The sequence below is a fragment of the Pseudonocardia sp. TRM90224 genome (assembly GCF_021245725.1).
In the GTDB taxonomy this organism is placed as follows: Bacteria; Actinomycetota; Actinomycetes; order Mycobacteriales; family Pseudonocardiaceae; genus Pseudonocardia.
The window spans coordinates 57672-115200 of the sequence record NZ_JAJGSX010000005.1 but is presented as its reverse complement, the minus strand read 5'-3'; the positions used below and the strand labels follow the sequence as shown (position 1 = coordinate 115200).

The following is a 57529-nucleotide window of genomic DNA, read 5'->3' as shown; positions in this document are numbered from 1 at the left end:
CCTGCTGGAGAAGGACCTGCGCACCGACGAGAAGGAGCGGGCCGAGCACGTCATGCTCGTCGACCTCGGCCGCAACGACCTGGGCCGGGTGTGCGAGCCGGGCAGCGTGAAGGTGCGCAGCTTCTTCTCCGTGGAGCGCTACAGCCACGTCATGCACCTGGTCTCGACGGTCACGGGGGTGCTGCGGCGCGACCGCAACGCGTTCGACGCCGTGGCGGCATGCTTCCCCGCCGGCACCCTGTCCGGCGCCCCGAAGCCGCGCGCGATGGAGATCATCGAGGAGCTCGAGCCGACCCGGCGCGGCCTCTACGGCGGGATCGTCGGCTACCTCGACTTCGCCGGCGACGCCGACACCGCGATCGCGATCCGGACCGCGCTGGTGCGCGACGGCATCGCTTACGTGCAGGCAGGCGGCGGCATCGTGGCCGACTCCGACCCCGTCGCGGAGGACACGGAGTGCCTCAACAAGGCACGAGCGGTCCTCTCGGCCGTCGCAACGGCGGGCACGCTCGCCGAGCCGCGGTCCGCGCGCTCGACGTCGTGACGCCGGGCCGGCTGCTCGTCGCGGCCTGCGCGGGGCTCGCCGCATCCGCGGGCGTGCTGTGGGGGGCCTCCGCCGCCGCGTGGCCGGCGGGGGCCAACGGGAGCGGGCTGACCGGGCCCGCGCTGCTCGCGCTGGCCGGCGTCGCCGGGGTGGTGGCGGCGAGCGGGGTCGTGCGGCGCGGGCTGGGCGTCCTGCTCGGGCTGGTCGGGGTGCTCGCCGCCGGGGTCGGGGTGGCCGGGGCCGGCGCCGCGCCCGGGCCGTGGCTCGCGGTCGGGGGAGGGGCGCTCCTGGTGGTGACCGGCACGTTCGTGATGCTGCGCGAGGCGGCGCTGGCCCGGTTCGGGGCCCGCTACTCGGCCGCTGGCTCGCAGGCGGCGCAGCGGGATCCGGACCGTGCTGCGTGGCAGGACCTCGACGCGGGGCGCGACCCCACGGCAGGCCCCACCGGTGACCCGCGGTGAGCCTGGCGGCAGCCGCCCAGGTGGTCCCCTCTAGCATCAATCCATAACGGCCCGGCAACATCGGTAGAGGAGGACCACCGCATGGAGCGCAGCGGGGGCAGTGTCCTCGATTCCATCGTGGACGGAGTCAGGGCGGATCTCGCCGCCCGCGAGGCCGTCGTCGACTTCGCCGAAATCAAGCGGAGGGCAGCCGCGGCGCCGCCACCGCGCGACGTGATGGCGGCACTGCTGGCACCTGGTGTCGGAGTGATCGCGGAGGTCAAGCGGCGCAGCCCGTCGAAGGGCGACCTGGCGACGATCCCGGATCCCGCGGAGCTGGCGGCGTCCTACGCGGAGGGTGGCGCGCGCGTGATCAGCGTGCTCACCGAGCAGCGCCGGTTCGGCGGTTCGCTCGCCGACCTCGCCGCGGTGCGGTCCGTCGTCGACGTGCCGGTTCTGCGCAAGGACTTCGTGGTGAGCCCGTACCAGGTGCACGAGGCCCGCGCGTTCGGCGCCGACCTCGTGCTGCTGATCGTGGCGGCGCTGGAGCAAAACGTGCTCGACGCCCTGCTCGACAGGGTGGAGTCTCTCGGCATGACGGCGTTGGTGGAGGTGCACACCGAGGAGGAGGCCGACCGCGCGCTGGAGGCGGGGGCCAAGGTCATCGGTGTCAACGCCCGCAACCTGCACACCCTCGAGGTCGACCGGTCGATCTTCGGCCGGATCGCGCCCGGGCTGCCGAGCGACGTGATGCGCGTCGCGGAGTCGGGTGTGCGTGGGCCGGGCGACCTGCTCACCTACGCCGGATGGGGCGCCGACGCGGTGCTGACCGGCGAGGGTCTGGTCACCAGCGGCGACCCGCAGGCTGCGGTGCGCAGCCTGGTGGCTGCGGGCTTCCACCCGTCGTGTTCGAGGATGGTGCGTTGACAAGCAAGGCGAGTGACGGCATCTCGGAGCCGTCAGGGCACGAGCCGGATGAACGTGGGCACTTCGGGAAGTACGGCGGGCGGTACGTCCCCGAGGCGCTGATCGCGGCGCTCGACGAGCTGGAGACGGCGTACGAGAAGGCGCGCACCGACCGCGACTTCCTCGACGAGCTCGACCGGCTGCACCGCGACTACTCCGGGCGGCCCTCCCCGTTGACCGACGCCCCGAAGCTCGGTGAGCACGCGGGCGGCGCGCGGATCCTGCTGAAGCGCGAAGACCTCAACCACACCGGCTCCCACAAGATCAACAACGTGCTGGGGCAGGCACTGCTCACCAAGCGCATGGGCAAGACGCGGGTGATCGCCGAGACCGGTGCGGGCCAGCACGGCGTGGCCACCGCGACCGCGTGCGCGCTGCTCGGCCTGGAGTGCGTCGTCTACATGGGCGAGGTCGACACCGAGCGGCAGGCGCTCAACGTCGCGCGGATGCGCCTGCTGGGCGCCACCGTGATCCCGGTGAAGACCGGCTCGCGCACGCTGAAGGACGCGATCAACGAGGCCCTGCGCGACTGGGTCACCAACGTCGCCGAGACGCACTACCTGCTCGGCACGGTCGCGGGGCCGCACCCGTTCCCGATGATGGTGCGCGACTTCCACCGCGTGATCGGGCTGGAGGCCCGCGAGCAGGTGCTGGAACGGGTCGGGCGGCTGCCCGACGCGATCGCGGCCTGCGTCGGCGGCGGGTCCAACGCGATCGGGATCTTCCACGCGTTCATCGACGACCCGGGCGTCCGGCTCGTCGGCTTCGAGCCCGGTGGCGACGGCGTCGAGACCGGCCGCCACGGCGCCACCCTCTCCGAGGGCACGCCAGGCGCGCTGCACGGTGCGATGTCGTACCTGCTGCAGGACGAGGACGGGCAGACGGTCGAGTCGCACTCGATCTCCGCGGGCCTCGACTATCCGGGCGTCGGGCCCGAGCACGCGCTGCTCAAGGACATCGGGCGGGCCGAGTACTCGCCGGTCACCGATGCCGAGGCGATGCAGGCGTTCGCGCTGCTCTCGCGCACCGAGGGGATCATCCCGGCGATCGAGTCGGCGCACGCCGTCGCCGGCGCGCTGCGGCTGGGCCGCGAGCTCGGCCCGGAGGGCGTTGTGCTGGTGAACCTCTCCGGCCGCGGCGACAAGGACGTCGACACCGCCGCCAAGTGGTTCGGCATGATCGCCGAGAACGAGAGTGCGGAGGACGCGAGCGGCACGGCCATAGCCGAAGCGTCGCTCACTGAAGGGGCCCCGGCATGAGCGTTGACTTGAGTGTTGACGGGGTCTTTGCGAAGTGCCGTGCCGAAGGTCGCGCCGCGCTCGTCGGCTACCTCCCCGCCGGCTACCCGACGGTCGACGGCTCCGTCGAGCTGATCAATGCGCTGGTCGAGGGCGGGTGCGACCTGCTCGAGGTTGGCATCCCGTACTCCGACCCCGTGATGGACGGCCCGACGATCCAGGCGGCCGCGCAAACGGCGTTGGACGCCGGGGTCCGGTTGCGTGACGTGCTCTCGGTCGTCGAGCGGGTCACCGCTGCCGGCGGCTCGGCCGTCGTCATGACCTACTTCAACCCGATCATGAGCTACGGCGTCGACGCGTTCGCGCGCGACCTCGCCACGGCCGGCGGGTTGGGCATGATCACGCCCGACCTGATCCCGGAGGAGGCCGGCGAGTGGATCGCCGCCTCCACGGAGCACGACCTGTCCCGGATCTTCCTGGTTGCGCCCTCGTCGACGACGGCCCGCCTGGCCTCGACCACGGCGGCCAGCAGCGGGTTCGTCTACGCGACCTCGCTCATGGGCGTCACCGGGGCCCGCGACAGCGTGGCGTCGGCCGCGCCGGAGCTGGTCGCCCGGTGCCGGCCGCTGACGTCGCTGCCGATCGGCGTCGGGCTCGGGGTGCGGTCGGCGGAGCAGGCGGCCGAGGTCGCGGGCTTCGCCGACGCCGTGATCGTCGGCTCGGCGTTCGTCACGGCCGCGGAGCAGGGCGGCCCCGACGCCGTCCGCGCGCTGGCCGCGGACCTCGCCGAGGGCGTCCGGCGGGCCACCCGCCCCGCCCCCGCACACACCTGACCCCCAACTTCCCCACCGTTTTGGGTGGATGCGCGCCGAAACGGCGCGCAAGTGCCCAAAACGGTGGGGAAGTTCGGGGCGATACCGTGGCTGGGTGAGCACTGCCGCCGCCACCGTGCTGGCCTACCTCCCGAGTCCCGACCGCGGGGTCTGGTACCTGGGTCCCGTCCCGATCAGGGCGTACGCGCTCTGCATCATCGCGGGCATCATCGTCGCCGTCGTCTGGGGCGAGCGGCGGATCGTGGCCCGCGGCGGGCCGGCCGGCGCCGTCACCGACATCGCGGTGTGGGCGGTGCCGTTCGGGCTGGTCGGTGGCCGGCTCTACCACGTGATCACAGACTGGCAGACGTACTTCGGGCCGGGCGGCAACCCGATCAGCGCGCTCTACATCTGGCAGGGCGGGCTCGGGATCTGGGGCGCGGTCGCGCTCGGCGCTGTCGGGGCGTGGATCGGGTGCCGTCGGCGCAACATCCCGCTGCCGTTCTTCGCCGACGCCGTGGCGCCCGGGATCGTCGTCGCGCAGGCCATCGGGCGGCTCGGCAACTGGTTCAACCAGGAGCTGTACGGCGCCCCGACGACCGTCCCGTGGGGCCTGGAGATCTACCGCAGGGTCGACCCGTCGACCGGCATCGCCGACCCGCTCGGCGGCGTCGCGATCGACCACACGGCGATCGAGATCGTGCACCCGACGTTCCTGTACGAGCTGCTGTGGAACCTGCTCGTCGCGGCCGTCGTCGTCTTCGCCGACCGCCGCTTCCGGCTCGGGCACGGCCGCGCCTTCGCGCTGTACGTCGCCGGGTACACCCTCGGCCGCTTCTGGATCGAGCAGATGCGCACCGACTTCGCCACCAGGGTGTTCGGCGACCTGCGCGTCAACGTCGTGGTCTCCGCGGTCGTGTTCGTCGGGGCCGTGCTCTACATGGTGATCGTCCGCAAGCCCCGTGAGGAGCTTGCGCCGCCGCCCGAGGCCGACGACAGTGCCGACGCCGATGCCGACCCCAGCTCTGTCGATCTGAGCAAGGGTGAGCCCGAGCCGTCGCTCGCGGGGAAGTCGGCCGAGCCCGAGCCCGACGCGGAGCGGTCGCCGTGACGTTCACCGGCTTCGGCGACGGTGCCGTCGAGTTCTACGACGGGCTGGAGGCCGACAACTCGAAGGCGTACTGGACCGACCAGCGCGAGGTCTACGAGACCGACGTCAAAGCGCCGATGACGGCGCTGCTGGCCGAGCTCGAACCCGAGTTCGGCCGCGCGAAGATCTTCCGGCCGTACCGCGACATGCGCTTCTCCGCCGACAAGACCCCGTACAAGACGCACTGCGGCGCCATCAGCGGCCACTTCTACGTGCAGGTCGGCTCGGACGGCCTGATGGTCGCCGCCGGCGCGTACTGGATGGCGTCGGACCAGGTCGCGCGCTTCCGCACGGCCGTGGCCGACGACCGCCGCGGCGAGGACCTCGAGAAGCGCATCGCCGCCGTCGAGGCCGAGGGCATCACGATCGCGGGCGAGACGCTCAAGACCCGCCCCCGCGGCTTCGACCCCGAGCACCCGCGGATCGAGCGGCTGCGGCACAAGTCGCTCTACGGCACCCGCACGTGGCCGCCGGACGACACCCTGCACGAGCGCGGCGCGCTCGACCGCGTCGTGAGTACCTGGCGCGCCCTGCGCCCGCTGACGGAGTGGCTCTCCGACCACGTGGGCGCGAGCGACCAACCACGCCGCTAGCCGAAAGTTGCCCACCGTTTTGCCAACCTGCACACCCTGAAAGGCGTGCAGGTTGGCAAAACGGTGGGGAAGTTCGGGCTACACGTGGGTGACCGCGCGGAGCATCGTGTTGTCGGTCCCCGTCGCCATGTAGAACGTGCCGGGCACCGCGGTGGTCGGCTGCCTGCCGTACTTCTCGGTGTTCTCCAGCCGGAGCTTCCAGCGCTCCTCGCCGGTGTCGGCCGCGTAGGCGTAGGCGAAGTACCGGGCCGGCGTGCCGATCCCGCCCGTCTCCCCGGCCCGGTAGATCGTGCCGGCGGCACCCGCGATGAACGTCCCGCTGATCGGGAAGTCGAGGTCGCCGATGCCGCCCTTCTGCCAGCGCTGCTCGCCGCTGGCCATGTCGAGCGCGACGAGCGAGTTGTAACCGCCGCCGATCACCGAGCCGCCCTCGACGGTGAGCGTGCCGGGGTTGTAGCTGCCGTCCGCGGTGCGCCGCCACCGCTCCTGGCCGGTCACCGTGTCGATCGCGACCACCGTGAACTTCCCGGTCTCCGTCGTGACGTAGAAGAGCGTCGTGTCGACGACGGTGATGTCGTACGCCTCCGCGCCGAGCCCGACGGTCGCCTTGGTCAGCTGGTGCTCCCACCCGCGCGACCCGTTCGCGGCGTCGAGGGTGAGCAGCGACCCCTCCAGCTTGACGTGCACCTTGCCGCCGCTCACGACGGCGTCGTTGATGCCGATGCCGGACTGCTTGCCGACGGGGGACCGCCACCGCTCCTGCCCGGTCGCCGGGTCGAGCCCGATCACGTCGTAGTTGTCGTACGACCCCGCCGTGGTGGCCTTGCCGACGACGAGGTCGCCGCCGCTGCCCAGCATCCACACCTTCTCGTTCTCCCAGCGCAACGCGCCGGTGGCGGCATCGACGGCGGTCGTGATGTAGCTGTCGCTGACCAGCACGGCCCCGCCGTCCGCGAACTGCACCGGATCGCGCAGCGACTGCCGCACGGCGTAGGTCCACTTCGGCCGGCCGGTCGCGGGGTCGAGCGCGTAGATGCTGGCGTCGTCGCTGCTGACGTAGACGGCGCCGGCGTCGGCCGCGAGCGCCTGCACCTTGCCGCCCGGGGTGACCGTCCACAGCTCCCTCGGCTGGCCCGACGGCAGCGCCGCCGGTCCGGGCCCGTCGGTGGGAGCCGTCGTCGTGCTCGACGTCAGCGCCGGGATGCCGAACCCGGCACCCGCACCCACCGCAACCGCCCCGATCGCGCCGGCCCCGATCAGGAACCTGCGCCGCGAGGTCTTGGGTTGCGCGTCGACCGGCGGCGCCCACCCGCCCGACGACGGCCCGCTGGGCCCCGTCGCGAACTGCGGCCCAGAGACCGGCCCAGAGAACGGTCCGGAGACCGGCCCGGAGAACGGCCCGGAGACCGGCCCCGGCACTGGCGGCGGCTCGGCCGCCGCGGCAGCGCTGATCATCGGCTCGCGCGGGAGCGGCGGCGGCAGCAGCGCGGCGATCCCGCCCGGCATCCAGCCGCCCGCCAGTGACGACGGGAGTGGCTCCAGCGCGTCCGCGAGCTGTGCCGCTGTCGGGCGGGCATCGGGGTTGCGCGCGAAGCACGCCGCGACGAGCTTGCGCACCGGTTCGGCGAGATCACCGAGCTCCGGGGTCGCGTAGAGCACCTTCCTGATCATCGAGAGCGGCGTGCCCGAGCCGAACGGGCCGCGTCCCGTCGCGGCTGTGACCAGCACCGACCCCAGCGAGAACAGGTCGGACGACGTGCCGATCCGGCGGCCCTCCGCCTGCTCCGGCGACATGTAGGCCGGGGTGCCGATGGTGGCGCCCGTGCCGGTCATGCGGGTGCCGTCGAGCGCCCGCGAGATGCCGAAGTCGATCAGCCGCGGCCGGTCGGCGGCCAGCAGCACGTTGGCCGGCTTGACGTCGCGGTGCACCAGACCGGCGGCGTGGATCGTGGCGAGCGCGCGGGCCAGGTTCGAGGCGAGGTAGTGCACCGCCGCGGGCGGGAGCGGGCCGGCCCCCCGCACGGCGTCGTCGAGCGGGACGCCCTGCACGTACTCGGTGGCCAACCACGGGACGTCCGCCTCCGGGTCGGCGTCGAGCACCGCCGCGGTCCACGGCCCGACGACCTTGCGGCTCGCCTTCACCTCGGCCGCGAAGCGGGCCCGGAACTGCTCGTCGTGCGCGAGCCACGCGTGCACGACCTTCACCGCCACCGGTCCGCGCGGTCCGGTCGCGGCGAACACCTGCCCCATCCCGCCGGATCCGAGCCTGCCGAGCAGCTGGTACGGCCCGATGTGGCGCGGGTCGCCCGCCTGCAGTGAGTCCACCTGCTGGGCATCCATCTGCGCCCGCTCCCCGATCTGGTTGCTCGTCATGATCACTTGCCTCCGTACGCGACCATCGACCCGTCCGACCGGATGACGACGACCTGGCGGGGGTCGGCGGCGATCTGCGCGACGCCGTTCAGCCCACCCGTCCCGGTCACCGACCACAGCTGCTTCCCGGTCGCCGACTCGAGCGCGTAGAAGCGCCCGTTGTTGCTGCCCACGTAGACGGCACCGGCGGCGGCCGCGGTGGCCGACTGGACGGTGCTGCCGCCCGCCGAGCGGTCGGGTCCGACCCAACGCGCGACGCCCGTAGCCATGTCGAGCGCGTGCACCTGCTCGTCGAATCCCAGCACCGAGACGATCCCGTCGGCGACGGCGGGCGCCCCCTTCGGGTCGGCGCCGCCCTCCCCGGCGTCGCCCTGCCAGCGGACCTTCCCGGTGGCGAGCTCCAGCGCCGTGACGGCCAGCCCGTTGATGCACATGTACACGCTGTCGTCCACGACGGAGATCCTCGTGGCGCGGCCCTCTCCGGTCGCGTACTCCCAGACGACGGCGCCCGTGCCCAGGTCGAGCAGCGCGGCGCTGCCCTCGTACGGCACCAGCACCCGGTTGCCGACGACCAGCGGCCCGTTGGCGAAGTTGCTGGCGACCGTGTAGGTCCACCTGGTCTTGCCGTTCGCGGGATCCACCGCGGTGACGGTGCTGCCGATCGTCATGAACGCGGTGCCGCCGCCCGCGCCGACGTCGGGGCCGACCAGCGACTGGTACTGCGTCGCCGCGGTCAGCGGGACGGCCCACTTCTTCGCCCCGCTCGCGGCGTCGAGCGCGGTGACGGCGCCGCGGGTCGCGAGGTACACCGCGCCGTCGGCCACGGCGAGGTTCACCGAATCCGGGTCGAAGCCGGTGCCGCCCTCGGGGGCGGTGAACTGCCACCGCCGCGCCCCGGTGCGCGCGTCGTGCGCGGCGACCCCGCCCGATCCGCCGACATGGATCGTGTCGCCCGCGACGATCAGCGCCCCCGGGTTCTGGACCCCGGAGTCGACCGACCACAGCGACGCGGGCGGTGCGCCCGCCGCCGGTGGTGGCGGCGGCGCGGACGTTCCCGGTGCCGCCACCGGGGTGGGGGCAGGCGCCGGCTGCGAGCGGCTCGTCGCGTACGCGATGCCACCACCGGCGGCCGCGGTCACGCCCAGCGCCGCCAGCCCGCCGAGCAGCGCCCGGCGGCTGACCGGCCGCCGCCCCGGGATGCCGGACGGGAGCAGCACCGACCCCGGCCGCACCTGGTGCGCCGACGGGCGGTCGAGGTGCGGCGGCGTCAGGTCGAGCGTTGCCAGCGGCCCCGGCAGCCAGCCCGGGCCCGGCGGGGCGGTGAGCGGCATGAGCCCGCGCGCGAGCTCCGCGGCGGACGGCCGCGCCGCAGGGTCCTTCGCCAGGCAGGCCAGCGTGGCCTCGCGCAGCGGGCCGGTCAGCATGCCCACGTCCGGCGGGTCGTCGACGATCCTGCGCAGCACCACGAACGCCTCGCCCTCGCCGAACGGCGAGTACCCCGAGACGGCGAAGGCGATCACCGCCCCGAGCGAGAAGACGTCGGACGCGGGGCCGACGTCGAGGCCGTCGGCCTGCTCCGGCGACATGTACGACGGGGTGCCGATGAGCTCGCCGGCGCTGGTGAGCTGCGTGGCGTCCATCGTGCGGGAGATGCCGAGGTCGATGAGCCGCGGGCCGTCGGCGGCGAGCAGCACGTTGGACGGCTTCACGTCGCGGTGCACTAGCCCGGCGGCGTGGATCTCCGCGAGGGCGCCGGCCAGCGCCGCGGCCATGACCAGCACCGTCGGGCCGGGCACCGGTCCGTGCATCTGCACGGCGCGTTCCAATGAAGGGCCCGGGACGTAGGCGGTGGCGAGCCACGGCATCGGGGCCTCGGGGTCGGCCGCGATGAGCGGCGCGGCCCAGGGACCGCCGAACTGCCGCACGTTCGCCACCTCGTTGCGGAACCGCGAGCGGAACTGCGGGTTGCGGGCGAGCGCGGCGTGCACGATCTTCACGGCGGCCAGCCCGCCGCCCGGCCACGAGCCGAGGAAGACCTGTCCCGTCCCGCCAGCGCCGAGCCGCCCGTGCAGCTCGAACGGGCCGACCCACCGCGGGTCGTCGGCTCGCAGCGCCTGCATGGTTCCTCCTTCACGTACCGGTCTGCGGCGTCACCGATGGGGCTCGACCGCGGTATTGCTCATGAAGACCCGCACGGGGCGGAAAAGGTTGGGGGCATCTTCGCCGATCTTTCCGAAAGAACGACTGCATCGTCCGCACCGTGCGTATCCGTCCGTCACGCTGATGATCGTCGACCGAAACGGTGTCGCTACGTGCAGCGACGGCAGAGGAGCGGCGGGTGAACGGGACGATAACGTTCCGGGACCACCCTTCCGTATCGTTCCAGTACACGCGCTACACTCACGCTCTGTGAGCCGTCGCACAAAGATCGTCTGTACCATCGGTCCCGCCACCGCCTCCCCGGACCGCATTCGGGAGCTCGTGCAGGCGGGCATGGACGTCGCCCGGCTGAACTTCAGCCATGGCAACCGGGACGACCACAAGCACGTCTACGAGATGGTCCGCGAAGCGGCCGACGCCGAGGGGCGCGCCGTCGGGATCCTCGCCGACCTGCAGGGCCCCAAGATCCGGCTCGGCCGGTTCGCGGCGGGCCCGGTCGAGTGGCGCACCGGCGAGGAGGTGCGCATCACCGTCGAGGACGTCGCCGGCACCCACGACAGGGTGTCCACCACCTACAAGGGTCTTGCCGACGACGCGCGCGTCGACGACCGCCTGCTCGTCGACGACGGGAAGGTCGGCCTCCGGGTCACCGGCGTCGAGGGGCTCGACGTCATCTGCGAGGTGACGGAAGGCGGCCCGGTCAGCGACAACAAGGGCATCTCGCTGCCCGGCATGAACGTGACGGTCCCCGCGCTGTCGGAGAAGGACATCGCCGACCTGGAGTTCGCGCTCGACCTGCGGGTCGACGCCGTCGCGCTCTCGTTCGTGCGCAGCCCGGCCGACATCGACCTCGCGCACAAGATCATGGACGCGAAGGGCGGGCGGCTGCCCGTCATCGCCAAGCTGGAGAAGCCGGAGGCCGTCGACAACCTCGAGGCCATCGTGCTCGCCTTCGACGGTGTGATGGTCGCCCGCGGCGACCTCGGCGTCGAGCTGCCGCTCGAGCACGTGCCGCTGGTGCAGAAGCGCGCCATCCAGATCGCACGGGAGAACGCGAAGCCGGTGATCGTCGCGACCCAGATGCTGGAGTCGATGATCACCAACTCGCGCCCGACCCGCGCGGAGGCGTCCGACGTCGCCAACGCCGTCCTCGACGGCGCCGACGCCGTGATGCTCTCCGGCGAGACCGGCGTCGGTCGCTACCCGATCAAGACCGTGCAGACGATGGCGCAGATCGTCGAAGCCGCCGAGGAAGGCCCCGTCGGGGTGCCGCCGCTGAACCACGTCCCGCGCACCAAGCGCGGCGTGCTCTCCTATGCGGCCCGCGACATCGGCGAGCGGCTCTCCGCGCGGGCGCTCGTGGCGTTCACGCAGTCCGGCGACACCGTGCGCAGGCTCGCCCGCCTGCACACGCGGCTGCCGCTGCTGGCGTTCACCCCGACCCCCGACGTGCGCAGCCAGCTCTCGATGAGCTGGGGCGTCGAGACCTTCCTCGTCGACTTCGTCGAATCGACCGACGCCATGGTGCGCCAGGTCGACCACGCGATGCTCGCGCTGGAGCGCTTCCAGCCCGGCGACCTCGTCGTGATCGTCGCCGGCTCACCGCCCGGCACCGTCGGCTCCACCAACCTCATCCGCGTGCACCGGCTGGGCGAGGAGGACCACGCGTAGCCGACGCTAGGTGAGGACTGCGGGCACGGCCGCCAGCATGCTGCCGTGGATCCCGGCGTCGACGCGTTGCAGATCGGCGTACGGGACGGCGAGTCGCGCCCGCGGGAACCGCTCCCGCAGCACCCGGACGAGCGTGGTCAGTTCCAGCTGAGCGAGGTGCGAGCCGACGCAGAAGTGCGGCCCGGCGCCGAACGTCAGGTCCTGCGGTCCTGACCGAGCGGGGTCGTTGTTGATCCCGGCGATGTCGACGAGCACGCCGGACCGCGCCGGGATCACTACGCCGCCGAGATCCACGTCGGCCGTCGTGAACCGCCAGAGCGAGACGACTGCCGGCGGGTGCTCGCGCAGCGTCCTGCGCACGACGTCGTCGATCCCGTCGGGGTCCATCGGGGTGATCCCGCCGTCGAGCACACGCGCGAGCAGGAACCCGAGCACAACCGTCGTGGTCACCTGACCGGCGAAGATGAGCCCGGCGAGCACGTAGTGCAGGTCGGCGTCCGGCATGTCGGGCAGACGCTCGCGCAGGTCGCGGGCCAGCCCCTGCCGGCCGTCCACGAGCGCGGTCGCGGCCAGCTCACCGAGCGCGGCCATCATCGCCGCCCCGCTGTCGGACGTCCCGGCGAACACCTTCCGGCACGCCGCGGTGGCTTCGTCCACGGCGGTGGTGTTGCCGTCGATCGGCACGCCGAGCACGTCGCAGACCACGGCGAGCGGGTAGCGCATGGTGAAGTCGGCGGCGAGGTCGACGGGCCCGGCCGGCAACTCGTCGAGCAACGTATGGGCGATCTCGGCGACGCGGGCGGCGTGCTCCTGCATGCGGCGGTTCGTGAACAGCGGGTTGTGCGCCTGCCGCAGCAGTTGGTGCGCCGGCCCGTCGAGGGTGGTCAGAGACGTGCGCTCGGCAGCCGTCGGCTCCAGGCCGACGGCGCCGCGGTCCCAGTGCTCCGGTGCGTACGCCGGGTCCTTGACGATGCGCGGGTCGAGCAGCGCCCGCCGGGCGAGGGTCTCGTCGGTGATGACCCAGACGTCGCCGCCCATCGGCACCGGTGTGCGGACGACCGGGCCCGCGGCGCGCAGCTTCTCCGGCAGCGGGTTGGGGTGGGTGATCGGGCAGACGCCCGTCGCGTAGACGTCGACGTCGGCCACTGGGGTTTCCACGTACTTCCTCCAAAGTCGCTAGGGAGCCTAGCGACTTCAGGTTAGTAAGCTCGGCAGCCTGATGTCCAGGCATCCGAGGGAAAGGTTTCCATGGCGGAGTACGACGAGGTCGAGACCAGGGAACGCCGCGGGTGGCGCAGCGCCGAACCGTCGTGGGCGCTCTGGGAGGTCCAGCGCACCGCGGCCGTCGTCGGCCCGGTGATCGCGGCCCGGATGGGGATGTCCCTCAACGACGTGCGGGCGATCGAGCTGCTCGTCGAGGCCACCTCGCCGGTCGGCCCGGTCGAGCTGGGCAACAAGCTGGGCATGCGGTCCGCCTCGGCGACCGAGCTGGTCGACCGGCTGGAAGCGGCCGGGCACGTCCGCCGCGCCCCGCACCCGCACGACCGGCGCCGGGTGGTCGTCGAGCTGACGGAGGCGGGCCACCACAACGCGCTCGCCGCCATCGGGCCGCTGTTGCGGCGGATCGACGGCGTCGCGGAGCGGATGAGCCCCGAGGCGCAGGAGACGGTGGCCGCGTACCTGCGGGCGGTCGCCGCGGAGCAACGTGCCTTCTGCGAGGAAGGCAGCGCCCACCCCACCCCGGGTGAGTCGCCACATCCAACCCGGTGAGTCGACGCTTCTGGCACGGTGAGTCGACACTTCTGGCACGGTGTGTCGACACCTCTAGCACGGTGAGTCGACACCTCTAGCACGGTGAGTTGTCACTCCCTGCACGGTGAGTTGCGGGTTCGCGGCGAGCCGCGCGCGCCAAGGGCGTCGACTCACCGTGCTGAAAGTGACAACTCGCCGTGCTGAAAGTGTCGACTCACCGTGTCGCGGGTGTCGACTCACCGTGCCGAAAGTGGCGACTCACCTGGTGGGGCGGGTCACGTGCCGGTGGGGGCGGTGCGCACCCCGTGGTGCTGAGAGGATGCCCGGGTGAGCACTCCCTCGACGACCCGCCCCGAGCCCGACCTCGCTGCCGACGGCGCACCGCGCGGCCAGGCCGTGCTCGACGGGCTGGTCGAGCTGCTCGACCTGGAGCAGCTGGAGGTCAACCTGTTCCGCGGGGTCAGCCCGCCGCAGAGCCCGACGCGCGTGTTCGGCGGCCAGGTCGCCGGCCAGGCGCTCGTCGCGGCGGGTCGGACCGTGCCGGAGGACCGGCAGGTGCACTCGCTGCACGCCTACTTCATCCGGCCGGGCGATCCGCGCGTCCCGATCGTCTACGAGGCGGAGCGGGTGCGCGACGGCCGCTCGTTCACCACGCGGCGGGTGCTCGCGATCCAGCACGGCGAGGCGATCTTCTCGCTCTCGGCGTCGTTCCAGCTGCCGGAGGAAGGGCTGGAGCACACCGAGCCCGGCCCGGTCGACGTGCCGGCCCCGGAGACGCTCCCCGACATCGGCCAGCGGATCGCCGAGGGCGGCCGCGGCGGGTGGCTGGCCAGGGCGCCGCGCCCGATCGACATGCGGTTCGTCGACGAGCCGACCTGGTCGACCGCGCGCACCGGGGCGTCCGACGGGCCGATGCGGGTGTGGATGCGCGCCGACGGCACGCTGCCGGCCGACCGGTTGCTGCACGTCTGCCTGCTCACCTACGCCAGCGACATGACGCTGCTCGGCTCGGTGATCGCCCGCCACGACCTCGGCGCGACGCAGCTGCAGATGGCGAGCCTCGACCACGCGATGTGGTTCCACCGGCCGTTCCGCGCCGACGAGTGGCTGCTCTACACCTGCTACTCGCCGACGGCCTCCGGCTCGCGCGGGCTCGCGACCGGCAGGTTCACGACGCAGGACGGCACGCTCGTGGCGACAACCGTGCAAGAAGGGCTGGTTCGGCTGCCCCGTCGATGACGGGGGAGCGCTCGCGGCAGTAGCGTCGCCGTCGTGCAGCATGAGATCGAGTTCACCGCAGGCGACGGCGTCACCCTCCCCGGCGTGCTGACGACGCCCGACGACGCGACGGGGCCCGTGCCCGGCCTCGTGATGATCTACGAGGCGTTCGGGATGACCGACGAGATGCGCAGGGTCGCGCGCGACCTCGCCGACGACGGGTACGCCGTGCTCATCCCGGACCTGTTCGCGCGCGGCCCGGTGCGCCCGATCTGCGTCGCGAGCGCCATCCGCACGACGATCCGCGGCACCGGGCGCGAGCTGGACGACATCGAGGCGGCGCGGCGCCGGCTCGCCGACGACCCGGCCGTCGACGGCGAGCGGATCGGCGCCATCGGGTTCTGCATGGGCGGCAGCTTCGCGCTGCTGCTCGCGAAGACCGGCCTCTACAAGGTGTCGGCGCCGTTCTACAGCATGCCCGTCGAGATGGACCGCGCCTGCCCCGTCGTCGCGAGCTTCGGTGGGCGCGACCTCGCCAACCGCGGCTTCGCCGAGCGGCTCACCACCGACCTGGAGGCGCTCGGCGTCGCGCACGACGTCCAGATCTACCCGGAGGCCGGGCACTCGTTCTACACGCGGACCCCCGGGCTGATGGGCCGGGTCTTGCCGTACACCCCGATCCGGGGCGAGTACCACGAGGCCAGCGCGGCCGACGCGCACCGGCGCATCGTCGCGTTCTTCCGCGAGCACCTCGACGCCTGAACGATGGGGAAGTATGGGGGCATGACCGACCGCAGCTGGGGTTTCCGGACGCGCGCGGTGCACGCCGGCGCCGTGCCCGACTCCGCAACGGGCGCCCGCGCGACGCCGATCTACCAGTCCACGAGCTTCGTCTTCGCCGACACCACCGATGCGGCGAGCCTCTTCGCGCTGCAGAAGTACGGCCTGATCTACAGCCGCATCGCCAACCCGACGGTGTCGGTTCTGGAGGAGCGGATGGCGAGCCTCGAGGGCGGGATCGGCGCGGTCGCGACGGCGAGCGGGCAGGCCGCCGAGTTCTTGACGTTCGCCAGCCTCGCCGGAGCCGGCGACCACATCGTCGCCGCCGCCGGGCTCTACGGCGGCACGATCACGCAGCTCGACGTCACGCTGCGCAGGTTCGGGGTCGACACGGCCTTTGTCCCTGGCAGTGATCCAGCCGCGTTCGCCGCCGCGATCAGGCCCAACACGAAGCTGCTCTTCGCGGAGATCGTCGCCAACCCGTCAGGCGACGTCGCCGACATCGCAGCGCTCGCGGACGTCGCGCACGCGGCCGGCCTGCCGCTCGTCGTCGACGCGACGATGGCGACGCCGTACCTGTGCCGGCCGATCGAGCACGGCGCCGACATCGTGATCCACTCGGCGACGAAGTTCCTCGGCGGCCACGGCACCACGCTGGGCGGGGTGGTCGTGGAATCGGGCCGGTTCAACTGGGGCAACGGCAACTTCCCGCAGATGACCGAGCCGATCCCGTCGTACGGCGGGCTGAGCTGGTGGGGCAACTTCCAGGAGCTCGGCTTCCTCACGAAGCTGCGCGCCGAGCAGCTGCGCGACGTCGGCGCGACCCTCTCGGCGCACTCGGCGTTCCTGTTGCTGCAAGGTGTGGAGACGCTCCCGCAGCGGATGGCGGCGCACGTCGCCAACGCGCGGGCCGTCGCGGAGTGGCTGCAAGCCGACCCGCGGGTGTCCTACGTGAAGTGGGCGGGGCTGCCCGATCACCCGCACCACGCGCTCGCCCAGCGCTACCTGCCGCTCGGGCCGGGTGCCGTGTTCTCCTTCGGTGTCGACGGCGGCCGGGAGGCCGGGCAGCGGTTCATCGAGTCGGTGCAGCTGTGCAGCCACCTCGCCAACATCGGCGACGTCCGCACGCTCGTGATCCATCCCGGTTCGACGACCCACCAGCAGCTGACGGACGACCAGCTGCGCGACGCGGGCGTGCCGCCCGACCTGGTGCGGATCAGCGTCGGGCTGGAGGATCCGGAGGACATCATTTGGGATCTCGACCAAGCGCTCGCCGAGGCGGGGAAGGTGTCGGCATGAGCGACTGGGAGAACCCGTCGGCGGCACGCCGCCAGCAGATGCTGCAGTCCACGCGCACCGTCGCGATGGTCGGTGCGTCGCCCAACCCGGCACGGGCCAGCAACTTCGTTGCGACCTACCTGCTCTCCAGCACCGACTACGACGTGTACTTCGTCAACCCGAACGCGACGAAGATCCTCGGCCGGCCGGTCTACGCCACGCTGGCCGACCTGCCGGTGGTGCCCGACATCGTCGACGTCTTCCGTCGCCAGCAGGACCTCCCGGGCGTGCTGGACGAGGTGCTGGCACTCCCGCCAGGGGTGAAGACGCTGTGGCTGCAGTTCGGCCTCTACGACGTCGACCTCGCCCAGCGCGCCGAGGCGGCCGGGCTCGACGTCGTCATGGACCGTTGCCTCAAGGTCGAGCACGCCCGCTTCCACGGCGGCCTGCACCTCGCCGGGTTCGACACCGGGGTGATCAGCGCGCGCCGTCGGCAGGGGTGAGCACGCGCTTGCCGTAGGTGAGCCGGCGCAGCACCACCTCGGCGGGGCCGCGCAGCCCGGCGCGGGCGGTCAGGTGCGCGACGACGAGGATCACCGCCCAGGTCCCGATGCCGACCAGCGCCGTCTGCCAGAGGTGCGCGCCGCCGCCGAGTCCGAGCGACCACGCCGGCAGCAGCAGGGCGAACGCCACCGATTGCGCCAGGTAGCAGGACAGCGACCGCTGACCACACGACCGCAGCGCGTCCGTGAACACCCCCGGGGTGCGCCGCGCGAGCCGGATCGCGATCAGACCGAAGAGGGCGGCATATCCCAGCCCGCCGAGGTAGCCGCCGATCGCGTGCACCGCGCCGGCGGCCAGCACGAGCCCGAGCGGTGCCGGCGAGCCGGCGACGGTGAGCAGCGCGAGCGGCAGGCCGAGCAACACGGCCGTTCCGAGGCCGCCGACGGCCACCCGCTGCAGGAACCTGCGGTGCCGCTCGGGCTCGTCGAGCAGCCGTCGCCGCGCGGCCCACGCCCCGAGCGCGACGGCGCCGAACACCGAGAACATGGCGGAGAACAGGCCGATCCCGGCCCACTCGATCGCCCTGAGCAGCAGGCTGAGGGCGTAGCTCGCGGTCCCCATCGAGGGCAGCAGCGCCGACGACTCGTCGGGCATCGGTATCGAGGCCGCCGCGTAGAGCAGCGCGCTGCAGAACAGCCCGATGCCTGCGGTGATGAGCAGCGCCCGGTTCGATCCCGCGACGAGCAGACCGGCCATGAGCACAGCGAGCAGCCCGTAGGCACCGACGATGTCGCCGGCCCAGAGCAGCAGTCCGTGCAGGAAGCCGATCAGGAGCATCCACCCACCGCGGCGCCGGACCAGCCGGGTGACCGCACCCACCGGCATGCCCACCGTTCCGCGCCTGCTCGCGAGCTGCACGATCCCGTAGCCGAACAGGAACCCGAAGAGCGGGTACGCGCGCCCGTCGACCAGCAGCAGCTGCACGATCGTCACCGCCGAGTCGGCGCTGTCGAGCTGGGCGGGGTAGCCGCGGACACCCGTCTGGTGGTCGTACGTCCAGAGGTGGACGTTGGCGAGGGCGATGAGCAGGAGCATGCCGCCGCGTGCGATGTCGGGCGCTAGCGCTCGCGCGGACGTTGCGATGGCGCCTGGGTCGACCGGCTGCGTCATGCCCCCAGATTATGAGAAACCGGACTTTCTGGGCTCCGTCCAAAGTTGCCGAAGCAGCGTCGATCGGTTGATGGTGCGTAGCCGATCGGACGGTCAGCCTTGCGAGAAGTCGTCGAAGGGGCGCACCTCGACCGGGCCACCGCACGCCTCCGCGCATTTCTCGGCCCAGGCCAGCGCCGCGTCGAGGTCGGGGACGCGGATCACCCAGAACCCCGCGACCTGCTCCTTCGTCTCGGCGAACGGCCCATCGGTCATGGTCGTGGCGCCGTTCTGCACCCGCACGACGGTCGCGCTGTCGGACGAGCGCAACCCGCCGGCGAAGACCCAGGCGCCGCTGGCCTCGATCTCGCGGTTGACCCGTGAGACCCGGTCCATGGAGGCGAGCGCCATGGCCTCTCGGTCCGCCTCGGGCGCACTCTCGTCGGACTGGAGGGACAGCAGGTACTGCATGGTCGATCGCTCCTCGTGCTTCTCGGACTTGTTGTGTTTGTCGGGGTCTCAGGCGCGCAGGCGGCGGGCGACTGCGGGCACCACGATCGCAGCGGCCACGACGTGGGTCAGCATCAGCAGGGCCTTGGTGCTGGTGTCGGCGTCGACGAGGAGGTCGGGGACCAGCGAGAGCACGGTCAGCGCGACGGTGGTGCGGATCCACGTGGTGCGCGGGCGGCGGGCGAAGCGGCGCAGCCCCAGCGCGATGAACAGCCCGACCACCGAGAACATCACGGTCAGGGTCGCGAATCCGGACGTCGGGACGGGCGCACCGGCGAGCGCGGTGCTGATCCCGGCGGCCTGACCGGCGGCGGCGACGGCGGCCGTCGCGCCCGCGGCGAGCACGGCCGCGGCGGCACCGTCGCGCAGCAGCGCACCAAGAGTCGGGGTCGGGGTCGGGGCGGCCGAGGTGGTGGCGGTACGGGCGGCGGTGGTGGTGGTGACGGACATGACGGCCTCCGGGGCGCTGTGTCGACCGGCTCCGTACCGGTCTCTCACCCTGGCTACGAACGGCCTCGACACCGTTCGACATGTTCCCGGAAAAATCTTCGAAGATTTTCTGGAGGTGTTTGGGCGGTCGAGCGAACCACGTCTCACTGTGCTCCCCGTCGCGGCGCCGGGGCACGGCGAGGTCTACATTCCACCCCGTGCCTTCACCCGTCACCGTCACCGTCACCGGAGCCGCTGGCCAGATCGGCTACGCGCTGCTCTTCCGTATCGCGTCCGGTCAGCTGCTGGGCCCCGACACCCCCGTCCGGCTGCGACTGCTGGAGATCCCGCAGGCGGTGAAGGCTGCCGAGGGCACCGCCATGGAGCTCGACGACTGCGCGTTCCCGCTGCTCACCGGCATCGACATCACCGACGACGCCACCGCCGCCTTCGACGGCGCGAACGTCGCGCTGCTCGTCGGCGCCCGCCCCCGCACCAAGGGCATGGAGCGCGGCGACCTGCTCGAGGCCAACGGCGGCATCTTCGCCCCGCAGGGCCGGGCCATCAACGCCGGCGCGGCCGACGACATCCGCGTGCTCGTCGTCGGCAACCCGGCCAACACAAACGCGCTGATCGCGCAGTCGGCCGCACCGGACGTCCCGGCCGAGCGCTTCACCGCCATGACGCGGCTGGACCACAACCGTGCCGTCGGGCAGCTGGCGAAGAAGCTGTCGGTAGCCGTCACCGACATCCACAAGCTCACGATCTGGGGCAACCACTCCGCCACCCAGTACCCCGACCTCTTCAACACCGAGGTCAACGGCAAGTCCGCCGCTGAGCAGGTCGACGAGGCCTGGCTGCGCGACACGTTCATCCCGACCGTCGCCAAGCGCGGCGCGGCGATCATCGAGGCCCGCGGCGCGTCGTCCGCTGCATCGGCGGCCAACGCCGCCATCGATCACGTCCACGACTGGGTCAACGGCACTGCCGAGGGCGACTGGACCTCCGCCGCCATCCCGTCGGACGGCTCCTACGGCATCGCCGAGGGCATCATCTCCAGCTTCCCCGTGACCTCGAAGAACGGGAAGTGGGAGATCGTGCAGGGGCTGGAGATCAACGAGTTCTCCCGCGAGCGCATCGACGCCACCGTCGCCGAGCTGGTCGAGGAGCGCGAGGCGGTCAAGGGGCTGGGCCTGCTCTGAGCCGGCGCTGAGCCCGTTCGCTGCCGGCCGGCAGCCCGACCCGGCGGGCGGGCGGGCGTGCCTGGAAAGCCACTTTCCCGGCGCCACAGGCCGGGAAGTGGCTTTCCCGGCAACGTGTGCGTCCCCGCACCCATCCCGTCTGACGCCCAGCTCTGGGCCGGCTGCTGTTGCGGGGCCTCCGGTCGGCGGGGATGCGTGCGTTCCGCATGCGAGGGCAGCAAAGCCACTTTCCGGCCCTCACAGGGCAGGAAAGTGGCTTTCCTGCCCTCCTCCCGCGCCTGGTGGGCGGCGACGGTAAGGCCTGTCACTCCGGGCGCTCGGCGACCCACATCTGATCCGGGTCCGTAGGCGGTGCGGGAGCCCCGTCCGGGAAGTCGTGTTCGACGTAGAACCGCACCCGGCCGCGGACCCGCCGGTAGCCCAGCGCGGTGACGTGGTTGCGGTCGAGCCCGTGCGTCGTTTCCAGCTCTTCCATGAGGTTGATGTTCGTCAGCGACAGGGCTTCGGTGAACGGGTCGGACGCCGGGTAGCCGAGCTTCCCCGCCAGGTCCTGGAGGTACTCCAGGAACAGGTCGGCGGGGATGGTGAGAACCGGCTGCGCTGGCAGGGCGTCGCCCCTTTGCGAGACGATGCGGTAGCGCCCGGCCCCGTCGGCGCGGCAGTCGAAGCCGTCCGCGGCGAGGTGCCTCATGATGGCCGCGACGGCCTCGTCCGCTGAGTGGCTCATCATCCGACCCGGACGATCGCGAACCTCTCCGGCCCGATCGTGATGGCGTCGTCGGCCCCTTCGACCGGTTCGGACGCGAGGAGGATGCGGGTCACCGGCCCGCCGAGTGCGATCGTCGTTTCCTCGCCGCCGAGGTTGCACACCACCCGCAGCGCGCCGCGGTGCACGACGATGGTGCGCTGCGCGTCGTCGATCTCGACCTCGACCTCGTCGAGCCACGGGTTCGTGAGGTCGGGCCACGCCTTGCGCAGCGCGATGAGCTCGCGGTGCATCTGCAGCAGCGTGGCGTGCGGCTCCTGGGTGGGCTCGTCCCAGTCGAGCTTGGAGTCGAGGAACGTGCTCTCGGCGTTCGGGTCGGGCACCTCGGCGTCGCCCCAGCCGTGCTCGGCGAACTCAGCGGTGCGGCCCTCCCGCACCGCGTCGCGCAGGGCGGGTTCGGGGAAGTAGGAGAAGAACTGCCACGGCGTGCGCGCGCCCCACTCCTCGCCCATGAACAGCATCGGCGTGAACGGCGAGGTGAGCACGAGCGCGGCGCCGCAGGCGAGCAGGCCGGGGGAGAGGCTCTCGGTCAGCCGGTCGCCGGTGGCCCGGTTGCCGATCTGGTCGTGGTTCTGCAGGTAGGCGAGGAAGCGGTGGCCGGGGATCCGTCGGGTGTCCACGGGCGCGCCGTGGTTGCGGCGCCGGAAGCTCGACCACGTGCCCTCGTGCAGGAACGCCCTGGTGAAGACGTGCGCCAGGCCCGCCAGCCCGGCCGCGGCGAAGTCGGCGTAGTAGCCCTGCGCCTCACCGGTGAGGGTCGTGTGCAGGCAGTGGTGGATGTCGTCGCACCACTGCGCGTGCAGGCCGTAGCCCACGCCCTCCCGCGCGGTGACGATCTTCGGGTCGTTCAGGTCGGACTCCGCGATCAACGACAGCGGACGCCGGACGTGCGCCGAGAGCGCGTCCACCTCAGCCGCCAGCTGCTCCAGCACGTGCGTCGCCCCGCCGTCGCGCAACGCGTGGATCGCGTCGATGCGCAGCCCGTCGACGTGGAAGTCGCGCAGCCACATCAGCGCGTTCTCGATGACGTACCGGCGGACGTGCTCCGACTCGGCGCCGTCCAGGTTCAGCGACGGGCCCCAGATGTTGCTCCCGGCGAAGTACGGCCCGAACCGGTCGAGGTAGGCGCCGGACGGCCCGAGGTGGTTGTAGACGACGTCGAGCACCACACCCATGCCGCGTGAGTGGCAGGCGTCGACGAACCGCTTGAACGCGTCGGGACCGCCGTAGTTCTCGGTCACCGCGTACCAGCCGACACCGTCGTAGCCCCAGTTCCGCGGGCCGTCGACGGCGTTGACCGGCAGCACCTCGACCAGGTCGACGCCCAGCTGCGCGAGGTGGTCGAGCCGCTCGATCGCGGCATCGAACGTGCCCTCGGCGGTGAACGTGCCGATGTGCAGCTCGTACAGCACGCTGCCGGGCAGCTGCTTCCCGGTCCACGCGTGGTCGGTCCACCAGAAACCGTGCTGGTCGTACACGCGCGACGCGCCGTGCACACCGGTGGGCTGCCACAGCGAACGCGGGTCGGGCAGCGGGGTCTCGTCGTCGTCGAGCAGGAAGGCGTAGGCGGTGCCGGGGGCGACGTCACGCACCTCGGCGCGCCACCAGCCGGCGTCGACCCGCTCCATCGGGTGGGTGGCGCCGTCGACGAGCACCCGTACCTTCTCCCGCTGCGGTGCCCACACCGCGAACTCAGCCACCGGACGATCCTCCCGTGCGCCGCAGCGGGACGCACGGCGCGGCGGTGTGATCTCCCCGTTTCGTGATCAGGATCGTGATCACGGCATGTACGCCACGACGTCGGCTGTCCCGATCGTGACGAACCCGCCGGTCACCGGGCTGAAGCTGGTGCCGTCGGGGCCGGCCGCCCCCGGCACCCGCCAGCGTTCTTCGAGGTCGGGCAGCCCGCGGGCGACGACGTCGTCACCGTCGGCGCCGTAGACCGCCCCGCCGGCGACGGTGAACCGCTCGTAGCCGCGCATCGGCACCGTCACGAGGTCGGCGCCGGTGGTCGCGTCGAGAACGGTGATGTTGTTCTCGCCCACCTCGAGCGGGGTCGGGACACCGCCGACGGTCAGCACATCGGTGACGACGTGCTCGCCCTCCCAGCGCACCGCACCGGTCGCCCGGTCGAGCACCGCTGTGTTGCCGCCGGACTCGCCGCCCTCGAGGATCAGCGCGTCGGCGCCCGATGCCGCAACGGACGATCGCCCCACCCGCGGCAGGGATGCCGGCGCCGTCCACCGCGGCTCGCCGGTCGTGGTGTCGTACGCCATCGCCGAATCGCGGGCGCCCTCCTCCTTGCGGGTCACGACGACCAGGTCACCCACGACGGAGGCGTCGCCGAACGGCTCGCCCGTGTGCTCCCACAGCGGTTCGCCGGTCGCGAGGTCCAGCACCCCGAACGTCGAGTGCTTCGGCTCCTCCACGAGCAGCGCACCGTCCTGCAGCCGCACGTCGCGGCGGGTCCGCCAGCGCTCCTCGGTGGAGGCGCGGTCGATCCCGACCTGCCCGCGCGGCGTGTCGACGATCAGCATCTCCGCGGTCGCCGAGACGATCGGGAGCGGCGCGTCGGCCTCGCCGTCCCACAGCGGCCGAGCGTCGGCGCCGTCGATCACCGTCAGCGCCAGCTCCCGTCCCGGGACTGCGACGGCCACCGCGACCGCGGGCGCCGAGTCGGGTCCGACGATCTGCAGCGCGGCGATGCTCCCCGGAGGTGCCTGCGCGGTCCACATCGTGGCGCCGGTTTTCGGGTCGAGCCTGCGGACGGTCGTCGGCTCGGCCGTCTCCACCTTGCCCGGCTCGGCCGTGGCGATCACGGAGCCCTGCACGCGTGCGGTCCCACCGGGGGCGAGGGCGACGCGCCACCGCTCGACGGGGGCCGTGGCGGGCGCGAGCGGCAGGTCGACCAGGCCGAAATCGGCGCTCCAGGTCTGGCTGGGGACCGGCGGGGGCAGCGGCGCGCGTGATCCCAGCATCCCCGAGCACGCAGTAGCGCCCGTCAGGACGGCAGCGATCACCACGGCTGACGTTCGGCGCATGAGCGAAACCGTAAGGCCGGGTGGTCCTACGCGGTCAAGCCGGTCGGACGAGGAGGGCCACCGGGTAGCGCGCGAGCAGCGACGCGAGAGCGGGGGCGGAGCCGTCGACCTCGGTGTCGGTGATGATGTCGTGCCAGTCGGATGCGCCCTCCGGGAGCGGGAGCACCGTCGAGGCGTCCCACCCGCCGCGCGCCGCCAACCCGACCGGGAGCCTCGTCGCCACCGCGACCAGCGACGACGACCGCGCGAACGCCACCGCGTGGGCGGCCGCAGGACCTTCGGCGTGCAGCGGCCGGTAGCCGGTGAACACCTCGGGCCGGTACCGCCGCAGCCGCAGCGCGCTGAACGTCACGAGCAGCTTCGCCGCTCCCTCGGCGTCGACCGGCGGCAGCCAGCCCTCGTCGAGGCGGGTCAGCAGCTCCTGGCGCAGCGCGAAGTCGACGGGCCTGCGGTTGTCCGGGTCGACGAGCGAGTACTCGAACAGCTCCGTGCCCTGGTAGACGTCGGGCACGCCGGGGCCGGCCAGCTGCAGGAGCTTCTGGCCGAGCGAGTTTGACCAGCCCGGGCCGCTGATGCGGGCGACGAACTCCTCGATCTCGGCGCTCACCACCGGATCCGCCATGACCGCCGCCGGCCACGCGGCGACCGCCTCGTCGACCTCGGCCACGGGCTCGACGTGGCTGGTCGCGAGCTTGGCCTCCTTGGAGGCCTTGCCGAGGTACGCGGCCATCCGCTCGGGGGTGATCGGCCACGCGCCGACGAGGTTCTGCCACGCCATCAGCTCGAGCGACCGCTCGGGCAGCGGGTGCGCGGCCGCCCAGCGGCGCATGCGCTCGGCCCACTCGGCCGGGATCTCGGCGAGCACGGCGAGGCGGGCGCGGACGTCCTCCGACCGCTTGGTGTCGTGCGTCGACAGCGTGGTCATCGTCTGCGGCCACGACGCCTCGCGCGCCGCCAGCGCCGAGTGCAGCTCGGCCGGCGCGACCCCGAAGCGGGACGGGTCGCCGCCCACCTCGTTGAGCGCGACGAGCCGGTTCCAGCGGTAGAACGTGGTGTCCTCCACGCCCTTCGCCATCACCATCCCGGACGTCTGCTGGACGCGGGTGGCCAGCTCGCCCTGCGGCTCGGCCAGCATCGCCGCCGAGATCGTCGCCAGCTCCTCGCCCAGGTCGGGGCGGTGCGTACGTGCGACCGACACGGCGGTGTCCAGCGCGTGGCGGCCTTCGGGGAGGTACGAGCGGTAGACCGGGAACCCGCAGAGCAGCTCGGCGACGGCCTCGCGCAGCCGCTCGGGCGTCACCTGCGAGAGTGCAGGCAGCTCGGCAGCGACCCTGGCGATCCGGTGCACCTCCGCCGCGAGGATCGTGCCGGCCACCTCCTGGCGCGCGGCGTGCTCGGCGGAGTGCAGCGACTCCTTCCGCCCGATGTGCTCGGCGGTCAGCTGGGTGAGCAGCCCCGCGCCCGCGGGGTCGACGAACACACCCTGGAGCTCGCGCAGCGCCTCGTACCCGGACGTGCCGTTGACCGGCCACGACGGCGGCAGCTCCTCGCCGACGCCGAGGATCTTCTCCACGAGCAGCCAGCGCCCCGGACCGATCGCCGCGCGCAGCCTGCGCAGGTAGGCGCCGGGGTCGGACAGGCCGTCGGGGTGGTCGACGCGGATGCCGTCGACATCGCCGGCCTCGACCCAGCGCAGCACCTCCCGGTGGGTGGCCTCGAACACCTCGGGGATCTCCACCCGCACCGCGGCGAGCGTCGAGACGTCGAAGAACCGGCGGTAGGTCAGCTCAGCCGCCCCGCGCTTCCACGAGACGAACCGGTAGTGCTGCCGCTCGTGCACCTCCTGCGCGGTGCCCTCGTCGCCGGTGCCGGGCGCGACCGGGGCTGCGTGCTCGTAGTAGCGGAGCTCGGAGCGGTCGTCGGAGAGCGACAGCTCCGAGAGCGCCTTCTCCTCGTCGGCGTCGAGCACCGGCAGCAGGATCGGGCCGGCCGCCCACTCGATGTCGAAGAACCCGGCGTAGGGGGACTCCGGCCCGTGCGCGAGCACGTCCCACCACCACGGGTTGGCCTTCGCCAGCGCGACGCCGACGTGATTGGGCACGATGTCGAGCACGAACTGCAGGCCGCTCTCGCGCACGGCCGCGACGAGCGCGCTGCGCCCCTCCGGCCCACCGCGCTCCGCCGACACCCTGGTCGGGTCGACGACGTCGTAGCCGTGGTTGGAGCCGGCGCCCGACTCCAGCAACGGCGACGCGTAGAGCGCACCGACCCCGAGCGCGCTCAGGTACGGCAGCAGCTGTGCCGCCTGCTCGAACGTCATGTCCTTCGAGAACTGCAGGCGGTAGGTGGACGACGGGGCGGGCACCACGGGTCTCCTCGTCGGGCTGTGGGTGCGGGGGATCAGGGAATGCGCTGCAGCACCAGCACGGACCGGGCGGGCGCCACCAGAGCGGCGCCGTCGCCGATCGTCGGGGGCTCGGCCGCGACGATGCCGGGCCCCGAGGCGAGGTTGACGACCTCACCCTTCGCGGAATCGACGACCACCGCCCACCGCGCGCCGTACTCCGGCCCGGGCAGGGTGACCTCGATGTCCTCGTAGTGCGCGTTGAGGCACAGCAGGAACGAATCGTCGGTGACCCGCTCGCCCCGGTTGTCGATCTCGGTGATGCCCTCGCCGTTGAGGAACGCCAGCACGCACTTGCCGAAGCCGGAGTCCCAGTCGTGCTCGGTCATCTCCTCGCCCGACGGGGTGAACCAGGCGATGTCCGCGATCGGCGCGTCGACGTCGGAGCGGCGGCGCGGGCGGATCGGGCGGCCTGCGAAGAACCGGCGCCTGCGGAACACCGGGTGCGCATGGCGCAGCGCGATGACGCCGGCGGTGAACCCGATCAGGCCGGCGTTCTTGTCGGCGAGCGACCAGTCGACCCACGCCGTCTCGTTGTCCTGGCAGTACACGTTGTTGTTGCCCTGCTGGGTGCGGCCGAGCTCGTCGCCGTGCAGCAGCATCGGGACGCCCTGGCTGACCAGCAGCGTGGTGATGAAGTTGCGCTGCTGGCGGGCCCGCAGCTCCAGCACGGCGGTGTCGTCGGTCGGGCCCTCCACACCGCAGTTCCAGGAGCGGTTGTGGCTCTCGCCGTCGTTGCCGCCCTCCTGGTTGGCCTCGTTGTGCTTCTCGTTGTACGAGACGAGGTCGGCCAGGGTGAACCCGTCGTGCGCGGTGACGAAGTTGATCGACGCGAACGGCTTGCGGCCGTCGTCCTGGTAGAGGTCGGAGCTGCCGGTGATGCGGGAGGCGAACTCGCCGAGCGTGCCCGGTTCGCCGCGCCAGAAGTCGCGGACGGTGTCGCGGTACTTGCCGTTCCACTCGGTCCACAGCGGCGGGAAGTTGCCGACCTGGTAGCCGCCGGGCCCGACGTCCCACGGCTCGGCGATCAGCTTGACCTGGCTGATCACCGGGTCCTGCTGGACGAGGTCGAAGAACGTCGAGAGCCGGTCGACGTCGTAGAACTCGCGCGCCAGCGTGGAGGCGAGGTCGAAGCGGAAGCCGTCGACGTGCATCTCGGTGACCCAGTAGCGCAGCGAGTCCATGATCAGCTGCAGGGTGTGCGGGTGGCGCACGTTGAGCGAGTTGCCCGTGCCCGTGTAGTCCATGTAGTACCGCGGGTCGTCCTCGACGAGCCGGTAGTACGCGGCGTTGTCGGCGCCCCGCATCGACAGCGTCGGGCCCATCTGGTTGCCCTCGGCCGTGTGGTTGTAGACGACGTCGAGGATCACCTCGATGCCGGCGTCGTGCAGGTCGCGGACCATCGCCTTGAACTCCTGCACCTGGTTGCCCGGCCGGTTGCCGGGCATGGCGTAGGCGTGGTGCGGGGCGAGGAACGCCATCGTGTTGTAGCCCCAGTAGTTCGAGAGGCCCTTCTCCTGCAGGTGGTGGTCGTTCAGGAACTCGTGCACCGGCATGAGCTCGACGGCCGTGATGCCGAGGTTGGTGAAGTGATCGATCATCGCCGGGTGCGCGAGGCCGGTGTAGGTGCCCCGCAGGTCCTCGGGGATGGCCTTGTTGGCGATCGTCAGGCCCCTGACGTGCGCCTCGTAGATCACCGTCTCGTGGTAGGGGATGCGCGGCGCGCGGTCGGAGCCCCAGTCGAAGAACGGGTTGACCACCACCGACTTGGGGACGTACGGCGCCGAATCGGTCTCGTTGACGGCGTCGCCGTCGCCGAACGGGTAGCCGAACACGGCCTCGTCCCACTTGACCGGGCCGTCGACGGCCTTCGCGTAGGGATCGATCAGGAGCTTGTCGGGGTTGCAGCGCAAGCCGCTGGCGGGCTCGTACGGGCCGTGCACGCGGTAGCCGTAGCGCTGCCCGGGCTCGATGTTGGGCAGGTACCCGTGCCACACGAAGCCGTCGACCTCGAGCAGCCTGATGCGCCGCTCCTTGCCCTGCTCGTCGAAGAGGCAGAGCTCGACCTTGTCGGCGACCTCGGAGAAGATCGCGAAGTTGGTGCCGGACCCGTCGTAGGTGGCGCCCAACGGATAGGCGTGGCCCGGCCACGGCCGCATGACTGCCTCGATTTCCCGGCCGCGGCCGCTCTTCAGAACCGATCCCGACAACGCGCAAAGGCTACCGGGGTGCCCCGACAGGCTGCCCGCTGTGGCAGCGCGTTACACAAGTCGCGAGGGGAAACCCCCGGTCGCGACCGGTCCCCACCGCGTCGGGGTGATCCTGATCAACGCCTTGCCCTGCGTGGTCATCGCGGAGCGGTACTCGTCCCAGTCGGGGTGCTCGCCGGAGATCGACCGGAAGTACTCGACGAGCGGCTCGAGCGCGTCGGGCAGCGTGAGCAGCTCGGCGTCGCCGTCGACCTGCACCCACGGGCCGTTGAAGTCCTCGGACAGGACGATGACCGACGCCTTGCCGCCGCGGGCGACGTTGGCGGCCTTCGCGCGCTCGGGATAGGTGGAGACGACCACCCTGCCCGCGGAGTCGACGCCGGCCGTGACGGGGGAGCCCTGCCAGCCCCCGTCACGGCGCGGCGTCAGAAGGATGACGTGGTGGCGGGTGCTAATGAACTCGGTGAGCGCCGCGCGGTCCACGGTCGTGTTGGTCGCGATGGTGCGTGCCATCGGTCGAGCCTACGGGCGGGGCGCCTTGCGGAAGAACGGCGCGGAGCGCGGGTGGAACATCAGCGCGAGCGCGGTGAAGACGGCGAGCACGTGCAGCGCGCGCAGCGCGGTGATCGCGAGCGTCGGCCCGTCGGCGGTGGCGAGGAACTCCACCGGTGAGCCGCCGGCGAGCCACCAGGTGATCGGCTCGAGGATCAGCGAGAGCGTCCCCACGACGCCCAGCCCGATGGCCAGCGTCCAGCGGACCGGGTTGTAGCCGGTGCGCAGCGCCAGCACGATCGCGACGACGACGGCGTAGATCCCGAAGCGCATCGCGAGCGCATCGAGGGTCGGCGCGTCCGGGAGCTGCATGCGCACGACCGCCTCCCCGACGCCCGCGGCGACGGCGAACAGCCAGGTCAGGACGGCGAGGTTGACGGTGGCGGGCACGGTCTTGCGGGTGATCGTTGTCATGCGGAGAAGTGTTCGCCTGCGGCGGGCGGCGGGCTGCCGTGCGCGCCCCCGGGTGTGGGTAGGGCAAACCCGACTGACGAGGCGCCGGGCAGGGCAGGAAAGCCACTTTCCTGCCCTGTGAGGGCCGGAAAGTGGCTTTGCTGCCCTCTCGCGCGGAACGCGTACATCCCGGCCGACCGCCGCGAGCGGTCGATCGCCGACTAGTGTCATCCCCGATGAGCACCGTGTTCTCGAAGATCATCGACGGCGACCTGCCCGGCCGGTTCGTGTGGGCCGACGACACCGCCGTCGCGTTCCTGTCGATCAACCCGCTCGGGCCGGGGCACACGCTCGTCGTCCCGCGCGCGGAGATCGACAAGTGGGTCGACGCCGAGCCTGCGCTGCTGACGCACCTCATGAGCGTGTCGCACGCCGTCGGCGCCGCGATCGCATCGGTGTGGCAGCCGCCGCGGGTCGGGCTGATGGTGGCCGGCTTCGAGGTGCCGCACCTGCACGTCCACGTCTTTCCCGCATCGGACATGGCGGCCTTCGACTTCGCCAACGCGGCCCCCTCCGTCGACGCCGCGGAGCAGGACGAGATCCGCGACGCGCTGCGGGCCGCGCTGCGCGACGCCGGGCACGGCGCGAACGTCCCGGACTGACCGGGTGCAGCTCGTACTCGTCAGGCACGCGCTGCCGGAGCGCATCCACGGGTCAGACGAGCGCGGCCCCGCCGATCCGCCGCTGACCGAGCTGGGGGAGCGGCAGGCGAAACGGCTGGTCGAGGCGTTGGGGACGGACATCGCGGGCCTGTACTGCAGCCCGCTCGCCCGGGCGCGGGGCACCGCCGCTCCGCTCGCTGCCGCGATCGGCCGCGAGCCGGAGATCGTCGACGACCTCAGCGAGTACGACCGCACGTCGGCGAAGTACGTCCCGGTGCACGAGATGGCGCGGCTCGATCCCGCCGCGTGGGAGCGGATGCTGGCCGGACTGCTGCCGGCGGACATCGACGTCTCCGCGTTCACCGGGCGCGTCGATGCCGCGCTGGAGGCGATCGTCGCAGCGCACCCCGGCCGGGAGACAGCCGTCGTCGTCGCGCACGCCGGCGTGATCAACGTGTGGCTCGCGCACCTGCTCGGGCTGGCCCGGCCGCTCACGTTCCCGCTCGACTACACGGGCATCACCCGCGTGATCGCCGGCCGCGACGGACGACGCGCGGTGCGCACGGTCAACGAGATCGCGCACGTGGCGGACCTGCTGCTGCCGGCCTGACCCGACCCGACCCGACTACCCGCAGTCGCGACACCACGGGCCGGGGTTGCCTGGAAAGCCACTTTGCAGGCGTCTGGTGCCGGGAAAGTGGCTTTCCAGGCAACCTGCGGCCGCCGACGTGTCACGGGCTGTCACGGTGCGGTTTAGGGCAGGATCGGTGGATGTCGACGAAGCAGGTCGTGGGTGTCCCGCGCGAGGTCAAGAACCACGAGTACCGGGTGGCTCTCACCCCGGCCGGCGTGCGCGAGCTCACGAGCCGCGGCCACGACGTTCTCGTCGAGCACGACGCGGGCGCCGGAGCGGGCCTGCCCGACGACGAGTTCGTCGCGGCGGGCGCGCGGATCGTCGCCGACGCCGACGAGGTCTGGGGCGCGGCGGGGATCGTCCTCAAGGTCAAGGAACCTGTCGCGGAGGAGTACCACCGCCTGCGCCGCGACCTGGTGCTCTTCACGTACCTGCACCTCGCGGCGTCGAAGGAGTGCACCGACGCGCTCGTCGACGCCGGGACGACGGCCGTGGCGTACGAGACGGTCCGGCTGCCCGACGGCACGCTCCCGTTGCTGGCGCCGATGAGCGAGGTGGCGGGTCGGATGGCGCCGCAGGTGGGCGCGCACCACCTGCAGCGCACGGTCGGTGGGCGCGGTGTGCTGCTCGGTGGGGTGTCCGGGGTGCCGGCCGGCAAGGTCGCGGTGCTCGGCGCCGGGGTCTCCGGGATGAACGCGGCGACGATCGCGCTCGGCTTCCAGGCCGAGGTCGTCGTGCTCGACACCAACATCAACCGGCTGCGCCAGATCGACTTCACCTACCGCGGCCACCTGCAGACGGTCATGAGCAACGCGTTCGAGGTGGAACGGGCCTGCCTGTGGGCCGACCTGGTGATCGGCGCCGTCCTCGTGCCCGGCGCGAAGGCGCCGACCCTGGTCACCAACGAGCTGGTCTCGCGGATGCGGCCGGGTTCCGTGCTCGTCGACATCGCGATCGACCAGGGCGGATGCTTCGCCGACTCACGTCCGACCACCCATGACGACCCGGTGTTCCGGGTGCACGACTCGATCTTCTACTGCGTCGCGAACATGCCCGGCGCGGTGCCGAACACGTCCACCCGCGCGCTGACGAACGTCACCCTGCCGTACGTGATCGCTCTCGCCGAGCGCGGCTTCGAGGCCGCGGTCGAGGACGACCCCGGCCTCGCGGAAGGGGTCAACACGGTGGCGGGGCAGGTCGTCCAGCGCGAGGTCGCCGCGGCACACGGCATGGCCGCCACCCCGCTGGCGGACGTGCTGGCGCAACGCCGGGGCTGAGCCGCCCCGGCCGTGAATGGGGCTGCACGGACGGAGGCAAGCCTGCCCTCCGCTGCGGCCACCAGGGGAATGTTGATCACCCGCCATGCCTCCGTTCGCCTGGACGCAGTGCATCGTTCGGGCGATGGGTCGTAACGCCTGCTGACTTGGTGCGTACGACTGCCTACTCTGAGTTGACGTCCGTAGTGGCCGTTAGGCTCGGGTCGAGGGGGCGCGACCGGATGAGACGTGCGGGAACAGGTATGGCGCAGGTCTTCTCCGTCCCCGAGTTCCGCGTGATCTGGGCCGCCGAGCTGCTCTCGGTGGGCGGCGACCAGCTCGCCCGCGTCGCGCTGGCCGTGCTCGTATTCGGCCGCACCGGCTCGGCGACGCTCGCCGCGACGACGTACGCGCTGACGTTCCTGCCCGCCCTGCTCGGCGGCGTGCTGCTCTCGTGGCTCGCCGACCGCTGCCGGAGGCGCGAGGTCATGGCCGCGACCGACGTGGCACGTGCCGGGCTGCTGTGCGTGATGGCCGTGCCCGATCTGGAGCTATGGGCGCTGTCCGGCCTGCTCGTCGTGGTCGTGCTGCTCGGCGCGCCGCACTCCGCGGCGCAGGGCGCGCTGATGCCGCAGGTGCTGGAGGGGGAGCTCTACGAGCGCGGGCTCGCCGTCCGGCAGATCAGCAACCAGACCGCGCAGCTGGTCGGTTTCGCCACGGGCGGCCTGCTCGTCGCGGCCATCAGTCCGTCGACCGCGCTGCTGGTGGACGCCGCGACGTTCGCGCTCTCGGCCGTCGTGGTGCGGTTCGGGCTGCGCAACCGGCCGCCTGCGGCCGCAGGTGCGGCAACGGAGTCGTCCGGCGGGTTCCGCGGCGTCGTCTCCGGCGTCGTCGCGATCGTGACCGACCCGCGCCGGCGCGCACTGGTCTTCCTCGCCTGGCTCGTCGGCTGCTACGTCGTGCCGGAAGGCCTCGCGGCGCCATACGCCGACCAGGTCGGCGCGGGCACTGCCGTCGTCGGGCTGCTGATGGCCGCCGACCCGCTCGGCAGCGTCCTCGGCGCCTGGCTCTTCGTGCGCTACATCCCGTTCGCGGTGCGGGAGAAGCTGGTCGGCCTGCTCGCGGCGGCGGCCGGCCTCCCCCTCCTGCTGATGCCGCTGAACCCGGGCATCCCCCTCACCCTCGTCCTCTGGGGCATCTCCGGGATGTTCTCCACCGCGTACCTGCTGCAGACGCAGGCGAGCTTCGTCCGCGCCACCCCCGACGCCGGCCGCGGCCACGCCCTCGGAGTGGCCGCCTCCGGCATCGTCGCAGGTCAGGGCGTCGCGGTGTTCCTCGGCGGGCTCCTCGCCGACACCTGGACGCCCTCGGTCGCCATCGGCGCGTTCGGGGTGATCGGGGTGGTGCTGTCGCTCACCGGTGCGGTGGCGTGGTGGCGGGCGAACGGCGAGCGGGCACAGCAGTTTGAGCAACCGGCGGCTGCGCTCCGCGGTGCGTGACACCCTCTGCGCGGTGTCCTCTGCATGAGTGTTGGGTCGCATTCCACGCTGGTACTCAGGCGTGCACAATGGATCTCCGCGTCGTCGAGGGAGATCATGGCCGTGGCATCGAGTGCTTCGGACAGGCCGGGACCGCCGGGCGGTAGGTCGGAGAGGACGAGGGACTCCACCTTCGGTGGCCTGCCCCTCGGGGCGATCGCCCTCGTCGTCGCCGTCGACGTGGTGGCCGGTGTCGCGCTCGTCATCGCTGTTGTCGTGACGGTGCCCGACGGCTTCGAACCGACGCAAATCGGGTGGACCGCGATCCTCACGGCGCTGGGGCTCTTGCACGTCGAGTTCGGTCTACGCATCGAAGGGTACGAGCGCGCGCGGCGGCGGACACCCGACGTGGTCTTCATCGATCTGTTGTCGGTCTGGACCTTCGCGGCGAGCCTTCTGCTTTCCCCGCTCCTCGCCGCCGCGCACGTGGTGGTCGTCGACCTCTACAGCTGGTGGCGTCGCGGTCGGCTGCGGCCGCGGTACCGCCAGCTGTTCACCGTTGCGACGATCGTCCTCGCTGCGCTCGCGGCCGGCGCCGTCGCCAGGTGGGCGGGGACAGGGACCCCGAACGGCTCGATGCCGGTGTTCGCATCCGGCCTCGCGATACTCGTCTACACAACGATCAACACCGGCCTCGTCGCGGGCGCCATCGCTGTCAGCTCGCCGCGTCCGACCCTCGCCACGACGCTGGGGCGGTGGGACGAGAACCTGCTGGAGATCTGCGGTCTGGTACTCGGCGCACTCGTAGCCGCGGCGATGACGCTACAACCGCTGCTGGTGCTGTTCGTGTTGCCACCGTTGCTCGTCCTGCACCGATCTGTGCTCGTGCGCGAGCTCGCCGAATCGTCCAGGACCGACCCGAAGACGGGCCTGCTGAATGCGCAGGCGTGGCAGGCGGACGCGGCGCAGCTCGTGCGGGGTCCGTTGCCTCGCGGTGGCCGCCGCGCCGTGCTCGTGCTCGATCTCGACCACTTCAAGGCGGTGAACGACACGCACGGACACCTCGTCGGTGACCATGTGCTCGCCGCCGTGGCCGCAGCGTTGCGCGGCGAGCTTCGCCAGCAGGATCTCGTCGGGCGCTTCGGAGGTGAGGAGTTCGTCGTGCTCCTCGGCACCACGCCCAACGGCGAGCCGTTCCCGCTCGCGGTGGCCGAGCGGATCCGGCGACGGCTCGCGGCGCTGCGGGTCGAGTTCGACGCTCCGGACGGTCCGGCGGCGCTGCCGGGCCTGACCGTCTCCATCGGTGCAGCCGTTCAGCACGAGGACGGCGTCGATCTCCGGTCGTTGCTGCAGCGGGCCGACGCCGCCCTCTTCGCGGCCAAGAGCGCCGGGCGCAACACCGTGCGGATCAACGCGCCGGCGTGAGCCGGGCGCCGATGCCGTTCGTGGACCGCTCGCGCGGGGAGCGGTCCACGCTCAGTGGGTGGAGGCTCATCCCCAGTCGTGTCCGCGCATGGCCGGCTCCTTTCCGTAGTCGTTGGTAGCGGAGTGTTGCGACCGAATCGGCCATGTGTGTGCGTCGGACGAATTTCAGCAGATTCGACGAATTCATTGTCACTCATCGAAGCCGATCCAATCCATCGTGTGACTGGGTACGCAAATTGGACTACGCTCGCCCGACATACCTCCGAAGTAGGGTCCAGATGTCGCAAGAGCCAGCCGAACAGCGCATAGCGAAGAACCCCGATCGGCCCTGGCGGGTCCACGCCTGGTCGATCTGGGAGATGCCGCTGCACCTGGTCGTGTCGATCGTGCTCGTCGAGCTGGTCGCGCTGGGCCTCACAGCGCTGCACGTCGTGAGCGGTAGCGCCCCCGAGTACGACGACCTGTTCAGGGGGGCGCTGCTCGTCGGGCTCGGCCTCGTGCATACGGAATGCGTCGCGCGCACCGAACGCGTGCGGCGGCGGGTCTCGATACCGCACTACATCAACATGACCTCGGTCTGGATCTTCGCGGGCGCCCTCGTTCTTCCGCCGGTGCTCGCCGTTCTGCTGGCGGTGGTGCTGCAGCTCCATATTTGGATCAGGACCGCTCGGCCGCGGGTTCCCTACTACCGGAACGCATTCACCACCGCGACGATGGTCCTGGCCTGCCTCGCGGCCGCCGGTGTGACGGAGCGCATCCACGAGCGGGCGGAGCACGTCGACCCGGATCTGCTCGGCATGCTGCTCGCCCTGCTCGTCTTCACCGCCGTGAACACGGCGCTCGTTGCCGGCGCGATCGCGTTGAGCACGCCCGATCCCTCAGTCTCGACGATGGTCGGGCATTGGGACGACAACGTGCTCGAGGTCGCCATGCTGTCGCTCGGAGCGCTGGTGGCGACCGTTCTGATGGTCAATCCCTGGCTCGTCCTGCTGGTCCTGCCGCTGCTCCTCGTGCTGCACCGGGCCGTTCTCGTGCGCCACCTCGAAGAGGCGGCGACGACGGACGGCAAGACCGGGTTGCTCAACGCTGCTGCCTGGCACACTCGAGCCGAGCAGCGCCTGAGCAAGCGGTCTCGGCGGGATGAGATACGTGCCGTGCTGGTGCTCGATCTCGACCACTTCAAAGAAGTCAACGACTCGCACGGCCATCTCGCCGGAGATCAGGTGCTCGCGGCCGTTGCGAGCGTTCTGCAAGCCGAGGTCCGTAGCCAGGACCTGGTGGGTCGGTTCGGCGGTGAGGAGTTCGTCGTGCTCCTCACCGCCGCGGCGGACGCCGAGCAGGAACTGGCGTTCGTCGCGGAGCGGATCCGGCGGCGGGTCGCGGATCTGCAGGTCGAGGTTCCGACGGCGGACGGTCCGCTGACCGTCGAAGGTCTCAGCGTCTCCGTCGGCGGCTCCGTCCATCCGCGAGACGGGCATGACCTGCGCGCACTGCTGCAGGTAGCAGACTCGGCGCTGTACGCGGTGAAGCGGGCCGGACGCAACGCCGTCCGGATGAGCACGACCGGACCGCCGCGTTCATGGACGGGCGAGGACGTGCGCTTCGGCCGCTGACGACCGTGCACAGCTTCGATGGCCCGTGCACACGTTGGATCATGTGCACGGAGCGACGAAGCTGTGCACGGCTGTCTCGCCGGCTTTCGTGGTTGTGATGGGTTGTCTTCAGCCCCAGCCGTGTCCGCTCATGGCGTTCTCCTTCCGGTTCGTCGGTTCGGGTGTGATGTGTTCAGCCCCAGCCGTGTCCGCTCATTGCGCTCTCCCTCCGGTTCCGTAGGTTGTGTGGCGTGGTCGAGCTCAGCCCCAGCCGTGTCCGCTCATGGCGTTCTCCTCTCCTTGATCTGGTCGCCGAGAAGCATCCGATTCCCGACGCGGGTGCGTGGTGACCCGTCCCCAGCAACGTGGCTGGCCGCCGGCCTCGTCGGCGCGCCCCTGGGCGGCAACGTGGGCAAGATCACTTTATTTGTATAGAACGTCGTCATATTGTCACGCGGCGGCACTGACCGATTCGTCGCAGTGACGAACTGCGCCCCGTGCATTAAGATCGCCGTCGACGCTCTCCCGGGTTAGGGTTCACATGCCGCACGATGCCGCCGATCAGTCGAGATCGAATGCGCCCATTCGTTTCTGGCATGCCCGCAGCTGGCCGATCTGGGAGATGCCGCGCCACCTCGTCACCTCGATCCTGCTGGTGGAGCTGACGACGGTCGGGCTGATCGCCGTCGCGGTCCTCGCACGGCCCCTGTCCAGCGGCGACGACCTCATGCGTGCAGGGCTGCTCCTGGCGCTCGCACTGGCGCACACCGAGGGCGCGATGCGGGTGGAACGGACGAGGCGGCGTATCGCGCTACCGCACTACATCGACCTGAGTTCGGTATGGATCTTCGCTGCGGCGCTCGTTCTGCCACCGGTGCTCACGGTCCCGATCGTGATCATCGTTCAGTTCCAGATTTGGCTCCGCACCGGACGACCGCGGATTCCCTGCTACCGGAACGTCTTCACCACTTCGACAATGGTGCTCGCGGCGCTGGGGGCGTCCCTCGTCTCCGCCAACATCAGCAACGGGGCCACCTTCGCGGGTGCGGACATATTTGCGATCGTGTTGGCATTGCTGTGCTTCACGACGATCAACACGGCGCTGATCGCCGGAGCCATCGCGATGAGCAGCCCGCAACCGAGGCTCAGCACGATGGTCGGGCACTGGGACGACAACCTCTTGGAGCTCTCGACCCTAGCGCTGGGTGCGCTCGTCGCCACCGCGCTCGTCATCAACCCGTGGCTCGTCCTGCTCGTCCTTCCACCTTTGCTCGTCCTGCACCGCTCCGTGCTCGTGCGTGAGCTGGAGCAGGCCGCCAGCACCGACAGCAAGACCGGCCTCCTGAACGCCGCGGCCTGGCACCGGGAGGCGGAGCGGGAGCTGCGGAAGGTGACCCGCAAGAGCGATCTCCGTGCCGTCCTCGTGCTCGACCTCGACCACTTCAAGATGGTCAACGACACCCATGGCCACGTGGCGGGCGATCATGTGCTCGCTGCGGTGGCGGACGCGTTGCGCGCCGAGGTGCGCGACCAGGATCTGGTCGGCCGGTTCGGTGGGGAGGAGTTCGTGGTGCTCCTCGCTGGATTGGAGCACGGGGAGCGTGACCTCTCCGTCGTGGCCGAGCGGATCCGGCGGCGGGTGGCGGGGCTGCGGGTGGAGATCCCGACGGCCGACGGGCCGCTCACGGTGGCGGGACTGAGCGTCTCGGTCGGGGGAGCGGTGCATCCTCGCGACGGCGCTGACCTGCGCTCATTGCTCCAGCTCGCCGACGCCGCCCTCTACACGGCCAAGCGTGCGGGCCGCAACGTCGTGCGGATGAGCCACGACGTCCCGGCCAAGGAGCACGCTGTGCGGCCCCCGTTGCCGGGTGATGTCGCCGAGCACACTGTTGACGGACAGTGACTGCACGTGCACTCATGTCCACCCCGATGAGCGATCAGATCCCCCCTGACACACCTCGTGGGGCTCACTAACCTCGCCGAGTAACACCGTTGCAAGTCGGGAGGAGGGACGCGGACGTGAGCGCTCCGGCGGTCCCTGTCTCCCCGGGTTGGGCACTCTGGAAGCTCCCCATGCGCGCTGTCGTGGGGGTCCTCGTCGTCGAGGGCGCCGCCATCGCGGTGATCGCGGGGGAGGCCCTCGCAGCGCCGCCGACGGCCGGGTTCGCGCTCGCCGCGTTCGTCGCGCTGCTGAGCATCGTGCATACGGAGCTGGCCACTGGCATCGAGCGCATCCGCAGGCGGACGGCCGAAACGTCCTACTTCGACCTCAGTTCCGTCTGGACTTTCGCCGCCGCGCTGCTGCTCCCGCCGATCCTCGCCTCCGCAGTGATCATCGTCGTCTACGCGCACCTCTGGCAGCGTGTGTGGCGGCCCGCGAAGGTCCCGCTCTACCGGCACGTCTACACCACCGCGACGGTCGTGCTCGCCGCGACCGCGGCCCACACGGCCGTCGAGCGGGCGGGTGGGCTGCCGGGCGACCCGACGGACATGGCGGGCGTTCTGGGCGTCTGCGCCGCCGTCGTGATCTACGTCGGGGTCAACACCGTGCTCGTCGCGGCCGCGATCGCGCTCAGCAGCACCGAGGGGGTGAGCGTCCGCGACCTCATCGGCAGGCTCGACGACAACGCGCTCGAGATCGCGACCCTCTGCATGGGCGCGCTCGCCGCCGTCGCGCTCCAGGCGACGCCCGGACTGATCGTGATGGCGCTGCCGCCGATACTCGTGCTGCACCGGGCGGTGCTCGTGCGGCAGCTGGAGGAAGAGGCCAGCACCGATGGCAAGACCGGCCTGCTCAACGCCGCCGCGTGGCAGACCCAGGCCGCGCGGGCCGTGCGCCGGGTCCAGCGCGGTGTTGGCGGCGCCGCGGTGCTGATCCTCGATCTCGACCACTTCAAGCACGTCAACGACGACTACGGCCACCTCGCGGGCGACGACGTGCTCGTCGCGGTCGCGTCGTCGCTGCAGTCGGTGGTGCGCGAACAGGACGTGGTCGGCAGGTTCGGCGGCGAGGAGTTCGTCGTGCTGCTGCCCGACCTGCCCCTCGGCCCGCCCGGGCGCGCCGAGCTGGCGAAGGTCGCCGAACGCCTCCGCGCGACCGTCGCTCGCCTCGACGTTACGGTCGACACCGCCGACGGCGCGCTGACGATCACCGGGCTGTCGATCTCGGTCGGCGGCGCGACCGTCCCCGCCGACGGCACGGCGCTCGACCAGGTGCTCAAGGCCGCCGACGCGTCGCTGTACGCCGCGAAGCGGGCCGGCCGCAACCTCGTCCGCATCGCCGGTGCGGCCGAGATTCCCGTGCAGCGCACGGGAGAGGCATCGCGAGCGGCAACGAGCTGAGCCGGGAGTTGATCACCGCAAGGGCCGCGACCAGGCTGAAGACCGCGGGAACACCGGAGGAAGGCCTGCGCTCGGCGACCTTCCGTAAGCTGGGCGGGTGATGGTTATGCGATCCGTTCTTGGGCCGGCCGACCTGAAGAAGCTCGATCTGGAGCAGCTCGTCACGCTCGCCGCCGAGATCCGCCGCAAGCTGATCAATTCGGTGGCCCGCACCGGCGGGCACCTCGGCCCCAACCTCGGCGTCGTCGAGCTCACCATCGCGCTGCACCGGGTCTTCGACTCTCCGCACGACACGCTGATCTGGGACACCGGCCACCAGGCCTACGTCCACAAGATGCTCACCGGCCGCCAGGACGGCTGGGAGCAGCTCAAGAAGACGGGCGGGCTCGCCGGCTATCCCTGCCGCGCCGAGAGCGAGCACGACCACGTCGAGAACAGCCACGCGTCCACCTCGCTGTCGTGGGCCGACGGCATCGCGCGCGCCTACGCCCTCACGAACCAGGACCGGCACGTCGTCGCGGTGATCGGCGACGGCGCGCTGACCGGCGGCATGGCGTGGGAAGCGCTGAACAACATCGCCGCGAGCCGCGACCGCAACGTCGTGATCGTCGTGAACGACAACGGCCGCTCCTACGCCCCGACCATCGGCGGTGTCGCCGACCGCCTCGCCACCCTCCGGCTCCAGCCCGGCTACGAGCGGGTGCTCGACGCCGGCAAGCAGGCGCTGCGCCGCACCCCGGTCGTCGGCAGCGCGCTCTACGCGGGCGTGCACGCGGTCAAGGCGGGCGTCAAGGACGCGCTGAGCCCGCAGGAGCTGTTCTCCGACCTCGGGATCAAGTACTTCGGCCCCATCGACGGCCACGACATCAGGGCCATGGAGTCGGCGCTGCGCCGGGCGAAGCGCTTCGGCGGGCCAGTGATCGTGCACGCCGTCACCCGCAAGGGCAACGGCTACCCGCCGGCCGAGAACGACGTCGCGGAGCAGATGCACAGCCCGCCGGCGTTCGACCCCGAGACCGGGCTGCCCACCGCGCCGCCCTCCGTCGGCTGGACGAGCGTGTTCGCCGAGGAGATGGTGAAGATCGGCGCCCGGCGCCCCGACGTCGTTGCGATCACCGCCGCGATGCTCGGCCCGACCGGCCTCGTGCCGTTCTCCGAGGCCTACCCCGACCGGTGCATCGACGTCGGCATCGCCGAGCAGCACGCGCTCACCAGCGCGGCCGGGCTCGCGCACGGCGGGCTGCACCCGGTCGTGGCGCTCTACTCGACGTTCCTGAACCGGGCGTTCGACCAGCTGATGATGGACGTCGCGCTGCACCGCCAGGCCGTCACGCTGGTGCTCGACCGGGCGGGCGTCACCGGCAACGACGGTCCCTCGCACAACGGGATGTGGGACCTGTCGATCCTCGGGGTCGTGCCGGGCATGCGGGTGGCCGCGCCGCGCGACGCCGGGACGCTGCGCGAGGAGCTGGCCGAGGCCGTCGCCGTCGACGACGGGCCGACAGCCGTGCGGTTCCCGAAGGGCGCCGTGATCGAGTCGGTGCCGGCGATCCGCAGGGTGGAGGGCGTCGACATCCTGCACGAGCCCGTCGGCGAGGACGAGTCGACCGTGCTGATGGTGTGCGCCGGCGCGTTCGGGGAGCTGGGGGTCGCGGCGGCGCAGCGGCTGGCCCAGCAGGGTGTTGCCGTCACCGTCGTCGACCCGCGGTGGGTGCTGCCCGTGCCGCAGGTGCTCGTCGACATGGCCCGGTCGCACCGCCTGGTCGTCTCGATCGCCGACTGCGGGCGCCACGGCGGCTTCGGCTCCGCGCTCGCCGACGTCCTGCGGGCCGCCGAGTGCGACGTCCCGATGCGGGACATCGCGATCCCGCAGGAGTTCCTCGACCACGGCAGCCGCGCCGACGTGCTCGCCGCGGCCGGGCTGACCGCGCAGGACGTCGCGCGGCGGGTCACCGAGTGGGCGGCCGCGATCGCGTCGGTCCGCGAGCACGACTCGGAGCAGGCCCGCTGATGCGCGTACTGGTCGTCGAGGACGAGCAGCCGCTCGCCGACGCCGTCGCCCGCGGGCTGCGACGCGAGGGGATGGCCGTCGACGTCGCCTACGACGGCGACAGCGGCCACGAGAAGTGCGTAGTGACCAGGTACGACGTCGTCGTGCTCGACCGCGACCTGCCCGGTATGAGCGGCGACGAGCTGTGCGGCCAGATCGCTGCCTCCGGCTCCACCACCCGCGTGCTGATGCTGACCGCGAGCGGGACGCTCGCCGACAAGGTCGACGGGCTCTCCCGCGGCGCCGACGACTACCTCGCCAAGCCGTTCGACTTCCCGGAGCTCGTCGCGCGGTGCCGCGCGCTGGGCCGGCGAGCGACCCCGGCCGTGCCGCCGCTGCTCGTCGCGGGCGACATCGAGCTCGACCCCGCCAAGCGCACCGTCCACCGGTCGGGTCGGCCCGTCGAGCTGACCCGCAAGGAGTTCGGGGTGCTGGAGGTGCTGCTGTCCGCCGCCGGGGCGGTGGTGAGCAGCGAGGAGCTGCTGGAGCGGGTATGGGACGAGAACGCCGACCCGTTCACGACCACCGTGCGGGTCACCGTCATGACGTTGCGCAAGAAGCTCGGTGAGCCCGGGATGATCGAGACCGTGGTCGGCGCGGGGTACCGGGTGCCGGCGGCAGGCTAGGTTCTCGGTGTGACGGGCCGAACCGGGCTCCGCCCTCGCCTCACGCTGGTCAGCACCGCGCTGGTGGCGCTGGTCAGCGCGCTGCTCCTGTGGCTCGGATGGCTGCTCGTGGGCGGGGTGGCGGGGTCGTTGCCGTCGCTGCCGGCGGGCAGCACCGTGCGGGTCGGGGATGTCGTGGTGCCTGCCGAGCAGCTCTCGCAGGCGGTCGGCGCGGCCGCGCGCAACGACGTGCTCAGGGCCGGCCTGGTGGCGTTCCCGCTCGTCGTGATCGCCGCGGCGGTGGTCTCGTGGTGGCTCGTCGGGAGGGTGCTCGGGCCGCTGCACGCCGTGACGGCGACGGCGCGGCGGCTGACCGTCGAGTCGCTGGACACGCGCACCGGGCTCCGCGACGCGCGCGGCGAGGTCGCCGAGCTGGCCGCCGGTTTCGACGCGATGCTCGACCGGTTGCAGGCGGCGTTCGACGCGCAGCGGCGGTTCGTCGCGAACGCGAGCCACGAGCTGCGCACGCCGCTCTCCGTGCTGCGCACCGAGGTCGACGTCACCCTCGCCGATCCCGACGCCGACATCGAGGAGCTGCGCCGGATGGGCGCCGTCGTGCGCGACGCGACCCGCCGCGCGGACGACCTCGTCGCGGGATTGCTGCTGCTGGCGCACACCGAGGGCGCCGAGCTGACGTCGGTGGAGCCCGCCGACCTCGCGGACATGGTCGTACGGCCGCTGGGCGCGATCGGCTCGGAGGCGGCGCAGCGGGGCATCAGCGTGCTCGTGCGGACCGCGCCCGCACCGGTGCGCGGCGACGCCGTGCTGCTGGAACGGGTGGCGGGGAACCTGCTGGAGAACGCCGTGCGGCACAACGTGCCCGGCGGCTGGATCGAGGTCACGACGGGGCAGCTCGAGCAGACCTGCGAGCTGCGGGTGGCATCGAGCGGCGCCGAGATCCCCGCCGACCGGGTCGCCGAGCTGTTCGAGCCGTTCCGCCGCGGTCCGGTCGAGCGGACCGGACCGGTGCCCGGCTCGGGCCTCGGCCTCTCGATCGTCCGCGCGATCGCCGTCGCGCACGGGGGAGCGGTGCACGGCGAACCCGTCCCCGGTGGCGGCCTCGCGGTGACGGTCCGCCTCCCCGCCACCCCCTGACGCGAGTCCCCCGCCCCAACGTCAGCGGGCGTGTCCCACGTTTCGGCGCGCGAGTCCCACGTTCCATCGCGCGAGTCCCGCGCTGCAGCGGGCGAGTTCCACGTTCCTACGGGCGAGTCCCACGTTCCTGCGGGCGTGTCCCGCGTTCCTGCGGGCGTGTCCCGCGTTTCGGTAGGCGTGTTCCGCGTTTTGGCGGGCGTGTTCCGCGTTTCGGTTGGCGTGTCCCACGTTCCTGCCGGCGTGTCCCGCGTCTTGGTGGACGTGTCCCGCGTTGGCGGATGACCGAAACGTGGCACTCATTTGCCGAAACGTGGGACTCGCCGGCCGAGGCGTCGGACTCGCCCCTCCAAACGTGGGACTCGCCCCTCCAAACGTGGGACTCGCCGACTGAGACGTGGAACTCGCCGTGCTGGAACTGTCGACTCACCGTGCTGGATGTGTCGACTCGCCGTGCTGGATGTGTCGACTCACTTGGCGGTGGTGTGGAGGGCGGCGTCGAGCTTCTCGGCCAGCAGCTCGATCTGCCACTCCCGGGCGCCGCCCTTGCGGAGGGCGGTGGGGATGTCGCCGTCGGGGGGCGGGGTCCAGCAGAGGCGTCGGAGCAGGTCGGGGAGCAGCAGGTTCTCGACCGGGACGGATCGTTCCTCGCTGGTCGCGAGCAGGACGGCCCGGGCCGCGGCGAGGCGCGCGGCGGCGTCGGGGTCGCGGTCGGCCCAGCGGGCGACGGCCGGCGGGCCGTCGTTCGGTGGGCTGGCGGCGGGCAGCCCGCTCGGTTCGAGCGCGGCGGCCTGGGCGAGCGCAGCGAACCAGTAGTTGGTGAGCCGGCGCTGCGACCGGCCGCGGAACACCGGCATCGCGGCGAGCGCCTGGGCCGTCGGCGGCGCGGAGAGCGCGGCGTCGACGATCGCGGCGTCCGGGAGCACCCGGCCCTGGGCGATGTCGCGTTCGGCGGCGAGCTTGTCGCGCGCCTCCCACAACGCCCTGACGGCGGCCAGCGCCCGCGGCTTGCGGATCTTGTGGATGCCGGAGACCCGCCGCCACGGCTCCGCGCGCGGCGCGGGCGGCCCCGCGGTGCGCACGGCCTCGAACTCCTGCTCGGCCCACTCGAGCTTGCCCTGCTCGGCGAGCAGCCCGGCCAGCACGTCCCGCAGCTCGACGAGCACCTCGACGTCGAGCGCGGCGTACACGAGCCAGTCCTCGGGGAGGGGCCGGCGCGACCAGTCGGCGGCGCCGTGCCCCTTCTCCAACGTCAGCCCGAGCAGCTGCTCGACCAGCGGCCCCAGCCCGACCCGCGGCAGGCCGGCGAGCCGCCCGGCCAGCTCGGTGTCGAAGAGCCGTTCCGGCTGGATGCCGACCTCGGCGAGGCAGGTCAGGTCCTGGCTGGCCGCGTGCAGCACCCACTCGGGACCGGTGAGCGCCGGGGCGAGCGGCGACAGGTCGCCGCCGAGCGGAATCGGATCGACCAAGGCCGTACCCGCACCGGCTCTACGCAGTTGTACGAGGTAGGCGCGTTGCGAATAGCGAAAGCCCGAGGCCCGTTCCGCGTCGACGGCGATCGGTCCGTCACCGGCCGCGAATTCCTGCGCGGTCCGGTCGAGCTGCGCGCGGTCCTTGACGACAGCGGGCAGCCCGTCAGCCGGTCGCAGCAGCGGGACCGGTGAGGCGGGAGCGTCCAGTAGTTCTTCGGTCAGCGGATGACCCCGGCACGCATCGCCAACGCCACCATCTGGGCGCGGTCGCCCGTGCCGAGCTTGCGCCCGATCCGGGAGAGGTGGCTCTTCACGGTGAGCGCGGAGAGGCTCAGCGCCTCGCCGATCTCCTTGTTCGACTGCCCGTCGGCGACGAGCTGCAGCACCTCGACCTCACGCGCCGACAGCTCGCGCGGGGTGTTGTCGGTGCCGGGCACCCTGGTGCCGGTGGCGAGCAGCGGCGCGACCGTCGGGTCGGCGTAGACGCCGCCGTCGAGCACGCGCTTCACGCCGTCGGTCACGATCGCCGCTGACGCCGACTTGAGCAGGTACGCCTGTGCGCCGGCCTGGAAGGCCGAACGGACGGCGTACGGGTCGTCGGACGATGCCAGCACCACGAGGCGGTTCCAACCGAGGGAACGCAGTTCGGTCACGAGATCGAGACCACTCCCATCGGGGAGGCCCAGATCGAGGATCGCCAGGTCGCACGGGCCGTTGGCATGTGCCCTGGCCCTTGCCTCGGCGACCGAGGACGCCTCGTAGACCGTGCCTGCGCCCATCGAGCGCAGTCGCGCGGCGATCGCCTCGCGAAGGAGCGGGTGGTCGTCGACCACCAGCACCGAGAACAGCTCTTCCCGCGGGTGCGGAACCATCGCGGGCGACAGCACTGCACCTGGTGTACCGCGCACGGGTGCGCCCTGGCCCACAACGGCCACGTCACTACCTCCCTGGAGTCGGTCGTTGCCCCCCGACCCGCACCAGTACCTCGTGCGGTGAGAGGTGACGTCCGGCCGCTCGAGGAGGTGTCGTGGAGGAAGCCTAGCCCCCCAAGCGGTCTAACGTCGTGTATCGGATCGAACTTGGCCGGGTGAAAGTTACAGCCTTGTCGATACCGATCCACCCGACCGGGTGAGCGAAGTGATCACGGCGAGCGCTGAAAGTGCTGGTGAACACGGCGATTCAGACGGATCGGTGGATCAACGGAATCGCGCCGGCCGGTGGCAGCCCCGCGGCGGCGGCGACCATCTCGCAGAAGGCCTCCGCGTGTGGCGCGAGGTCTTCACCCGTTGGTGTCCACGAAGCGCGCAGTTCGACGTCGTCGTCGCGTCGCGGTCCCGCGATGTCGCCGAACCGCACCGACGACGTCTGTGTGACCGTGCCGCCCAGCGCCACGTACTCGGCGCCGGCGTGTTCCAGCGCCTCCGTCAGCCACGACCAACCGACGACGGGTAGCATGTCGTCGCCGAGCTGCTCGGGTTCCAGCCGGGCCTGGACGAAGCAGACGAATCGGAACGTCCCTTCCCACGCGTCCTGACCTGCGGGGTCGTGCAGCAGGATCAGGCGGCCGGACGTGTCGGGCTCGTCGAGGTCCGCCCCGGGCGTGCCGGCGTCGGCCTCGACGCTGAACGCCCACGTGTAGGGCGCGAGCCGGGGCGGAGCGTCGAGCGCTGAGACGAACAGTTCGGGTCGTGGGCGCATCGCGTTGATCGATTCGACTGCGCGCCGGAACTCGGGTGGTGGGGCGCTCGCGTCGGACACGAGCCGGGACTCTAGGTCGATCGTGGTGCTGGGACCGGCAGGCGCGCCGGGATGGCCGCGACCGGGCCGCGGCCGGGTGCGCCGCCGTGGAATGATGAACAGGCCATGGCCACATTTGCTGCTCCGCCCGCCACCCGCCGCTCGCTCGAGACGGCTCCGCTACTGGTCGCGGCGCGCGGGGGCACCCCGTCGCACGTCCCGGTGTGGTTCATGCGCCAAGCGGGCCGGTCGCTGCCCGAGTACCGCGCGCTGCGCGCGGACACCGGGATGCTGCAGGCCTGCTTCACACCCGAGCTGGTAAGCGAGATCACGCTGCAGCCGGTCCGCCGCCACGGCGTCGACGCCGCGATCCTGTTCAGCGACATCGTCGTGCCGCTTTACGCCGCGGGGGTCGGGGTCGACATCGTGCCCGGGACCGGGCCGGTCGTCGCGCGCCCGATCCGCACGTCGGCCGACGTCGCCGCGCTGCCCGAGCTGTACGCCGAACAGGTCGCGCCGGTCGTCGACGCCATCGGACTGCTGCTGCGCGAGCTGGGCGGCACACCGCTGATCGGCTTCGCCGGCGCGCCGTTCACGCTGGCCTCCTACATGATCGAAGGCGGTCCGAGCCGCAACCACGAGCGCACCAAGGCGCTCATGCATGCCGCTCCCGATGCGTGGCACGCCCTGATGGGCCACCTCGCCGAGACCACCGCGACGTTCCTGACCGAGCAGATCCGCGCGGGCGTCGACGCCGTGCAGCTCTTCGACTCATGGGCGGGCGCGCTGTCGGAGCGCGACTACCGCGAGTACGTCATGCCGCACTCCGCCCGGGTGCTCGCCGCGGTCGCCGACGCCGGCGTGCCGCGCATCCACTTCGGGGTCGGCACCGGCGAGTTGCTCGCCGCGATGGGCGAGGCGGGCGCCGACGTCGTGGGCGTCGACTGGCGGATCCCGCTCGACGAGGCGGCGCGCCGCACCGGCAGCCGGTATCCCGTCCAGGGCAACCTCGACCCGGCTCTGCTGTTCGCCGACCGCGCGTCGATCGAGGCGGAGACCCGCCGGATCGTCGCCGAAGGGCGCCACGCCCCCGGGCACATCTTCAACCTGGGCCACGGCGTGCTGCCGACGACGGATCCGGACGTCCTCACCTGGCTGGTCGAGCTGGTGCACAGCCTCACGCCGTGAGCGCACGCGTCGCGGTCGTCGGGGCCGGGATCTCCGGGCTGGCCGCCGCACACCGGTTCCGCACGCTGCTCGGGCCCGACGCCGAGATCGTCGTGCTCGAGCAGCGCGACCGGGTCGGCGGGGTCCTGCGCACGGTCGAGCTCGCCGGCATGCCGTTCGACGTCGGCGCTGAGGCGTTCCTGGCCAGGCGACCCGAGGTGCCGGCCCTGCTGCGCGAGCTGGGTCTCGACACGCTGCAGACGCACCCGACCGGCGCGGCCGCCTCCGTGCGCGCAGGCGGGCGCACCGGGCCGCTGCCGCCCGGGACGTTGCTGGGGGTGCCGACGAGCGCCGCGCGGCTCGACGGGCTGCTCTCGACGGCCGGAATGGCCGCTGTTGCGGCCGAGCCCGGGCTGCCGCTGAGCTGGGAGCCGGGTTCCGACGTCGCGCTCGGCGGGTTGCTGCGCGCCCGCTTCGGCGACGAGCTGCCCGACCGGCTCGCCGACCCGCTGCTCGGCGGCGTGTACGCGGGCCGCGTCGACGCGCTCGGCCTGCGCGCCACGATCCCGGCGCTGGCCGCGGCCCTGGACGGGGGCGCGACCAGCCTCACGGCGGCCGCCGACACCGCGAGTCGGGGCACCCCCGCGCGCGAGTCGGGCTCGCCGAGCGCGCGAGTCGGGCCGGACACGCGGGCGAGTCGGGGCGAGGAGGTGGCGCCGGGAACGTCGGGCACGCCGGTGTTCGGCGCCGTCCGCGGCGGCTACCGGGTGCTGCTCGACGCGTTGCGCGAGGCCGCGGCCGCCGACGTCCGGCTCGGCACGACGGCCCGCGAGCTGCACCGCACCTCGAGCGGGTGGCAGCTCGTGCTCGGCCCAACGACGTCCCCGGAGCTGCTCGATGTCGACGCCGTGGTGCTCGCCGTGCCGGCGCCGGCCGCAGCGAAGCTGCTGGCCGGCGTCGCTCCCGGCGCGGCCGCCGCTGCGGGGGAGGTCGAGCTGGCGTCGTCCGTCGTGGTCGGGCTGGCCTACCGCGCGGCCGACGCGGCGTTGTTGCCGCCGACGTCGGGCCTGCTGATCGCGACGGGCGAGCCGCTCGCGGCGAAGGCGTTCACGCACTCGTCGAACAAGTGGGCGCACCTCGGGGCGGACGGCACGGTGCGGCTTCGGGCGTCGCTGGGCCGGTTCGGCGAGGCGGCGTCGCTGCAGGTCGACGACGCGGAGCTGGTCGCGCGGGTGCGCAAGGACCTCGCCGCGCTCGCCGGGATCACCGCCGAGCCCGTCGACGTGCACGTCCAGCGGTGGGGCGGCGGGCTACCGCAGTACGGCGTCCACCACCTCGACCGCATGCGCGCCGTCGAGGACGGCCTCCCCGGCGGCCTCGCGGTGGTCGGCGCGGCGTTGCACGGGGTGGGTGTGCCGGCCTGCGTGGCGACGGCTCGGGGCGCGGCGGAACGGCTTGCTGTGTCACTCACGACCGTGGGGTGAGCGGCGCGGCGCGGAGTGGCAGCATGGTGCCATGGCTCGACTCGACTACGCCGCACTGAACGACACCATCCGCTACACCATGTGGTCGGTCTTCCGGGTCGAGCCGGGGCGGCTGGGCGACGACCGCACCGAGGCCACCGCGCAGGCCACCGAGTTCTTCGAGGCGCTCGCGGGCAAGGACGTCACCCTGCGCGGGATCTACGACCTGGCCGGCATGCGCGCCGACGCCGACTACATGATCTGGTGGCACGCGGAGCACGTCGAGTCGCTGCAGGCCGCCTACGCGTCGTGGCGGCGCAGCACGGCGCTGGGGCGGGCGAGCGCGCCGGTCTGGAGTCAGGTCGCGCTGCACCGTCCCGCGGAGTTCAACAAGAGCCACCTGCCCTCGTTCATCATGGGCGAGGAGCCGAAGGGGTACGTGTGCGTGTACCCGTTCGTCCGCTCGCTCGACTGGTACCTGCTCCCCGACGAGGAGCGCCGCACGATGCTCGCCGAGCACGGCAAGGCCGCTCGGGGCTACGCGGACGTACGCGCCAACACCGTGCCGGCGTTCGCGCTCGGCGACTACGAGTGGATCCTCGCGTTCGAGGCCGACAAGCTCGACCGGATCGTCGACCTCATGCGCGACCTGCGGGCCACCGACGCCCGCCGGCACGTCCGCGAGGAGACGCCGTTCTTCACCGGGCCGCGCGTGCAGCCCGGTGACCTCATCGCCCAGCTGCCCTGATCGCAGCTGCCCTGATCACTGGAGCGTCGCCAGCTCCTCGGGCGTGAACGGCCGCAGCACGCAGAACTCGTTGCCCTCGGGGTCGGCCATCACGACGAACGACGCATCGTCGGGCTGACCGACGAAGGTTCGTTGTGCGCCGAGTGCCTCGACCCGGGCGACCTCTGCCGCTTGGTCGGTCGGGCGCAGGTCGAGGTGGAGCCGGTTCTTGCCGGCCTTCGACTCGGGCACGCGCACGAACAGCAGGTCAGGGGAGACGCCATCCTCGGGGCTGCCGGCCGGCGGCTCCAGCGCGACCTCGTCAGGGGTGTCGTGCGTGCGCCGCCAGCCGAGCACGTCGGCCCAGAATGCGGCGTGCTTGTCGGGGTCGTTCGAGTCGACGACGACGCACTGGATCCGAATGCTCACGCAGGCACCAGCCGGATCGAGATCGAGTTGATGCAGTAGCGCAGGTCGGTCGGGGTGGCGTAGCCCTCGCCCTCGAAGACGTGGCCGAGGTGGCTGTGGCAGTTCGCGCACAGCACCTCCACGCGCTTCATACCCATGCTGATGTCGGTGCGCTCGATGACGGCGTCGCCGGCGAGCGGGGTGAAGAACGACGGCCAGCCGCAGTGCGAATCGAACTTCGTCTCGCTGCGGAAGAGCTCGAAACCGCAGGCGCGGCAGGTGTAGACACCCTGGGTCTTGGTGTCGGTGTACTCGCCCGTGAAGGGGCGCTCGGTGCCTGCCTTGCGCAGGACCTGGTATTCGGCAGGGGTCAGTTGCTCGCGCCACTCGTCGTCGGACTTGACGACCTTCGCGGCGGGCTCGGCGACGGGATCCATGCCTTCCAGACTATGTCCGAACGCGGCCGGATCACGGGGACGTTCGTGGTTCTTCACATCTACGTAGTCCCCCGCATGTCCGGCTGCTGCCCGGTTCGCATACTGGCGCCCGACGGAGGGGGAAGTGCATGGAACCGGACGGGCTGACGCCGGAGGAGCGGCGCCGCCGCGAGGAGGAGCGCAGGCGCCGGCAGGAACGCCGCGAGGAGATCAAGGACGAGCTTAAGGAGACGGCGACCGAGTCGATGTCGGACGGGGTCAACATGCCGAGCTTCGGCAAGTCGTCCGGCGGCGGCAAGGGCGGTGACGGGCCCTCGGGGGGCGGCTCGTCGGGTGGTTCGGGTGGTTCGTCAGGTGGCGGGAAGGGCGGCGACGGCCCGTCCGGTGGCGGTGGGAGCGGGGGTGGCGGCGGCAAGGACGGCTGCGACTTCTGCGACTGCGACTGCAACCCGTTCCTGCTGCGGGTCTCGGCGCTGCTGGTGCTGGCCGCCGTCGTCCTGCCGGAGAGCCGTGGCCGGCTGACGACGGCCGCGATCCGCGGCTACCAGCGCTGGTTGAGCCGGTTCACGCCGCGCTGCCCGAGCACGCCGAACTGCAGCAGCTACGCCCTGACCGCCGTCGAGACGCTGGGCGTCCGGCGGGGTCTGCGCGCCGCCGCCGAACGCGTGCGGGCCTGCGGCCGCGGGTAAAGGGCCGAACTTCCCCACCGTTTTGCCAACCTGCACGGCCTTGAGGGTGTGCAAGTTGGCAAAACGGTGGGAAGTTCGGCCTACAGCCAGGTGGTGACGACGAAGACGAGCGAGTTCCACACGAGGTACGCGGCGACGGCGAGCAGTGCGAGCACGATCAGCACGGCGGCCCACCGGCGTCCGCCTTCGGCGCGGTTCGCGGAGTCGGCGAAGTCGCCGACACCTTCGAGGTAGCCCTCCACGGTGAACGCGGGGGTCTGGCGTTGCATGCGGTCGAGGTGCTCGGCGAACGCCTGCGCTTCGGGGTCGTCGGGGTCGAGGCCGATCAGCTCGTCGTCGAACTGCTCCGACCTGGACTGCTGTGACCTACCCGTGGGATCGGCGTCGTGATGTTCGGCCACGTGGGGAGGGTAACCGGTACCGTCCGCATCGTGGCGAGCAAAGCACCCGTGGAGCTGGTACCGGTCGGAACCCGCGAAGTGCGGCTGACCAGCCCCGACAAGGTGTACTTCCCGGAGCGGGGGATCACGAAGCGCGAGGTCGTGCATTACTACGCCGCGGTGGCCGAGCCGCTGTTCGGCGTGCTCAGGGAGCGTCCGACGAACCTCAAGCGCTACCCCGACGGCGTCGAGGGCGAGCCGTTCTACGCCAAGCGGCTGCCGAAGGGCGCGCCGGACTACGTCGAGACCGCGAAGGTGACGTTCCCGAGCGGGCGCACCGCGGAGTCGCTCTGCCCGACCGAGCCCGCGGTGCTGCTGTGGGCGGCGAACATGGGCACGTTCGACTTCCACCCCTGGCCGGTGCGCCGCGCCGACACCGACCGGCCGGACGAGCTGCGCATCGACCTGGACCCGCAGCCGGGCACCGATTTCGCCGACGCCGTCGCCGTCGCGGCCGTCCTGCACGAGGTGCTGGACGAGGCCGGGCTGGTCGGCTGGCCGAAGACGTCGGGTGGTCGCGGCGTGCACGTCTTCGCGCGGATCCGCCCCGAGTGGTCGTTCGTCGAGGTCCGGCACGCCGTGATCGCGATCGCGCGGCGGGTGGCCGAGCGGCTGCCGGAGCGCGCGACCGTCGACTGGTGGAAGGAGGAGCGCGGCGAGCGCGTGTTCATCGACTACAACCAGGCCGCCCGCGACCGGACGGTGGCCTCGGCGTGGTCGGTCCGCGGACGCCCCCGCGCGACCGTCTCCATGCCGCTCACCTGGGAGACGCTGCCGGACGTCGACCCCGAGGACTTCGACGTCCGCACGGTGCCCGCGCTCTTCGCCGAGAAGGGCGACCCGCACGCCGACATGGACGGCGCCGTGGGCGGGATCGAGGCGGTGCTCGACTGGTACGCCGCCGACGAGCGCGACCGCGGGCTCGGCGACCTGCCCTACCCGCCCGAATACCCCAAGATGCCGGGGGAGCCGATGCGGGTGCAGCCGAGTCGCGCCCGCCCGCAACCCGCGGAGTAGCGCCGCGCCCCACCCCTGCTTGGGGGAGGGCAGCAAAGCCACTTTCCTGCCCTGTGAGGGCCGGAAAGTGGCTTTGCTGCCCTCGTGGCGCCCGAAGGGCATGGCCGGCTTTTCTGGCCCCCGGCGGAGCCGGCGGCGGCCGGGCGCGAATGTGGCCGAGTTCTGACCGCATCTCGCCATAGCGTCGCTGCCATGGCTCATGATCGGATCCGCGTGGTCGGCGCCCGGCAGCACAACCTGCGTGACGTCACGCTGACGGTGCCCCGCCGCGCCATCACCGTGTTCACCGGGGTCTCGGGCTCCGGCAAGACGTCGCTGGTGTTCGACACGATCGCCGCGGAGGCGCAGCAGCAGCTCAACGACACGTTCACCGCCTTCGTGCGCAACCGCATGCCCAGCTACGGCCGGCCGGACGTCGACATGATCGAAGGCATCTCCCCGGTCGTAGTGATCAACCAGCGGCGCCTCGGCGGCGGGGCCCGTTCGACGGTGGGCACGGTCACCGACATCGCGCCGCTGCTGCGGCTGCTGTTCTCCCGTGCGGGCGAGCCGACGATCGGGGAGTCGAGCGCGTTCTCGTTCAACGACCCCGCAGGGATGTGCCGGCGGTGCAGCGGCATCGGCAAGGTCGTCACCCCTGACGTCGGGAAGTTCCTCGACCTGCGCAGATCGCTCGCCGACGGCGGCATCCTGCTGCCCGGGTACGCCAACACGCAGTACTGGTACCGCCAGTACGCCGACATAGGGGTGTTCGACCCGGACGTCCCGCTCGGCGAGTGGTCGGAGCGCGAGCGCCGGCTCCTGGTGCACGGCGGTGACGACGCCCGGCTGCCGAAGGACTACGAGGGCCTGCTGGAGCGGTTCACCCGCATCTACATCCACTCCGAGGGCGAGTCGGCCGCGCGCAAGCAGGCCGTCGTCGAGCGGTTCAGTGCAACCTCCGTGTGCCCGGAGTGCCACGGCGCCCGGCTGAACGAGCGCGCCCGCGGGGTCACGGTGGCGGGGCGCACGATCGTCGAGTGCGCCGACATGGAGGTCGCCGACCTGATCGCGGTGATCAAGGGCGTGCCGGATCCGGCGCCGGTCGTCGACGCGCTGGTGGAGCGCCTGGAGGCGCTCGACGGGACCGGGCTCGGCTACCTCACGCTGGCCCGGCCCACCGCAACTCTCTCCGGCGGCGAGTCGCAGCGGTTCAAGCTGGTGCGCCACCTCGGCAGCAGCTTGATCGAGATGCTGTACGTGTTCGACGAGCCGTCGATCGGGCTGCACCCGCACGACGTCCGGCGGCTCACCGAGCTCCTGCGCAGGCTGCGCGACAAGGGCAACACCGTGCTCGTCGTCGAGCACGACCCCGACGTGATCGCCATCGCCGACCACGTCGTCGACATGGGTCCCGGCGCGGGCGCGGCCGGCGGCGAGGTCGTTTTCGCCGGCACCGTCGACGAGCTCGCGCAAGCCGCGACGGCGACGGGTCGCGCGCTGCGCGAGCGGACGCCGATGCGCACCGAACCGCGCGAGCCGACGGGCACCGTCCCGATCGCCGGGGCGGCGCGCAACAACCTGCGCGGGATCGACGTCGACGTCCCGGCCGGCGTGCTGACCGTGATCACCGGCGTCGCCGGTTCCGGCAAGAGCAGCCTCGTGGACGTGCTCGTCGAGCAGCACCCCGAGGCACTGTGGATCGACCAGACGGCGCTCTCGGCGGGCCGGCGCTCCAACGCGGCGACCTACACCGGGATCGCCGCGCCGCTGCGGCAGCTGTTCGCCGAGGCCAACGGCGTGAGCGCAGCGTTGTTCAGCGCCAACTCGGCCGGGGCGTGTCACGACTGCCGCGGCCTCGGCGTCGTGTACACCGACCTGGCGTTCATGGAGAGCTACGCCGCGGTCTGCCCGACGTGCAAGGGGCGCCGGTTCACCGCGGAGGTGCTCGAACACGCGCTCGACGGCCGTTCGATCGCCGACGTGCTCGACGCCACCGTCGACGAGGTACGCGGGTTCCTGCCCGACGGGCGGATCGCGCCCGTGCTGGCTGCGCTCGCCGAGGTGGGGCTCGGCTACCTGACGCTCGGCCAGCCGGTGAGCACGCTCTCGGGAGGGGAGGGCCAGCGGCTCAAGCTCGCCACCGAGCTGCACCGGACGCCCACCGGCGCGCTGTACGTCATGGACGAGCCGACCACCGGGCTGCACATGGCCGACGTCGGGCGGCTGGTCGCGATCCTCGACCGGCTCGTCGATGCGGGCAACACCGTGGTGGTCGTCGAGCACAACCTGGACGTCATCCGGCGCGCCGACCACGTGCTCGACCTCGGCCCCGGCGCCGGTCGCGACGGCGGTCGCCTGCTGTTCAGCGGCCCACCGGCCGCCCTGCTGGCCGAACCCGGCGCCGAATCCGGCTCAGTCACGGCCGAGCACCTGCGCGCCGGCCGCTAGAACCGCCGCAAGTTGCCCACCGTTTTGCCAACCTGCACGGGCTCCAGGGTGTGCAAGTTGGCAAAACGGTGGGGAAGTTGGGTCAGTAGGGGGGTGTGAGCGGGGTGGTGGCCGTGGCGACGGTGCGGGCGACGATGGCGTCGATCGCGAACGCCGTGCTCTCTGCCAGGTCGAGGGCGCCGGGGTCGAGCAGCCACTGGCTCTGCAGGCCGTCCATGACGCCGATGATCGCGCTGGCCGCCCTCGTGACGACCCCGTCGACGAGGTCGTCGTCGACGGGGTTGTCGGTGACCTCGCTGATCAGCTCGCGCAGCGCGTCGGCGATCTCCCTGCGCAGCGTCGCGAACCGGCCGCGCGCCCAGCCGCTCGCCGGGTGTCCCTCCGTCACGGACTCGCCGGTGAGCACGGCGTAGGCCTGGACGATGCCGCGCCGCTCGGCGTTGATCTCCGCGGTCTTGACGAGGTGGCGGAACAGGTCGCGGCCGCCGGGGATGTGCTTGCCCTCCAGGTGCTCGACGTCGACCCGATCGCGGAACTGCAAGGTGGCGATGAGCAGCTGGTTCTTCGACCCGAAGTGGTGCAGCACGCCGGCGTGGGTCATGCCCACCTGCTCGGCGACCTCCGTCAGCGACCCGTTGTGGTAGCCCTTCGAGCCGAACGTCCTGATCGCCGCGCGCAGGATCTCCTCGCGCCGCTCGGCCGTGCCGCGACGGAGCCGGTGGGGACGTCCGCCGTCGGATGCCGTTGGTCGCATCCCAGCATTGTCCGTGACGGACCGCGCTCTGCTTCTTGCCCCGCTCATGGCTCCCCATTAGTGTGACGGCACTCGCTTACTGACAAGTCAGTAAGTCTTTGCACCCTAACGGACTGGGGCACAGTTGGAACCCGATATTCGCCGGCTCGTGGCGACGCTGACCGTTGAGGAGAAGGTCCGGCTCGTCGTCGGCGCGGACATGTGGACGACCATCCCGATCGAGCGCATCGGCCTGCGGCCCGTCGTGTTCTCCGATGGCCCCGCCGGCGTCCGCGGCACCGGTCGGGTGGAGGGCGAGACCTCCGCGAGCTTCCCCGCCCCGAGCGCGCTCGCCGCCACGTGGGACGTCGAGCTGGCTGCCCGCGCCGGGGCCGTGTTCGCGGGCGAGGCCGCCCGCCACGGTGTCGACGTCGTGCTCGCCCCGCAGGTCAACCTGCAGCGCACGCCGGCGGCCGGA

General features: G+C 72.0%; 52 protein-coding genes (2 of these 52 only partly in view). 32 read left to right on the top strand and 20 right to left on the bottom strand.

Features of this window, described 5'->3' with window-relative positions; genetic code table 11:
- From LL648_RS09790 to LL648_RS09760, 7 genes are all read left to right on the top strand, one after another.
- Positions 1-544, top strand: partial view of an anthranilate synthase component I gene (locus tag LL648_RS09790; RefSeq protein ID WP_374112013.1) — the 3' portion only. 1016 nt of this gene lie to the left of the window's left edge; the window shows 544 of its 1560 coding nt (coding positions 1017-1560); its start codon lies off the left edge, out of view; it ends in the stop codon at positions 542-544.
- The gene (locus tag LL648_RS09785) at positions 541-1005 is read left to right on the top strand and encodes a Trp biosynthesis-associated membrane protein (protein WP_232662146.1); all 465 of its coding nucleotides are present in this window, start codon (positions 541-543) and stop codon (positions 1003-1005) included. Before LL648_RS09790 ends, LL648_RS09785 begins: the two co-directional genes overlap by 4 nt.
- Before the next feature lie 81 nt (positions 1006-1086).
- Complete coding sequence (gene trpC, locus LL648_RS09780; RefSeq protein ID WP_232662145.1) at positions 1087-1911, top strand: indole-3-glycerol phosphate synthase TrpC; 825 nt, start codon at positions 1087-1089, stop codon at positions 1909-1911.
- Entirely contained in the window at positions 1908-3209 is a 1302-nt protein-coding gene (gene trpB, locus LL648_RS09775; protein ID WP_232662144.1) for a tryptophan synthase subunit beta, read from the top strand. The genes trpC and trpB overlap by 4 nt, the downstream gene beginning before the upstream one ends.
- Positions 3206-4021, top strand: a complete 816-nt coding sequence (gene trpA, locus LL648_RS09770) for a tryptophan synthase subunit alpha (RefSeq protein WP_232662143.1) — start codon at positions 3206-3208, stop codon at positions 4019-4021. The genes trpB and trpA overlap by 4 nt, the downstream gene beginning before the upstream one ends.
- 94 nt (positions 4022-4115) lie before the next feature.
- Complete coding sequence (gene lgt / locus LL648_RS09765; RefSeq protein WP_232662142.1) at positions 4116-5111, top strand: prolipoprotein diacylglyceryl transferase; 996 nt, start codon at positions 4116-4118, stop codon at positions 5109-5111.
- Positions 5108-5743: a DUF2461 domain-containing protein gene (locus LL648_RS09760; RefSeq protein ID WP_232662141.1), complete on the top strand. Its 636-nt coding sequence runs from the start codon at positions 5108-5110 to the stop codon at positions 5741-5743. Before lgt ends, LL648_RS09760 begins: the two co-directional genes overlap by 4 nt.
- Positions 5744-5821: 78 nt before the next feature.
- Here the strand turns inward: LL648_RS09760 and LL648_RS09755 are convergent, their stop codons facing one another.
- Positions 5822-8116 carry a protein kinase domain-containing protein gene (locus LL648_RS09755; RefSeq protein ID WP_232662140.1) on the bottom strand — a complete coding sequence of 765 codons (2295 nt, stop codon included), beginning with the start codon at positions 8114-8116 and terminating at the stop codon, positions 5822-5824.
- 2 nt (positions 8117-8118) lie between these two features.
- The gene (locus LL648_RS09750) at positions 8119-10236 is read right to left on the bottom strand and encodes an outer membrane protein assembly factor BamB family protein (protein ID WP_232662139.1); all 2118 of its coding nucleotides are present in this window, start codon (positions 10234-10236) and stop codon (positions 8119-8121) included.
- Between the two features lie 289 nt (positions 10237-10525).
- On the opposite strand from LL648_RS09750, the gene pyk reads away from it, so the two are divergent.
- Positions 10526-11947 carry a pyruvate kinase gene (gene pyk / locus LL648_RS09745; protein ID WP_232662138.1) on the top strand — a complete coding sequence of 474 codons (1422 nt, stop codon included), beginning with the start codon at positions 10526-10528 and terminating at the stop codon, positions 11945-11947.
- 6 nt (positions 11948-11953) lie between these two features.
- Here the strand turns inward: pyk and LL648_RS09740 are convergent, their stop codons facing one another.
- The gene (locus LL648_RS09740) at positions 11954-13105 is read right to left on the bottom strand and encodes a cytochrome P450 (RefSeq protein ID WP_232662137.1); all 1152 of its coding nucleotides are present in this window, start codon (positions 13103-13105) and stop codon (positions 11954-11956) included.
- A 90-nt stretch (positions 13106-13195) separates the two neighbouring features.
- Between LL648_RS09740 and LL648_RS09735 the strand changes: the two genes are divergently transcribed.
- The 5 genes from LL648_RS09735 (at position 13196) to LL648_RS09715 (ending at position 17478) form a co-directional block, all read left to right on the top strand.
- A complete protein-coding gene (locus tag LL648_RS09735) occupies positions 13196-13717 on the top strand; it encodes a MarR family winged helix-turn-helix transcriptional regulator (RefSeq protein WP_232662136.1) in 522 nt (173 codons plus the stop codon).
- Between the two features lie 309 nt (positions 13718-14026).
- Positions 14027-14938, top strand: a complete 912-nt coding sequence (locus LL648_RS09730) for an acyl-CoA thioesterase (RefSeq protein WP_232662135.1) — start codon at positions 14027-14029, stop codon at positions 14936-14938.
- A 33-nt stretch (positions 14939-14971) separates the two neighbouring features.
- Entirely contained in the window at positions 14972-15679 is a 708-nt protein-coding gene (locus LL648_RS09725; protein WP_232662134.1) for a dienelactone hydrolase family protein, read from the top strand.
- A gap of 21 nt (positions 15680-15700) precedes the next feature.
- Positions 15701-16996 carry an O-acetylhomoserine aminocarboxypropyltransferase/cysteine synthase family protein gene (locus tag LL648_RS09720; RefSeq protein ID WP_232662133.1) on the top strand — a complete coding sequence of 432 codons (1296 nt, stop codon included), beginning with the start codon at positions 15701-15703 and terminating at the stop codon, positions 16994-16996.
- A complete protein-coding gene (locus tag LL648_RS09715; protein ID WP_232662132.1) occupies positions 16993-17478 on the top strand; it encodes a CoA-binding protein in 486 nt (161 codons plus the stop codon). Before LL648_RS09720 ends, LL648_RS09715 begins: the two co-directional genes overlap by 4 nt.
- Here the strand turns inward: LL648_RS09715 and LL648_RS09710 are convergent.
- From LL648_RS09710 to LL648_RS09700, 3 genes are all read right to left on the bottom strand, one after another.
- On the bottom strand, positions 17453-18649 hold the full coding sequence (locus tag LL648_RS09710) for a DUF418 domain-containing protein (RefSeq protein ID WP_232662131.1): 1197 nt from the start codon (positions 18647-18649) through the stop codon (positions 17453-17455). The two genes, LL648_RS09715 and LL648_RS09710, sit on opposite strands and share 26 nt — an antisense overlap.
- Before the next feature lie 93 nt (positions 18650-18742).
- A complete protein-coding gene (locus LL648_RS09705; protein ID WP_232662130.1) occupies positions 18743-19099 on the bottom strand; it encodes a YciI family protein in 357 nt (118 codons plus the stop codon).
- 48 nt (positions 19100-19147) lie between these two features.
- A complete protein-coding gene (locus LL648_RS09700) occupies positions 19148-19588 on the bottom strand; it encodes a DUF6069 family protein (protein ID WP_305080781.1) in 441 nt (146 codons plus the stop codon).
- Positions 19589-19785: 197 nt separating this feature from the next.
- Between LL648_RS09700 and LL648_RS09695 the strand changes: the two genes are divergently transcribed.
- A complete protein-coding gene (locus tag LL648_RS09695; protein WP_232662129.1) occupies positions 19786-20769 on the top strand; it encodes a malate dehydrogenase in 984 nt (327 codons plus the stop codon).
- Positions 20770-21073: 304 nt separating this feature from the next.
- Here the strand turns inward: LL648_RS09695 and LL648_RS09690 are convergent, their stop codons facing one another.
- The 7 genes from LL648_RS09690 to LL648_RS09660 form a co-directional block, all read right to left on the bottom strand.
- Positions 21074-21496 carry a hypothetical protein gene (locus tag LL648_RS09690; RefSeq protein ID WP_232662128.1) on the bottom strand — a complete coding sequence of 141 codons (423 nt, stop codon included), beginning with the start codon at positions 21494-21496 and terminating at the stop codon, positions 21074-21076.
- Complete coding sequence (gene treZ / locus LL648_RS09685; protein WP_232662127.1) at positions 21496-23235, bottom strand: malto-oligosyltrehalose trehalohydrolase; 1740 nt, start codon at positions 23233-23235, stop codon at positions 21496-21498. The genes LL648_RS09690 and treZ overlap by 1 nt, the downstream gene beginning before the upstream one ends.
- 78 nt (positions 23236-23313) lie before the next feature.
- Entirely contained in the window at positions 23314-24576 is a 1263-nt protein-coding gene (locus tag LL648_RS09680; protein ID WP_232662126.1) for an outer membrane protein assembly factor BamB family protein, read from the bottom strand.
- Positions 24577-24610: 34 nt separating this feature from the next.
- A complete protein-coding gene (gene treY, locus LL648_RS09675; RefSeq protein ID WP_308190281.1) occupies positions 24611-26941 on the bottom strand; it encodes a malto-oligosyltrehalose synthase in 2331 nt (776 codons plus the stop codon).
- A 35-nt stretch (positions 26942-26976) separates the two neighbouring features.
- Positions 26977-29139, bottom strand: coding sequence for a glycogen debranching protein GlgX (glgX, locus tag LL648_RS09670; RefSeq protein WP_232662306.1), 2163 nt, complete (start codon positions 29137-29139; stop codon positions 26977-26979).
- A 102-nt stretch (positions 29140-29241) separates the two neighbouring features.
- Positions 29242-29703: a PPOX class F420-dependent oxidoreductase gene (locus LL648_RS09665; protein ID WP_232662125.1), complete on the bottom strand. Its 462-nt coding sequence runs from the start codon at positions 29701-29703 to the stop codon at positions 29242-29244.
- A gap of 9 nt (positions 29704-29712) precedes the next feature.
- Positions 29713-30156 (bottom strand): hypothetical protein, encoded by a 444-nt coding sequence (locus LL648_RS09660; RefSeq protein ID WP_232662124.1) that lies wholly within the window; start codon positions 30154-30156, stop codon positions 29713-29715.
- A 215-nt stretch (positions 30157-30371) separates the two neighbouring features.
- Here LL648_RS09660 and LL648_RS09655 point away from each other — a divergent pair, with 215 nt between their 5' ends.
- The 11 genes from LL648_RS09655 (at position 30372) to LL648_RS09605 (ending at position 44334) form a co-directional block, all read left to right on the top strand.
- Positions 30372-30797 carry an HIT family protein gene (locus tag LL648_RS09655; RefSeq protein WP_232662123.1) on the top strand — a complete coding sequence of 142 codons (426 nt, stop codon included), beginning with the start codon at positions 30372-30374 and terminating at the stop codon, positions 30795-30797.
- 4 nt (positions 30798-30801) lie between these two features.
- The gene (locus LL648_RS09650) at positions 30802-31407 is read left to right on the top strand and encodes a histidine phosphatase family protein (RefSeq protein WP_232662122.1); all 606 of its coding nucleotides are present in this window, start codon (positions 30802-30804) and stop codon (positions 31405-31407) included.
- 161 nt (positions 31408-31568) lie between these two features.
- Positions 31569-32708, top strand: coding sequence for an alanine dehydrogenase (gene ald, locus LL648_RS09645; protein WP_232662121.1), 1140 nt, complete (start codon positions 31569-31571; stop codon positions 32706-32708).
- 242 nt (positions 32709-32950) lie between these two features.
- Positions 32951-34186 (top strand): MFS transporter, encoded by a 1236-nt coding sequence (locus tag LL648_RS09640; protein ID WP_232662120.1) that lies wholly within the window; start codon positions 32951-32953, stop codon positions 34184-34186.
- Between the two features lie 102 nt (positions 34187-34288).
- Positions 34289-35590, top strand: a complete 1302-nt coding sequence (locus LL648_RS45130) for a GGDEF domain-containing protein (protein ID WP_232662119.1) — start codon at positions 34289-34291, stop codon at positions 35588-35590.
- Between the two features lie 143 nt (positions 35591-35733).
- Positions 35734-37203 carry a sensor domain-containing diguanylate cyclase gene (locus tag LL648_RS09630; protein WP_232662118.1) on the top strand — a complete coding sequence of 490 codons (1470 nt, stop codon included), beginning with the start codon at positions 35734-35736 and terminating at the stop codon, positions 37201-37203.
- A gap of 601 nt (positions 37204-37804) precedes the next feature.
- Positions 37805-39085, top strand: coding sequence for a GGDEF domain-containing protein (locus tag LL648_RS09625; protein ID WP_232662117.1), 1281 nt, complete (start codon positions 37805-37807; stop codon positions 39083-39085).
- Between the two features lie 170 nt (positions 39086-39255).
- A complete protein-coding gene (locus LL648_RS09620; RefSeq protein ID WP_232662116.1) occupies positions 39256-40524 on the top strand; it encodes a GGDEF domain-containing protein in 1269 nt (422 codons plus the stop codon).
- Between the two features lie 97 nt (positions 40525-40621).
- Positions 40622-42535: a 1-deoxy-D-xylulose-5-phosphate synthase gene (dxs, locus tag LL648_RS09615; protein WP_232662115.1), complete on the top strand. Its 1914-nt coding sequence runs from the start codon at positions 40622-40624 to the stop codon at positions 42533-42535.
- Positions 42535-43200 (top strand): response regulator transcription factor, encoded by a 666-nt coding sequence (locus LL648_RS09610; protein ID WP_232662114.1) that lies wholly within the window; start codon positions 42535-42537, stop codon positions 43198-43200. The genes dxs and LL648_RS09610 overlap by 1 nt, the downstream gene beginning before the upstream one ends.
- A gap of 9 nt (positions 43201-43209) precedes the next feature.
- Positions 43210-44334, top strand: a complete 1125-nt coding sequence (locus LL648_RS09605) for a sensor histidine kinase (protein ID WP_232662113.1) — start codon at positions 43210-43212, stop codon at positions 44332-44334.
- 467 nt (positions 44335-44801) lie between these two features.
- Here LL648_RS09605 and LL648_RS09600 read toward each other — a convergent pair whose 3' ends face one another.
- The 3 genes from LL648_RS09600 to LL648_RS09590 form a co-directional block, all read right to left on the bottom strand.
- Positions 44802-46025 carry an HRDC domain-containing protein gene (locus LL648_RS09600; RefSeq protein WP_232662305.1) on the bottom strand — a complete coding sequence of 408 codons (1224 nt, stop codon included), beginning with the start codon at positions 46023-46025 and terminating at the stop codon, positions 44802-44804.
- The gene (locus LL648_RS09595; protein ID WP_232662112.1) at positions 46022-46675 is read right to left on the bottom strand and encodes a LuxR C-terminal-related transcriptional regulator; all 654 of its coding nucleotides are present in this window, start codon (positions 46673-46675) and stop codon (positions 46022-46024) included. Before LL648_RS09595 ends, LL648_RS09600 begins: the two co-directional genes overlap by 4 nt.
- A gap of 307 nt (positions 46676-46982) precedes the next feature.
- Positions 46983-47561 carry a DUF3000 domain-containing protein gene (locus LL648_RS09590; protein WP_232662111.1) on the bottom strand — a complete coding sequence of 193 codons (579 nt, stop codon included), beginning with the start codon at positions 47559-47561 and terminating at the stop codon, positions 46983-46985.
- A gap of 105 nt (positions 47562-47666) precedes the next feature.
- Between LL648_RS09590 and hemE the strand changes: the two genes are divergently transcribed.
- Genes hemE through hemQ form a run of 3 tightly spaced genes read left to right on the top strand, consistent with a single transcriptional unit; the run spans position 47667 to position 50918 of the window.
- Positions 47667-48728, top strand: a complete 1062-nt coding sequence (hemE, locus tag LL648_RS09585) for a uroporphyrinogen decarboxylase (RefSeq protein ID WP_232662110.1) — start codon at positions 47667-47669, stop codon at positions 48726-48728.
- On the top strand, positions 48725-50191 hold the full coding sequence (hemG, locus tag LL648_RS09580) for a protoporphyrinogen oxidase (protein WP_232662109.1): 1467 nt from the start codon (positions 48725-48727) through the stop codon (positions 50189-50191). The genes hemE and hemG overlap by 4 nt, the downstream gene beginning before the upstream one ends.
- Before the next feature lie 31 nt (positions 50192-50222).
- Entirely contained in the window at positions 50223-50918 is a 696-nt protein-coding gene (hemQ, locus tag LL648_RS09575) for a hydrogen peroxide-dependent heme synthase (RefSeq protein ID WP_232662108.1), read from the top strand.
- 15 nt (positions 50919-50933) lie between these two features.
- On the opposite strand, the gene LL648_RS09570 is transcribed toward hemQ, so the two are convergent.
- Positions 50934-51326, bottom strand: a complete 393-nt coding sequence (locus LL648_RS09570; RefSeq protein WP_232662107.1) for a VOC family protein — start codon at positions 51324-51326, stop codon at positions 50934-50936.
- Positions 51323-51742 (bottom strand): peptide-methionine (R)-S-oxide reductase MsrB, encoded by a 420-nt coding sequence (gene msrB, locus LL648_RS09565; protein ID WP_232662106.1) that lies wholly within the window; start codon positions 51740-51742, stop codon positions 51323-51325. The genes LL648_RS09570 and msrB overlap by 4 nt, the downstream gene beginning before the upstream one ends.
- 128 nt (positions 51743-51870) lie before the next feature.
- Here msrB and yidD point away from each other — a divergent pair, with 128 nt between their 5' ends.
- On the top strand, positions 51871-52431 hold the full coding sequence (yidD, locus tag LL648_RS09560) for a membrane protein insertion efficiency factor YidD (protein WP_232662105.1): 561 nt from the start codon (positions 51871-51873) through the stop codon (positions 52429-52431).
- Between the two features lie 80 nt (positions 52432-52511).
- Here the strand turns inward: yidD and LL648_RS09555 are convergent, their stop codons facing one another.
- Entirely contained in the window at positions 52512-52832 is a 321-nt protein-coding gene (locus tag LL648_RS09555; protein ID WP_232662104.1) for a hypothetical protein, read from the bottom strand.
- 30 nt (positions 52833-52862) lie between these two features.
- On the opposite strand from LL648_RS09555, the gene ligD reads away from it, so the two are divergent.
- The gene (gene ligD, locus LL648_RS09550) at positions 52863-53888 is read left to right on the top strand and encodes a non-homologous end-joining DNA ligase (RefSeq protein WP_232662103.1); all 1026 of its coding nucleotides are present in this window, start codon (positions 52863-52865) and stop codon (positions 53886-53888) included.
- 192 nt (positions 53889-54080) lie between these two features.
- Positions 54081-56318 (top strand): ATP-binding cassette domain-containing protein, encoded by a 2238-nt coding sequence (locus tag LL648_RS09545; protein WP_232662102.1) that lies wholly within the window; start codon positions 54081-54083, stop codon positions 56316-56318.
- An 82-nt stretch (positions 56319-56400) separates the two neighbouring features.
- Here the strand turns inward: LL648_RS09545 and LL648_RS09540 are convergent, their stop codons facing one another.
- The gene (locus LL648_RS09540; RefSeq protein ID WP_232662101.1) at positions 56401-57072 is read right to left on the bottom strand and encodes a TetR/AcrR family transcriptional regulator; all 672 of its coding nucleotides are present in this window, start codon (positions 57070-57072) and stop codon (positions 56401-56403) included.
- A gap of 148 nt (positions 57073-57220) precedes the next feature.
- Between LL648_RS09540 and LL648_RS09535 the strand changes: the two genes are divergently transcribed.
- Positions 57221-57529 carry the 5' portion of a beta-glucosidase family protein gene (locus LL648_RS09535; protein WP_232662100.1) on the top strand. It continues 2148 nt past the right edge of the window, so the window shows 309 of its 2457 coding nt (coding positions 1-309); the start codon lies at positions 57221-57223; the stop codon falls past the right edge of the window.

What these genes read in the sequence shown, in the direction of transcription:
- msrB (WP_232662106.1), bottom strand. Translation starts at nt 51,742, where the DNA reads ATGGATCCCGTCGCCGAGCCCGCCGCGAAGGTCGTCAAGTCCGACGAC.
- LL648_RS09720 (WP_232662133.1), top strand. Translation starts at nt 15,701, where the DNA reads ATGACCGACCGCAGCTGGGGTTTCCGGACGCGCGCGGTGCACGCCGGC.
- LL648_RS09595 (WP_232662112.1), bottom strand. Translation starts at nt 46,675, where the DNA reads ATGGTTCCGCACCCGCGGGAAGAGCTGTTCTCGGTGCTGGTGGTCGAC.
- LL648_RS09625 (WP_232662117.1), top strand. Translation starts at nt 37,805, where the DNA reads ATGCCGCGCCACCTCGTCACCTCGATCCTGCTGGTGGAGCTGACGACG.
- LL648_RS09700 (WP_305080781.1), bottom strand. Translation starts at nt 19,588, where the DNA reads ATGTCCGTCACCACCACCACCGCCGCCCGTACCGCCACCACCTCGGCC.
- yidD (WP_232662105.1), top strand. Translation starts at nt 51,871, where the DNA reads ATGGAACCGGACGGGCTGACGCCGGAGGAGCGGCGCCGCCGCGAGGAG.
- LL648_RS09630 (WP_232662118.1), top strand. Translation starts at nt 35,734, where the DNA reads ATGTGTGTGCGTCGGACGAATTTCAGCAGATTCGACGAATTCATTGTC.
- glgX (WP_232662306.1), bottom strand. Translation starts at nt 29,139, where the DNA reads ATGCGGCCGTGGCCGGGCCACGCCTATCCGTTGGGCGCCACCTACGAC.
- LL648_RS09640 (WP_232662120.1), top strand. Translation starts at nt 32,951, where the DNA reads ATGGCGCAGGTCTTCTCCGTCCCCGAGTTCCGCGTGATCTGGGCCGCC.
- LL648_RS09620 (WP_232662116.1), top strand. Translation starts at nt 39,256, where the DNA reads ATGCGCGCTGTCGTGGGGGTCCTCGTCGTCGAGGGCGCCGCCATCGCG.
- LL648_RS09690 (WP_232662128.1), bottom strand. Translation starts at nt 21,496, where the DNA reads ATGAGCCACTCAGCGGACGAGGCCGTCGCGGCCATCATGAGGCACCTC.
- ald (WP_232662121.1), top strand. Translation starts at nt 31,569, where the DNA reads ATGTCGACGAAGCAGGTCGTGGGTGTCCCGCGCGAGGTCAAGAACCAC.
- LL648_RS09660 (WP_232662124.1), bottom strand. Translation starts at nt 30,156, where the DNA reads ATGACAACGATCACCCGCAAGACCGTGCCCGCCACCGTCAACCTCGCC.
- LL648_RS09715 (WP_232662132.1), top strand. Translation starts at nt 16,993, where the DNA reads ATGAGCGACTGGGAGAACCCGTCGGCGGCACGCCGCCAGCAGATGCTG.
- hemE (WP_232662110.1), top strand. Translation starts at nt 47,667, where the DNA reads ATGGCCACATTTGCTGCTCCGCCCGCCACCCGCCGCTCGCTCGAGACG.
- trpC (WP_232662145.1), top strand. Translation starts at nt 1,087, where the DNA reads ATGGAGCGCAGCGGGGGCAGTGTCCTCGATTCCATCGTGGACGGAGTC.
- LL648_RS09755 (WP_232662140.1), bottom strand. Translation starts at nt 8,116, where the DNA reads ATGACGAGCAACCAGATCGGGGAGCGGGCGCAGATGGATGCCCAGCAG.
- trpA (WP_232662143.1), top strand. Translation starts at nt 3,206, where the DNA reads ATGAGCGTTGACTTGAGTGTTGACGGGGTCTTTGCGAAGTGCCGTGCC.
- LL648_RS09710 (WP_232662131.1), bottom strand. Translation starts at nt 18,649, where the DNA reads ATGACGCAGCCGGTCGACCCAGGCGCCATCGCAACGTCCGCGCGAGCG.
- LL648_RS09545 (WP_232662102.1), top strand. Translation starts at nt 54,081, where the DNA reads ATGGCTCATGATCGGATCCGCGTGGTCGGCGCCCGGCAGCACAACCTG.
- LL648_RS09665 (WP_232662125.1), bottom strand. Translation starts at nt 29,703, where the DNA reads ATGGCACGCACCATCGCGACCAACACGACCGTGGACCGCGCGGCGCTC.
- LL648_RS09750 (WP_232662139.1), bottom strand. Translation starts at nt 10,236, where the DNA reads ATGCAGGCGCTGCGAGCCGACGACCCGCGGTGGGTCGGCCCGTTCGAG.
- LL648_RS09540 (WP_232662101.1), bottom strand. Translation starts at nt 57,072, where the DNA reads ATGCGACCAACGGCATCCGACGGCGGACGTCCCCACCGGCTCCGTCGC.
- hemQ (WP_232662108.1), top strand. Translation starts at nt 50,223, where the DNA reads ATGGCTCGACTCGACTACGCCGCACTGAACGACACCATCCGCTACACC.
- LL648_RS09610 (WP_232662114.1), top strand. Translation starts at nt 42,535, where the DNA reads ATGCGCGTACTGGTCGTCGAGGACGAGCAGCCGCTCGCCGACGCCGTC.
- LL648_RS09680 (WP_232662126.1), bottom strand. Translation starts at nt 24,576, where the DNA reads ATGCGCCGAACGTCAGCCGTGGTGATCGCTGCCGTCCTGACGGGCGCT.
- LL648_RS09735 (WP_232662136.1), top strand. Translation starts at nt 13,196, where the DNA reads ATGGCGGAGTACGACGAGGTCGAGACCAGGGAACGCCGCGGGTGGCGC.
- LL648_RS09705 (WP_232662130.1), bottom strand. Translation starts at nt 19,099, where the DNA reads ATGCAGTACCTGCTGTCCCTCCAGTCCGACGAGAGTGCGCCCGAGGCG.
- LL648_RS09655 (WP_232662123.1), top strand. Translation starts at nt 30,372, where the DNA reads ATGAGCACCGTGTTCTCGAAGATCATCGACGGCGACCTGCCCGGCCGG.